Source organism: Planococcus soli (genome assembly GCF_016881065.1).
In the GTDB taxonomy this organism is placed as follows: domain Bacteria; phylum Bacillota; class Bacilli; order Bacillales_A; family Planococcaceae; genus Planococcus; species Planococcus soli.
Map to the genome: position 1 here is coordinate 1 of NZ_WXYN01000029.1, position 57,671 is coordinate 57,671.

General features: G+C 40.8%; 57 protein-coding genes and 1 riboswitch (1 of these 58 running past the window's edge). Of the genes, 13 read left to right on the top strand and 44 right to left on the bottom strand.

The genetic code is table 11. The features are described from left to right. Positions 1–247: 247 nt before the first annotated feature. The 4 genes from GJB59_RS13270 to GJB59_RS13285 form a co-directional block, all read right to left on the bottom strand. Complete coding sequence (locus GJB59_RS13270; protein WP_142830087.1) at positions 248–1,987, bottom strand: hypothetical protein; 1,740 nt, start codon at positions 1,985–1,987, stop codon at positions 248–250. Beyond that, on the bottom strand, positions 1,984–5,133 hold the full coding sequence (locus tag GJB59_RS13275; protein WP_142830085.1) for a serine/threonine-protein kinase: 3,150 nt from the start codon (positions 5,131–5,133) through the stop codon (positions 1,984–1,986). Before GJB59_RS13275 ends, GJB59_RS13270 begins: the two co-directional genes overlap by 4 nt. Before the next feature lie 142 nt (positions 5,134–5,275). Further along, positions 5,276–6,427 (bottom strand): hypothetical protein, encoded by a 1,152-nt coding sequence (locus tag GJB59_RS13280; protein ID WP_142830083.1) that lies wholly within the window; start codon positions 6,425–6,427, stop codon positions 5,276–5,278. A 196-nt stretch (positions 6,428–6,623) separates the two neighbouring features. After that, positions 6,624–7,616 (bottom strand): DGQHR domain-containing protein, encoded by a 993-nt coding sequence (locus GJB59_RS13285; protein WP_142830081.1) that lies wholly within the window; start codon positions 7,614–7,616, stop codon positions 6,624–6,626. Positions 7,617–7,745: 129 nt separating this feature from the next. Here GJB59_RS13285 and GJB59_RS13290 point away from each other — a divergent pair, with 129 nt between their 5' ends. Further along, positions 7,746–8,096 (top strand): helix-turn-helix domain-containing protein, encoded by a 351-nt coding sequence (locus tag GJB59_RS13290; protein ID WP_185960117.1) that lies wholly within the window; start codon positions 7,746–7,748, stop codon positions 8,094–8,096. Between the two features lie 194 nt (positions 8,097–8,290). On the opposite strand, the gene GJB59_RS13295 is transcribed toward GJB59_RS13290, so the two are convergent. Beyond that, positions 8,291–9,139: a hypothetical protein gene (locus GJB59_RS13295; RefSeq protein WP_142830077.1), complete on the bottom strand. Its 849-nt coding sequence runs from the start codon at positions 9,137–9,139 to the stop codon at positions 8,291–8,293. Positions 9,140–9,535: 396 nt separating this feature from the next. On the opposite strand from GJB59_RS13295, the gene GJB59_RS13300 reads away from it, so the two are divergent. Then, positions 9,536–10,309 carry an SIR2 family NAD-dependent protein deacylase gene (locus GJB59_RS13300; RefSeq protein ID WP_142830075.1) on the top strand — a complete coding sequence of 258 codons (774 nt, stop codon included), beginning with the start codon at positions 9,536–9,538 and terminating at the stop codon, positions 10,307–10,309. Between the two features lie 104 nt (positions 10,310–10,413). After that, the gene (locus GJB59_RS13305; protein ID WP_142830073.1) at positions 10,414–11,436 is read left to right on the top strand and encodes a hypothetical protein; all 1,023 of its coding nucleotides are present in this window, start codon (positions 10,414–10,416) and stop codon (positions 11,434–11,436) included. 99 nt (positions 11,437–11,535) lie between these two features. Here GJB59_RS13305 and GJB59_RS13310 read toward each other — a convergent pair whose 3' ends face one another. From GJB59_RS13310 to GJB59_RS13375, 14 genes are all read right to left on the bottom strand, one after another. After that, positions 11,536–11,739, bottom strand: a complete 204-nt coding sequence (locus GJB59_RS13310; RefSeq protein ID WP_142830071.1) for a hypothetical protein — start codon at positions 11,737–11,739, stop codon at positions 11,536–11,538. A 25-nt stretch (positions 11,740–11,764) separates the two neighbouring features. After that, on the bottom strand, positions 11,765–12,769 hold the full coding sequence (locus tag GJB59_RS13315) for a hypothetical protein (protein ID WP_142830069.1): 1,005 nt from the start codon (positions 12,767–12,769) through the stop codon (positions 11,765–11,767). Between the two features lie 182 nt (positions 12,770–12,951). Continuing rightward, positions 12,952–14,346 carry a hypothetical protein gene (locus GJB59_RS13320; RefSeq protein ID WP_142830067.1) on the bottom strand — a complete coding sequence of 465 codons (1,395 nt, stop codon included), beginning with the start codon at positions 14,344–14,346 and terminating at the stop codon, positions 12,952–12,954. Continuing rightward, positions 14,318–15,316: an AAA family ATPase gene (locus GJB59_RS13325; protein WP_142830065.1), complete on the bottom strand. Its 999-nt coding sequence runs from the start codon at positions 15,314–15,316 to the stop codon at positions 14,318–14,320. Before GJB59_RS13325 ends, GJB59_RS13320 begins: the two co-directional genes overlap by 29 nt. 15 nt (positions 15,317–15,331) lie before the next feature. Further along, the gene (locus GJB59_RS13330; protein ID WP_142830063.1) at positions 15,332–17,389 is read right to left on the bottom strand and encodes a TnsB C-terminal domain-containing protein; all 2,058 of its coding nucleotides are present in this window, start codon (positions 17,387–17,389) and stop codon (positions 15,332–15,334) included. Then, positions 17,382–18,020 carry a TnsA endonuclease N-terminal domain-containing protein gene (locus GJB59_RS13335; protein WP_142830061.1) on the bottom strand — a complete coding sequence of 213 codons (639 nt, stop codon included), beginning with the start codon at positions 18,018–18,020 and terminating at the stop codon, positions 17,382–17,384. The genes GJB59_RS13330 and GJB59_RS13335 overlap by 8 nt, the downstream gene beginning before the upstream one ends. Before the next feature lie 353 nt (positions 18,021–18,373). After that, on the bottom strand, positions 18,374–19,606 hold the full coding sequence (locus tag GJB59_RS13340) for an MFS transporter (protein WP_142830059.1): 1,233 nt from the start codon (positions 19,604–19,606) through the stop codon (positions 18,374–18,376). A gap of 138 nt (positions 19,607–19,744) precedes the next feature. Further along, positions 19,745–20,068 carry an ArsR/SmtB family transcription factor gene (locus GJB59_RS13345; protein WP_142830091.1) on the bottom strand — a complete coding sequence of 108 codons (324 nt, stop codon included), beginning with the start codon at positions 20,066–20,068 and terminating at the stop codon, positions 19,745–19,747. 673 nt (positions 20,069–20,741) lie between these two features. Then, the gene (locus GJB59_RS13350; RefSeq protein WP_142830057.1) at positions 20,742–22,745 is read right to left on the bottom strand and encodes an ABC1 kinase family protein; all 2,004 of its coding nucleotides are present in this window, start codon (positions 22,743–22,745) and stop codon (positions 20,742–20,744) included. A gap of 93 nt (positions 22,746–22,838) precedes the next feature. Further along, positions 22,839–23,186 (bottom strand): NUDIX hydrolase, encoded by a 348-nt coding sequence (locus GJB59_RS13355; RefSeq protein ID WP_142830055.1) that lies wholly within the window; start codon positions 23,184–23,186, stop codon positions 22,839–22,841. Positions 23,187–23,192: 6 nt separating this feature from the next. Beyond that, complete coding sequence (locus tag GJB59_RS13360; protein ID WP_142830053.1) at positions 23,193–24,101, bottom strand: MBL fold metallo-hydrolase; 909 nt, start codon at positions 24,099–24,101, stop codon at positions 23,193–23,195. 245 nt (positions 24,102–24,346) lie between these two features. Continuing rightward, entirely contained in the window at positions 24,347–24,856 is a 510-nt protein-coding gene (locus GJB59_RS13365; RefSeq protein ID WP_142830051.1) for a P-loop NTPase family protein, read from the bottom strand. Continuing rightward, positions 24,853–25,302 (bottom strand): SRPBCC family protein, encoded by a 450-nt coding sequence (locus tag GJB59_RS13370; protein ID WP_142830048.1) that lies wholly within the window; start codon positions 25,300–25,302, stop codon positions 24,853–24,855. The genes GJB59_RS13365 and GJB59_RS13370 overlap by 4 nt, the downstream gene beginning before the upstream one ends. A 15-nt stretch (positions 25,303–25,317) precedes the next feature. Then, positions 25,318–25,770, bottom strand: a complete 453-nt coding sequence (locus tag GJB59_RS13375) for an SRPBCC family protein (protein ID WP_142830046.1) — start codon at positions 25,768–25,770, stop codon at positions 25,318–25,320. A 187-nt stretch (positions 25,771–25,957) separates the two neighbouring features. On the opposite strand from GJB59_RS13375, the gene GJB59_RS13380 reads away from it, so the two are divergent. Continuing rightward, positions 25,958–26,146, top strand: a complete 189-nt coding sequence (locus GJB59_RS13380; protein WP_142830044.1) for a hypothetical protein — start codon at positions 25,958–25,960, stop codon at positions 26,144–26,146. Between the two features lie 76 nt (positions 26,147–26,222). Here the strand turns inward: GJB59_RS13380 and GJB59_RS19360 are convergent, their stop codons facing one another. From GJB59_RS19360 to GJB59_RS13425, 9 genes are all read right to left on the bottom strand, one after another. Continuing rightward, a complete protein-coding gene (locus tag GJB59_RS19360; protein WP_369122944.1) occupies positions 26,223–26,528 on the bottom strand; it encodes a TIGR04104 family putative zinc finger protein in 306 nt (101 codons plus the stop codon). A 38-nt stretch (positions 26,529–26,566) separates the two neighbouring features. Beyond that, a complete protein-coding gene (locus tag GJB59_RS13390) occupies positions 26,567–26,788 on the bottom strand; it encodes a hypothetical protein (protein WP_142830040.1) in 222 nt (73 codons plus the stop codon). Between the two features lie 171 nt (positions 26,789–26,959). Continuing rightward, a complete protein-coding gene (locus GJB59_RS13395; RefSeq protein ID WP_142830038.1) occupies positions 26,960–27,547 on the bottom strand; it encodes a histidine phosphatase family protein in 588 nt (195 codons plus the stop codon). 103 nt (positions 27,548–27,650) lie between these two features. Further along, positions 27,651–28,028, bottom strand: a complete 378-nt coding sequence (locus GJB59_RS13400) for a VOC family protein (RefSeq protein ID WP_142830036.1) — start codon at positions 28,026–28,028, stop codon at positions 27,651–27,653. A gap of 198 nt (positions 28,029–28,226) precedes the next feature. After that, positions 28,227–28,589 (bottom strand): nuclear transport factor 2 family protein, encoded by a 363-nt coding sequence (locus tag GJB59_RS13405; protein WP_142830034.1) that lies wholly within the window; start codon positions 28,587–28,589, stop codon positions 28,227–28,229. Next, positions 28,586–28,759, bottom strand: a complete 174-nt coding sequence (locus GJB59_RS13410; protein ID WP_185960114.1) for a hypothetical protein — start codon at positions 28,757–28,759, stop codon at positions 28,586–28,588. Before GJB59_RS13410 ends, GJB59_RS13405 begins: the two co-directional genes overlap by 4 nt. A 170-nt stretch (positions 28,760–28,929) precedes the next feature. Beyond that, positions 28,930–30,843 (bottom strand): PTS fructose transporter subunit IIABC, encoded by a 1,914-nt coding sequence (locus GJB59_RS13415; RefSeq protein WP_142830031.1) that lies wholly within the window; start codon positions 30,841–30,843, stop codon positions 28,930–28,932. Beyond that, positions 30,840–31,772 (bottom strand): 1-phosphofructokinase, encoded by a 933-nt coding sequence (pfkB, locus tag GJB59_RS13420; RefSeq protein WP_142830028.1) that lies wholly within the window; start codon positions 31,770–31,772, stop codon positions 30,840–30,842. The genes GJB59_RS13415 and pfkB overlap by 4 nt, the downstream gene beginning before the upstream one ends. Beyond that, on the bottom strand, positions 31,769–32,521 hold the full coding sequence (locus GJB59_RS13425) for a DeoR/GlpR family DNA-binding transcription regulator (RefSeq protein ID WP_142830026.1): 753 nt from the start codon (positions 32,519–32,521) through the stop codon (positions 31,769–31,771). The genes pfkB and GJB59_RS13425 overlap by 4 nt, the downstream gene beginning before the upstream one ends. A 193-nt stretch (positions 32,522–32,714) precedes the next feature. On the opposite strand from GJB59_RS13425, the gene GJB59_RS13430 reads away from it, so the two are divergent. Beyond that, on the top strand, positions 32,715–32,984 hold the full coding sequence (locus GJB59_RS13430) for a phosphocarrier protein HPr (protein WP_142830024.1): 270 nt from the start codon (positions 32,715–32,717) through the stop codon (positions 32,982–32,984). Further along, on the top strand, positions 32,981–34,699 hold the full coding sequence (gene ptsP / locus GJB59_RS13435) for a phosphoenolpyruvate--protein phosphotransferase (RefSeq protein ID WP_142830022.1): 1,719 nt from the start codon (positions 32,981–32,983) through the stop codon (positions 34,697–34,699). The genes GJB59_RS13430 and ptsP overlap by 4 nt, the downstream gene beginning before the upstream one ends. A 46-nt stretch (positions 34,700–34,745) precedes the next feature. Here the strand turns inward: ptsP and GJB59_RS13440 are convergent, their stop codons facing one another. The 6 genes from GJB59_RS13440 to GJB59_RS13465 all read right to left on the bottom strand — a co-directional run bounded on the left by GJB59_RS13440 (position 34,746) and on the right by GJB59_RS13465 (position 41,005). Beyond that, the gene (locus tag GJB59_RS13440; RefSeq protein WP_142830020.1) at positions 34,746–35,465 is read right to left on the bottom strand and encodes a 3-ketoacyl-ACP reductase; all 720 of its coding nucleotides are present in this window, start codon (positions 35,463–35,465) and stop codon (positions 34,746–34,748) included. Between the two features lie 308 nt (positions 35,466–35,773). Further along, positions 35,774–35,956 (bottom strand): hypothetical protein, encoded by a 183-nt coding sequence (locus GJB59_RS13445; protein ID WP_142830018.1) that lies wholly within the window; start codon positions 35,954–35,956, stop codon positions 35,774–35,776. Between the two features lie 125 nt (positions 35,957–36,081). Then, positions 36,082–37,026, bottom strand: a complete 945-nt coding sequence (locus GJB59_RS13450; RefSeq protein ID WP_142830016.1) for an MBL fold metallo-hydrolase — start codon at positions 37,024–37,026, stop codon at positions 36,082–36,084. A gap of 81 nt (positions 37,027–37,107) precedes the next feature. Continuing rightward, positions 37,108–38,232: a radical SAM/CxCxxxxC motif protein YfkAB gene (gene yfkAB, locus GJB59_RS13455; RefSeq protein WP_142830014.1), complete on the bottom strand. Its 1,125-nt coding sequence runs from the start codon at positions 38,230–38,232 to the stop codon at positions 37,108–37,110. Positions 38,233–38,403: 171 nt separating this feature from the next. Beyond that, positions 38,404–39,924 carry a murein biosynthesis integral membrane protein MurJ gene (gene murJ / locus GJB59_RS13460; RefSeq protein WP_142830012.1) on the bottom strand — a complete coding sequence of 507 codons (1,521 nt, stop codon included), beginning with the start codon at positions 39,922–39,924 and terminating at the stop codon, positions 38,404–38,406. A gap of 61 nt (positions 39,925–39,985) precedes the next feature. After that, on the bottom strand, positions 39,986–41,005 hold the full coding sequence (locus GJB59_RS13465) for an ATP-grasp domain-containing protein (protein ID WP_142830010.1): 1,020 nt from the start codon (positions 41,003–41,005) through the stop codon (positions 39,986–39,988). A 251-nt stretch (positions 41,006–41,256) separates the two neighbouring features. Here GJB59_RS13465 and GJB59_RS13470 point away from each other — a divergent pair, with 251 nt between their 5' ends. Next, positions 41,257–42,108, top strand: coding sequence for an NAD(P)H-hydrate dehydratase (locus tag GJB59_RS13470; RefSeq protein ID WP_142830008.1), 852 nt, complete (start codon positions 41,257–41,259; stop codon positions 42,106–42,108). A gap of 52 nt (positions 42,109–42,160) precedes the next feature. On the opposite strand, the gene GJB59_RS13475 is transcribed toward GJB59_RS13470, so the two are convergent. Then, entirely contained in the window at positions 42,161–42,628 is a 468-nt protein-coding gene (locus GJB59_RS13475; RefSeq protein ID WP_142830006.1) for a low molecular weight protein-tyrosine-phosphatase, read from the bottom strand. Between the two features lie 187 nt (positions 42,629–42,815). On the opposite strand from GJB59_RS13475, the gene GJB59_RS13480 reads away from it, so the two are divergent. Next, positions 42,816–43,238: a DUF2892 domain-containing protein gene (locus GJB59_RS13480; RefSeq protein WP_142830004.1), complete on the top strand. Its 423-nt coding sequence runs from the start codon at positions 42,816–42,818 to the stop codon at positions 43,236–43,238. A gap of 63 nt (positions 43,239–43,301) precedes the next feature. Here the strand turns inward: GJB59_RS13480 and GJB59_RS13485 are convergent, their stop codons facing one another. The 3 genes from GJB59_RS13485 to GJB59_RS13495 all read right to left on the bottom strand — a co-directional run bounded on the left by GJB59_RS13485 (position 43,302) and on the right by GJB59_RS13495 (position 46,398). Beyond that, entirely contained in the window at positions 43,302–43,547 is a 246-nt protein-coding gene (locus GJB59_RS13485) for a hypothetical protein (RefSeq protein WP_142830002.1), read from the bottom strand. Positions 43,548–43,692: 145 nt separating this feature from the next. Further along, a complete protein-coding gene (locus tag GJB59_RS13490) occupies positions 43,693–45,123 on the bottom strand; it encodes a carbon starvation CstA family protein (RefSeq protein ID WP_142830000.1) in 1,431 nt (476 codons plus the stop codon). A 588-nt stretch (positions 45,124–45,711) separates the two neighbouring features. Then, positions 45,712–46,398, bottom strand: coding sequence for an SGNH/GDSL hydrolase family protein (locus GJB59_RS13495; protein WP_142829998.1), 687 nt, complete (start codon positions 46,396–46,398; stop codon positions 45,712–45,714). Positions 46,399–46,619: 221 nt separating this feature from the next. On the opposite strand from GJB59_RS13495, the gene GJB59_RS13500 reads away from it, so the two are divergent. Then, positions 46,620–47,327: an NAD-dependent deacylase gene (locus tag GJB59_RS13500; RefSeq protein ID WP_142829996.1), complete on the top strand. Its 708-nt coding sequence runs from the start codon at positions 46,620–46,622 to the stop codon at positions 47,325–47,327. Positions 47,328–47,410: 83 nt separating this feature from the next. Here GJB59_RS13500 and GJB59_RS13505 read toward each other — a convergent pair whose 3' ends face one another. Then, a complete protein-coding gene (locus tag GJB59_RS13505) occupies positions 47,411–47,980 on the bottom strand; it encodes a YdeI/OmpD-associated family protein (protein WP_142829994.1) in 570 nt (189 codons plus the stop codon). Between the two features lie 178 nt (positions 47,981–48,158). Here GJB59_RS13505 and GJB59_RS13510 point away from each other — a divergent pair, with 178 nt between their 5' ends. The 3 genes from GJB59_RS13510 (at position 48,159) to GJB59_RS13520 (ending at position 51,667) form a co-directional block, all read left to right on the top strand. After that, positions 48,159–49,094 (top strand): acetamidase/formamidase family protein, encoded by a 936-nt coding sequence (locus tag GJB59_RS13510; protein ID WP_142829992.1) that lies wholly within the window; start codon positions 48,159–48,161, stop codon positions 49,092–49,094. Between the two features lie 58 nt (positions 49,095–49,152). Beyond that, complete coding sequence (locus GJB59_RS13515; RefSeq protein ID WP_142829990.1) at positions 49,153–50,823, top strand: DUF2207 domain-containing protein; 1,671 nt, start codon at positions 49,153–49,155, stop codon at positions 50,821–50,823. Between the two features lie 109 nt (positions 50,824–50,932). After that, on the top strand, positions 50,933–51,667 hold the full coding sequence (locus GJB59_RS13520) for a YqcI/YcgG family protein (protein ID WP_142829988.1): 735 nt from the start codon (positions 50,933–50,935) through the stop codon (positions 51,665–51,667). Between the two features lie 141 nt (positions 51,668–51,808). Here GJB59_RS13520 and GJB59_RS13525 read toward each other — a convergent pair whose 3' ends face one another. Beyond that, positions 51,809–52,816 carry a LacI family DNA-binding transcriptional regulator gene (locus GJB59_RS13525; RefSeq protein WP_142829986.1) on the bottom strand — a complete coding sequence of 336 codons (1,008 nt, stop codon included), beginning with the start codon at positions 52,814–52,816 and terminating at the stop codon, positions 51,809–51,811. 188 nt (positions 52,817–53,004) lie between these two features. Between GJB59_RS13525 and GJB59_RS13530 the strand changes: the two genes are divergently transcribed. Then, positions 53,005–53,772, top strand: a complete 768-nt coding sequence (locus tag GJB59_RS13530) for an arylamine N-acetyltransferase family protein (RefSeq protein ID WP_142829984.1) — start codon at positions 53,005–53,007, stop codon at positions 53,770–53,772. A 47-nt stretch (positions 53,773–53,819) separates the two neighbouring features. Here GJB59_RS13530 and GJB59_RS13535 read toward each other — a convergent pair whose 3' ends face one another. From GJB59_RS13535 to GJB59_RS13550, 4 genes are all read right to left on the bottom strand, one after another. After that, positions 53,820–54,764: an ABC transporter substrate-binding protein gene (locus GJB59_RS13535; RefSeq protein ID WP_142829982.1), complete on the bottom strand. Its 945-nt coding sequence runs from the start codon at positions 54,762–54,764 to the stop codon at positions 53,820–53,822. After that, entirely contained in the window at positions 54,761–55,309 is a 549-nt protein-coding gene (locus tag GJB59_RS13540; protein WP_142829980.1) for a cobalamin adenosyltransferase family protein, read from the bottom strand. Before GJB59_RS13540 ends, GJB59_RS13535 begins: the two co-directional genes overlap by 4 nt. A 166-nt stretch (positions 55,310–55,475) precedes the next feature. Further along, positions 55,476–55,674, bottom strand: a riboswitch (cobalamin riboswitch). 100 nt (positions 55,675–55,774) lie between these two features. Further along, positions 55,775–56,728, bottom strand: a complete 954-nt coding sequence (locus GJB59_RS13545; protein ID WP_142829978.1) for an HNH endonuclease — start codon at positions 56,726–56,728, stop codon at positions 55,775–55,777. Between the two features lie 211 nt (positions 56,729–56,939). Continuing rightward, a protein-coding gene (locus GJB59_RS13550; RefSeq protein ID WP_142829976.1) for a cytochrome c oxidase assembly protein crosses the window boundary here: on the bottom strand, positions 56,940–57,671 show its 3' portion. The gene runs 54 nt beyond the window's last position; the window shows 732 of its 786 coding nt (coding positions 55–786); its start codon lies off the right edge, out of view; the stop codon is at positions 56,940–56,942.

Consider the following 57,671-nt stretch of genomic DNA (forward strand, 5'->3'; position numbering starts at 1 on the left):
TTAACTGCCATTCACTGCATTTTTTACTTGCCAAAAACAGTATATATACCATTATAATTATTTTTAGTTTATTAAATTAGAAACGTATAATTTTAACTTCTTTTAGTTGTACAACATCAATCTCCTTCTTGTATAAAATATGAATAAAATTTCGAAACTCACTTGATTTATTTAAAAACCACTTATAACTTAATTAACCCCTATTAAGAATGTCGAAAACATTCTTAATAGGGGTTAATTAGTTAATTTAGTATACAGAAAAACTTCTAATTTCTTCTCCTGTTATTTTGATAGCTTTTAATAATTCAGTAATTATAATGTATTGTACTACCTTGAACCCTCCTTCAAATAACTCTGGAAATCTGCCATTTGTATCTAGTTTTACGTATTCAAGAAACCTATTGTGATTAAGATCTGTTAAATCCCTATGCTCATAGTAGTTTCGATAAAGCCTATTTCTATTTATTGCATTATATAGTTCAGGAAAATCTTTTTTAAACTCTTCATGAAAGTAATTTCGCATGCCATTATTATGACCATGTGATTCTAAACATTCATATATAGCCATATTTAAGTTTTTAGCAAATGTAGCAAATTGATCTTTAGATGATGTTACCTTGGTGTTTAATATCTCAGATTCGCCATGGATGACTCCCTTAATTAACCAAGGAATTCCTGTATGATCTTCTATCTCACTATCTAACATCTTAATAACTGAGATTAATTCCAGTAAATCTTTTTTTAAAGCATGCTTATCTCGATATTTTAAACCACTATCAACCTCATTAGTTTCATCCTTATTTTCAATTTCTACTGATGAGAATTTGTAAGTATTGTTATAAGGGCAAACAGTGTTGTGTTTTAAATGTAATTGATAAGGCTCTAATCTATTTTCAAAACCGTAACTATTATCGAAAATTATTGACGCATGCTCTATATGCAAAGAGTGATTAATGCTAAGATTCGAATTTTTTTTGCTCATATCAACTAAATCTGCTGCTAAATTTTTAAAATTTTCATTAGGATATTTATCTCCTGTAAATTTGATCTCTACTTTTCCTATATGTGTAATAAAATCATTTAAAGTACTTATCCATTCTTTATTGATAGAATAAAAATCAAAAAATGGAATACTATAATTCAAAACTTTAACTTCTTTTTTCAAATGATTTAAGTCAAATATATCCTCAATGATATCTGTTTTTTCATATTTAGCGTTTATTGTGCTTTCGATGATTAGTTTTGAATAGTTTTCGAGTTCCTTTTTATCATAAAAAAGTATTCCACTTTCATCTGCAATATTTAACTTTTCTTCATAGTCTTTTCTTCTATTATTTCGATCATAAATTACTATTTTTTGCTTTCCCTCAATAGATTCAATCACACAAAAATGTACACGCTTATATTCAGAGGAAGAGTAGTTTTGAATTTTAACAATTTCTACCAACTCTCCTTTTGTATCTGTACCAGACTTCATTTGTGTTTCATCTAATATTTCTTTTATTTGGCTTGTTTGGATGGTACTAAGATTATTTTTATCTATTAAAGGTTTTAAAGTTTTTAGATTTATTTTTTTAGCGTTTCGGTTAGAAGTAGCAATTATTTTTTTTGTAACTTCTCCTGTAAATCCGTCAACTGAAATATTTAACGTATACTTTTCGAGAGCATCATATTTATTTTCATATATATATCTTCTTCCTTCATCCGTTACTCGCTTTCTTGATATATCATAGAATCCAAAAAAATCAAGATCATAATAAGCTTTCTTTATTAGATTTTCATCAATCGCAAGTAATCTACAAATATCTTGTAAGCTAATTTCTTGGTGGAGAAGTTTAAGAGTAAATTCTAGAAGTATAGGAATCCTTTTATTAATAGTTAAAAGACAAATAACTTCTTTGTGATGAATCGGAATGCCAAATTCTGAAATATTGATAATTTTATAATTAGGATAATCTTTTTTAATACTTTCATTTATAATTTTCAAAGTGTCGCCTCCTTTACGATACAATACTCAGGATGAGTATTAATAAAAGCCACTATCTTAGAGAAGTTTGGATCTATTTGGTTCCCCTTGTATATAAATTCTTTGTTACCTACGATGTACAACCTGCTTTTACCTCTCGATAAAGCAACATTTATTCTTCTATAATCCCTTAAAAATCCTAAATTTCCTTCGTCATTTGAACGGACCATTGAAAAGAAAACGATATCGCATTCTGAACCTTGAAACGCATCTATATTATCTATCTTGAGTGTTAAATTAGTCCATTTTTGTATTTCTGGTTCGATATAGTCTATTAAAAGCTTCTTTTGAGCATTGTAGCCGGAAATTACAGCTACTTCTTTATAAATATTTTTCTTTTTATAAATTTCATTAAGTAATTCTAATTCTTTTTTAATCACTTGAACCTCAGATAAATTCCTAAAAGAACCACTTTCACTTACATGTTGTTTGTTATCTTTTAACGTGGAAGTATCTAGCCATAATATATTTAAACTATCTTCCAGATTATGGACTCTCTTATTATCAGCTATTTTCGTTGATATGTTATACGTTGGATAAAAACAATGTCTAATCAATTCTGAAATATTTCTGTGCATTCTAAATTGAGACTGTAGTGTGATTTTAGATTCGTCTGAACTTTTTTCAAATACATCTTCGAATAAACTTTTTTCTAGTGCTTTCATATCTATTTTTGATTCAAAGGCACTGTCATTGGCTAACGAAATTATGGGTGGCAGCTGTCTATGATCTCCAACTAAAATGATTTTCTTACCGAGTATCATCGGCAGTAATAATTCCGGAGCAGTGGCTCGAGCGGCTTCGTCTATAATTACCCAATCGTAAGTCAAATTTCTTAAAGCATGTCTTGTAGAAATCCCTGCACAAGTTGATGCAACTATCGAAGCTTCTCTAGCAAAAATATCATCAAATTCGGTCAACATAAGTAACCTTTTTTTCCAAGCTTTTATCGTTTCAAGTAGAAGTATGTCTTTCTCGTTAAAAATATCTGGATCGATATCATCAATCTTAATTTTTTCATTATCATGCAGATAGTGTTTCATATATCGAGTTAATATTTTATCATTATCGGAACGTTCTTTAATAAATATTTCGGTATGCTGTAATGAAGATTCCATTATTCCTTTAGCCCAACTTTTTAATTGTTCGTTTGCTAATAGATTAGATGATGCCTTATCTATTTTCTCACTCGTACCAATTCTAACAACAGTTTTTTCTTCCTGAGAAACCAGTATATTTTTTAATAAATGGTCGACTGCTACATGGGATGGCGATGTTATTAACACCTTAGATTCATTGTTTTCAAGAAAAATCTGATTTACTATCTCTGTTATAACTGTCGATTTCCCAGTACCTGGAGGCCCTTGTATCAAAAATAAATCATTGGTTCTCATAGCTTTAGTAACAGCTATTTTGTTAGCAGCATCTAAATTTTCATTAGCAAAATTTAAGTCAACTACTTGAGAATTCATCGATAGAAGTTGAGGATTCACTAAAAAATTCATTAAACTTTTATTTTCTGTTAAATTGTTTCTTAATTTGTTTAAAACATTGTTGTATCTTCTTGTATTATCTATGCTATCTGAAACATCTAATAATGCTCTTCCTCTACTCGATATCTCGGCTATGTCTACTTCTGAAAAAAGTCCCACTTTAATATATTTGCTGTTTACTTCTTTAATTTCCCCAACAGTTTCATGTTTTTGAAAATTATTTTCCAGCCTAATTTTATCTCCATATTGAACATTATTAGCATTAAAATTATGGTCAAATGTTACAGTCAATATATTTGTTTCGTAATCAAAATCAATACTTTCATATACCCCTATGTTGATGCGATTATTATTATACTTTCTTAATTCTTCAATTGTTTTAGTCCAAGCATCGATTAGTCGATTTTTAGACTCCACTTCCTTTTTTGTTATTGTAAATGCTTCATATTTAGTATTTATATTTTTAATTAAATTACTTAATTCTTCCTTGTCTCCATATGCAGTTTTAAAGTTATTTGTTATTGAGAGGTTTAAATTAAACTCAATTCCTTTTGCTTTTTCAAAATCTAATTCGTGGAAATGCTTAATGGGGAAAATTTTTAGAAGTTTTAATATTCCCCTTTCTTTGTCTATCGTTATTTGATACTTAATGCCATCTCCAATCAAGTAATAATTTCCTGAAGTTTTATATATTGTGGCATCATTCAATGAGTGTTCAACATACATCTTAATACTATTGAAGCTAGCGTTTGAGACTTTACCGTATTCTGAAAATGGACGCATTTGATTCGGAGGAATAAATAAAACAGCGCTACCAGTACTTCTCGAAAGATCAATTTCTCTATTAATTACTTCTATAATTGAAATTACACTATTGAATCTATATGAAGGATCTATATTTAAACATTTAAGTAGTACGTTTGTAAGGTTTTCTTCTACGCCTAAGTTATTAATGCTATCGAATAGTTTTCTTCTATCTTCTGGTGGTTCTTCTTTTGTAAGCATCATGTATAATATAACTCCGAGAGAGTAAATATCACTTTTAACCGTTACTGAAGAACCTCCTGAAATCACTTCTGGAGCAGAAAATATAGCACTTGAAAATCCTTTTAGAGTCGCTCCTGAATTAGAATAAAAATTCATTATTTTACTAATACCAAAATCAATGATTTTCACCTTTTGATTGAAATCAATAAGTATATTAGTAGGTTTCAAATCCCGATGAATAATTTGTTTTTCATGTGCTGCCTCAATGCCATGTAAAATTTGCAAGAAAATATTTAGCATTTCTTCCTTTTTCATTTCGTTCTCTAGGATAAACTTATGTAACGTTACGGAATCAAACATTTCCATAACTATGTAAAGATTAGAATTTTCTTCAAAGGATTCGAAATACCTAATGACATTTTCGTGAGAAATCATTGAGAGCGCTTTGGAATCTCGATTAAACACTTCTTTAATTTCTTCCGAAGTTAATTGTTGTAACCCATTGTTAATATGCTTAATAGCTACTTTGTTTTCTGTACCAATCAGCTCGCCTTGGTATACCTTACTATTTGTCATTTCACTAATAGTACTCAATAAACTGTATTTATTTTTTAAAATCGTACTCAAAAATCTCACTCCATCCTAGTTAAATTGAATTGCTCTATAATTTACAGGGAATTATTGATATTATTTTACCATTATTTTTACAGTATATACTATTTATTATTTCGTTTTTCTTAAATTATTTGCTCCAAAATATATATTATGATTAATAAATTTTAAGTATGATGCTACCTTTATTAGTAGTTTCCAAAGTGAAGGTGAGATTAAATACTGTAGGATAGTTTTTTTCCTTACTGAAAACTAACCATTTTTGATATTCGTTAATTAGGCTATGGTATAACATATAGGATTGGAGATTTAACAAGGCAGTTTGAGATAATGAAATTGGACTAATCCATTCATTAAAACTATTCACAAAATTTGACATCCAACAATTAAATCGTTTTAAGCCGGATATCATCGGTGCATAATTAAAGAAGATATCCCATTCATTTGTTATATTTTCATATTGCCTTCTTAATTTTAAGTAAGAAGTACAATGAAAACATAGTAATGCTCTATCCCCTTTTCTAAAGTATGTTTTATGGCATTTTTTTTTGCATTGTCCTCTAATTTTTCTTAGAAAGCTCTTGTAAATAGGAGTAAGTAACTCTGAATCTACATGAACCGAGCTTTTTATTGTATTTTTAACAATATATTGGAATCTTAGATTGGTAAGATTTATATTTGAAAAATATCTATCTGTGTTTTTAACTGGCTTGTCAATTATTATATATTTTCTGGTCGGGAAAAGAATTTCATCATAAGTTGTTTCTACTGATGTGGTGATCCATGTATTCTTCATTCCTAAAAAACTAAAACGCTCGAAGATAAAATTACATTTACATTGATTTATGTCTGTCTCATATATCTTTGAACTTAAATCCGATTTTCGATTACATTTTGTACATTTTTCTAATAACTTATTTAAATTATGGAAAGGACAATATTCAAAATAATACAACTGTTGCAAATTACTATGATAGCCATTTGCTATACAGGTAGTGCAGTATCTAAAATGTTTTGATATTAAGTCGTTTATTATTAAGGGACTGATATTTGAAGTTCTCCATAGAGATAACTGTTTTAAAAAATATTTATTGAGATCAAAGTTTAGTTGTTCTGACAGTAAAGTAATGTTGAAACTCTGAGGTATAATTAATTGTAACTCATTATTTTCTTTATAATTAAGATTTGATGGTATATAAAACGTTCGTTTAATGTAGTCAGGTTCGAGGACATTAGCAATTCTATACTTACTTATGATGGAGTAGAGAGATTCATTATTTGATATCCATCTATTTGTCCAAGTTACCATCTATTCCTCCCCCACTTCTCAAATATATATATAAAACCGATAGCAATCACTCTGCTATCGGTTTTATATTGCTTCAATAATATGAAGTCTTATAAAGCTGTTTTCAATGAATCTACTCATTAGCCAGCAGATCTGAAACAGGTAAATAGATTTTTTTGAAATATTTTTCCTTTGAAATGTAATTTTAAAAAACCTACTATTTTATACAATTTAGAATATCAGCAGCAAGTATTTTCGAACCAGAAACTCCCTTTAAATATTTTAAATCTCCTATTGAAGTCCAATCGATATTATCAAGGTGCTGCATTAAATTTAGGATTTTTACTGCATCCGGTTGTTGTGATTTTTTTAGAAAGTTATCATTTAAAATGGAATTCCCTGCAATAGCAAGGGCATTTAAACAAGTGATATGTGTCATTCGATAAAATTTATTGTCTTCCCATTCATCTGGAAATAATTCTTTAATTATATTGAAGTAAAATAGAATTACATTTAGTTTTTTTTCTTTAGATAATGAAGCAAGTTCGGATTTTTTAGTAATCAAATGAACTATGTTATACAAATTTTGTAACGTTATAGTGCGCTCTTTACTTCTTGCACCTGTCAAAGTGCCTTTAGAGAAAAAAGGACTTTCAGGATTTAAAATTAGATTAGTTGCTACCCAACTTAAATCGTCGTTTTCACGGTTTAAATATCTACTTAGAGACGTGCCTATTCCTTTTGCCTTGGTATTTATTGTATCAAAAAGACGAATTTCTTCATCCTCGTCTAAATAATGAAATGCTAGAAAAGGTATATTTAGTGTGGCGCCTGTATCTTTTATATATTCTTTAATACCACCTAGTCTATGTTGACCATCCATTAGAGTAGCTTTTCGTTTGCAAATAAGACGGCCATATGATGGACGGAAAGAATCATAAGCTTGAAAATCCCAATTTCCACCTGCATTCAATAGAATTGGGGTATATAAAGAACCTTCACCTTGAGATAAGTAATTAGCAAAATCATTACATCTTTTTTTACTAATCGGTCTTTGATAACCCCTACCAGAAGGATCATTATATAATTTAGAATACGAAAAATTTGTTGCAATATGAGATGAAACTGCACCTTGATAGGCGACCCTCCCTCTCATTTTAGTTTGAATAACATTTTCTATCGCAATATTTGAACTTAATGAATTTATCAATTTAACTAACTCCTTTATCTATTATCACTTAAATATTAATACTTATAAGTTCTAAAAGCAAATAATTGATACTTATATTTATCTTTAATGTCCTATTACCCTCACCTACTCTTAGAAAGAGGTGAAAAAATGGATGTTTTAGTAAAGTTAGTTGGAGCTAATATAAAAGCTATTAGAATGGAAAAAGGATGGAGTAGAGAGCAGCTAGCAGAAAGGTGTGGAGTACAAGTTACATATTTAGCAGGAGTGGAAAGAGGAGAACGTAACATTACACTTCAAACACTTGAAAACTTAGCAGAAGGTCTTGAAGAGCCTCCAGTTGCTATTTTAGAGTTTAAAAATTTAAAAGTTGATAAAGAACACGTGGACCGGAAAGAATTATTGACACTGTTAGTTAGCAAGTTAAATAAAAGATCTTTAAAGGAAACTCAACTAGCATACAAAATTTTAGATAATATATTTGATTTTATTGATAAATAAAATCAAATATATTGAAGCAACATTACTTTTCATATGTTTATTTATGTATAAAGAACTTTATATAAAAATATAGCTAATTTTAAAAATATCTCAATAAAAAAAGCCACCTCTAGTTTGTCGCTAGTGTTTCATACGACAAACTAGAGGTGGTTTTTTACGAATTGGAATAATATAATTGCTAATTTGAGCTTTGATCAATTTTCTCCACTAGTTTCTAACTGTTCATGCTCAATGAAAAAATTGACAAAATCTCGACCAAATTTTGATACTTCGAAATTTTCCTTTGACTTTAACTGAGGATCCTTTAAACGTGGTAAAGAATTAATTTTTTTGCCAGAAGTTAGTTTCTCTATAGAAGTATTTAGGTCTTTTACTGATTTAACAATAGTCTCGAGATCACCTAAGATGTTTAAATCAAGCTTAGTTGTAAATAGACCTAGTCTAAGTAAATTCCTTCGGACAGCTTCATACTGCTCATAAGTAATGCCATGCCTTTCCATTATGTCAGTATATGAGTCTCTTGAAGAACGGTCGAAATAATACTTAACATCATACATTAATTTTAACACACCAATATCCACGATTCGCATACTTTTTAACACATCATAATATGTCAATATAAAGTCGTCTGATAACTGTTCATGTTCACTAATATGAACTAAACCATTCACCATATATTTAATTTTTTCCTCCTGTTGTTCATCAGAAGCTGTGTCTAATACAAGTCTGAATTGCTCATCAAAATGACTTTTTTGTTCTTGTGTTTTCAATTCTAAATTCCTTTTTATTTCTTCCATTCTTATAGACAATTCACTAATAAGTCTATTCATATTTTTTTCGTGCTGTGTACGTTTAAAGCTTTGGTATGCACCTGAGGCGCCTGGTATTAAAGAAGCAGCTGTATCTACCATTATATCGCCAACAGCACTTGCTACAGATTGTTTTATTACTTCTGCACCTGCCTCGCTTCCAACATTCAGAAAAGTATCTATTAACATTTCTTGACCCGTTTCCTTCATATCTTTTTTTCTGCTTTCGCTCAAATTTTTCCTCTCCTCATACTCTTATTTTTAGTTTAATAATGTGTTTAATTATACCATTCACTAAATTCAACTATACAAAAAAAGATGGGATAAAGTACATCCACAGCATGTCTATGCCTTACAACCTGTGGAGTTTACACCAGTCAAATAACAAAGGAAATGGCAGCAAATCAGTAAAACGATTTCTACTCCTCCTGTTTTAAAGCGTACTGCTTGAATCAATATTCTAGAGATTATTGCCGGTATGGAGATACTGGCAGATATATTTGATATTCGAATTTTATTTATTTTATCTGGAATTCCAATTGATTTTGTTGTCATCCTTAAGACCTAAACACAAATAAACAATATATGGTAAGATTAATCTAATTCTACCTTTTTAAGGAGTGGTACAACATGACAATCGAGAGAATAATTGAAAAAATAAGAAATAATGATGTAGTTTTATTGATTGGTTCTGGTTTTTCACTGTACGCTGGAATGCCAAGCATTGAAGATATAAAAAAAGAAATTCTTAGTAAATGCAATGAAGTAGAGCGAATAGAATTGGAAGAAACTCATAGCTTCCCCCAGTTTTTTGAAGCTTTTGTTGGAATGAGAAATGGCTCAAAAAACGAATTGTTTGCCACTCTGCAAAATCTGATTGACATAAACCCCGACTCCCTTAAATATCATAAATTAATCTCTGAAATCCCTCAAATAGAAACAATTATTACTACAAACTACGATAGATTATTCGAAATGGCCTATGGAAATAGAAACATAGTGCCTATTGCTCAAAGTATAAATTTCCCTTACTCTCAGGGTGACAAAGTTAAGCTTTATAAAATTCATGGTGATATTCATCAGTTAGATTCAATCCTAATAACCCAAACTGATTTCAATAACTTCTTTCATGAGATGAATAATTCACTTTGGAACAAAGTAAAGACATTAGTGGCTGAAAAAACAATTTTATTTATTGGGTTTAGTTATGGCGATCAAAACATTGAATTCTTAGTAGATGCTGTCAGTCGCGAGCTTGGTTCTCATATGAAAGAGTCCTTTCTTCTAGCTCCTAATATGCCTAATTATAAAGTGAAATCCTTAGCTAATAAAAAAATTAAATTTATAAAGACGACTGGTGAAGAATTTGTAGAGCAGCTGCATAGTGAAGTAAAAAAAAAGTAGTTGTTGATATAATAAAAGGCTCTATCAATGCACAAAAGGGTTCTGTTCTATTAAAAGACTGGGGAGTCGATTTAGGTTTTTCGCTAATTGACGGCAAACTAAGTATGGAAAATTTAAAAGCAGTTGATGATGAATCAATTAAACTCTCTCTCTCATTAAAAGATTTTAGTTTATACGAAAAAATGAAGAACAACCCTTACGAAATTATTGAAATTGATAGTTCACTAATTCTTTCATTTAACTCATCATATAAAGATATTGAATTGCCTTTTGTTGAGAATATAAGTGACATTAAAATAAGCTTAATTCCTGTTCCTGAAATAGAGTTTAAAACAGATATCTTTATACCGTCCACTGATATATTAATTGATAATGTTATTTGCAAAAGTTATGGATCACAAAATGTAGAACTTCTGCGATTTGATCATGCACTTTTTAAATTTGAAATTAATCTTAAAGATTTAAAAATTCACTACAAAGTTGAAGAAAATTTTACATCAGCAAGACGGGCTAGACTGTTCTTCGGTTTTCTTGATGCTTTAGTTAATACTGATTCAGGAATAACTCTTACCCCCTACCCTTCCAATAACAGCAATGTTCCTACCGAAGATATTACTATTCAGTTCAGTATAAGTAAGAAAGAGAATTCACCACAACAAAAAGAAATTCACTTTATTTATGATCTTTTAAATAAAATCATACTTATAGAAGATCACTATAAAGTCAAATTTGAACAGTTTCATTTCAATATTAATGAAGAAGAAAGTTTTCATGTAGAATTGCTGATTGCCAATATTAGAAGTGAGCCTTTTATTACCGACAAATTTCCATGTTATGTACCTTTTACCGAATTCAAAAGAATTAAAGAAGAGGTTTTAAATAAAGATGTACTAGTGCAGTTTGAGGTTACAGAAGAAATTACTGTGGAGCTTTACGGAAAAAACATTTCAATAAAAAATCGAATTATACAGGTTGCTGCGAACAGCATCTATATGATTAATGAAAAAGAAGTACGACGACAGTTGAAGAATCATAAGGAAACTCTATTAGTTATTCTTGGTAGCAGAACTGGCAACTTCACTTATCAATTTAAACCTGCAATATCTAAGGTATTAGCTGATTTGTAAATAACAATTAGTCTATTGCAATCAAAGAATTTTTTATCGATCTTCTTACATTAAATAAAACCCGCATTTCTCTTTTTGAGAAATGCGGGTTTTCACTTATTATTTTTTAATATTTACTACAAGCACTTTGCCTAATTTCCCAACAATTCCGGAATAAACACCATCTTTCGGTGTTTTTTTCCCCTCTTTGATTTCAAACCCAGCTTTTCGTAACTGTTGTAGCGCCAGTTCACGTTCTTGCTGCCATTTTTGCGAGCGTTTAGGTGTTACTGGTCTATGATTTTTTACATCTGTAGTATGCATAAGGACCACCTTACCCTTCTCTGTATTATGTATTATACCCGTTTTCAAGTTCTGATAAAAGTAAAGTAAACTCTTCTTTGACGGTTTGTAATGCATCATCATAATTTTCTTCTAAAATACTAGAATCTAATGCAATTGAAAAAAGATGCGGCTCTCCACCAATAATTGCAAGTGACGCAAGATATTGGCGATTTGCTTTATCGTTACTCCCTTCGTGAGTAAAAGAATAAAAAACTTCTCTAAGAATTCCAGCTCGAATTAGCCCTGTTCTACGAGAATTCCGCAAATTCTCTAATCTTGCTTTCTGACCTTCATTAAATGGTGCTGTGAGGTCAATTTCCATTTCATCCTCAAATGCCTCTAATGCGAGATCCATTAGCATGTAGAGTCCTGTTTCTTCATCTGTTAGGGTAGTTTTTTCTTGCAGCCTATCATTTGATCTTATGATAAAAGGAACCAATTCAGTAAAGGATTCCTCTTCGAATTTTTTTAGCGCGTTTCTAAAATTTCTGAGGTCCTTTCTATTCACAAGAAAAACCATCTGATGAATCGCATTTATATTTACCCCATCAAATACAGATCCTGCAAGAAACTTCAGAGTAAAAATAGTTTTCTGTCTACGATTTTTTTCTTCGAATCTATAAGATTGGACAGCATGTACATACTGATTTCGAGTTATGAATTTACGAAATATCAGTTCTAAGTTATCTTGAAATCGATAGTTATTTAGCTGTCTATTTGCACTAACTAAAATCTGCATTTCAGATCCTAACTTCTCTTCTAAATCTAGAATATTTTCTTCTAACTGAGTCTTCTTATGATTGTGGATAGTAGTACCAACTAAAATTACTAATACTACTATAATAATTGTAAAACTAAGAGGGAATTCCGTTGAATCAACAACAGGTTCAATATATACCTTAAAAAAATCTTCTGCTAGATCCGAAAATCCATACCAAAGAGTTGAGAAAAAGGTAAATCCAATTAATATAATTACCATAAATATCTTTTTCCAGACACTATTACTCAAATTTTTTCCCTCTTTCTATAGAGTTCCAATTGCATATAAATTTCCTGGCTCCTTAATAAACATTTTATCCATTCAATTAGCTTATTTCAAAATAAATTTTCAGTTTTTCTCATTTTTATAAACATATTATAGCTTACATTAAAGCTCCCCATTAAAATTGCGGACCTTTATTTTTTTAGTACTTATTTAATTTTATCAAGCTCACTTAAATAAAATATTTTTTTATTATCATTAACGATTATACTTGGTGATAAAAAATATTTCTGATGTTTTGAATAGTTGTTAGATATTTCTAAAAAACGTGAGTAAAGATAATGAAAAAGCATTTTACTGAAGGTATTTATTAGCGTACTGAATGATTTTGTTTCCATCATTTGTAAATCGAAATTATCTTGAAACTTTTCTATATGACTAAGATAGGGAAAGATTTGCTTTCCATGAACGTAGATTGGTGAGCGATGATTATAAGTAATATTTTTTTCATATTTGATATTATATATCCATTCACCATAACACTCATTTTTCCACTCAATAAAGGGATGTTTGAATTTCGTCTGTTTAATAAATCCGTTATTGCCATAACATTTTTTTATCTGCATATTTGTAGTTTTATTTAAGTGTTTTAATATATATCTTTCAACTGATTTGAATATAGCCTTTGATTGGGTAAACAAAACTTGATTTAAAACATCTGTAATTGAGGCAGCATTAATAGGACGTTTATTCATTAAAGCTTTAAGGTTATACCCCATGTATCTTGCATTAGTAAGAGGATAGGTAAGTTGGAAAGTCTGATATTTGTCAACGCTGTAAGCTAATTTTTGTACTTTATAAATATTGTTCAAAAGATATGGTAATTTATTATAAATAACATTAATATCATCAACTTTATATCTATTGGAAAATAAAAAATAAATTTTTTCATCAGTAATTCTCTTTAAATTCAATAAGTCTTTTAGAGGATATTTAAACTCAAGCTCAACAAACCAGTACTGCATGTTTTGAATAAATTTTTCGGAATTCAAAATGGAAGTATTGCAACTTTGGCAAGTAAAAGCATTTTCTTTGTAGCCAATACCATACCCTCTAAAAACATTTGAGCATTCGGGACATTTTCGAGTTAACATTTCCTTAGGATGATAAGGACAATATAATACAATCATCAACTGATGTAGAATACTGTGAAAGCCGTTTGCCAAACATTCTTTACAAAAAAACAACTCTTTATGCATTAAATTAGCCGGTAATAAATTGTAGTTAAAAATTTTAAATTGAATTAGGTATTTTTCAGTATGATTTGACCACTCAAAACCAAACTCCTTATGCAGCTTTACGTAGGATAAGTACTGCATCCTTGAATAAGAAGAGCGACCAGTATAATTTGAAATAGTATTGTTTGTAAATAAATTAAAGAAGGTTTTTCCATTAATACTATTTGCGAACTTATATTTTTCTACTATTCCCCATAGTGATTCTCCAGATTGAATCCATTTCTTATTCCAGGTACTCGTAGTGATCCCTTCTCCCTTAATAAATTGAAATGAAATATCAGAAGTTATTATTAAAATAAAATTCATCAACTTTTTTATCTTTATACAAGTTAGTATTTGCAATAATATATCCAGAATTCTCAATAGCATCTAGCCAGTGTTGTACATTTAACTCGGATAAATTCTCTCCAAATATTCCATAGTTCTTTAAGGTATACTCAATAGCCCTAATAACATATAAGGCTGGGATTTCTCTAAACTCTAAAATATTGTGATCATCTTGGATAGTAGCGAATGCTTTAAGAAAGTCGTCAATACTGTTCATTAGTCTAAATCCTTCATCATATTGTTGACTGAAATAGTGTTTAGTGAAAGTTATATTACTTTCTGGTGGAAATTCTGTGTAGTTATCATATTCGTTCAATACAGCTTCAAAGTCTTCTTTCTTAATGAAACCCGTATATCTATAGTCATCTGCCATAAATCTTCCTACAATTTGCAGCTTTTTGTAACGTTTAAAGCTATTCAATGTTTCTATAATTTCTTCTTGCGCAACTAAAATTGTGATAAGACTAATTCCAAAACTATCCAATTCATTAAAAATGTCCATTAACCACTCAAAATCATTGTTTTTTAAACGTTGGGCATCATCTATAAAAAATATTATCTTATTTTGGTTTGATTCTTCTACCACATTAATTAAAAAGTTACTTAATCTTTTTCGTTTTTCTGAAGGCCTACCTTCGAATGGTATACCGTGATTTACTTCACTCAGCATGTTTTCAAAAAATGTATTTTCTTTTGAGCTTAAATGATTTGTCCACTTTATATGAAAATTTGGTATTCTAAAGCCGAAGTCAGTTTCCATAGTATGCCTAATATAATTTATAAGACTTGTCTTTCCTACTCGAGGTTTCCCGTATACAATGGCTCCAGGTAGTCTCAAGTTAATCCAGTTATAAATAATCGCTTTTGAATTATTTATCTGATTAGTACTTATAATATAGCTACCTGTCTCAATTGGATGTTTACTGATGTTCTGATAGTTATAGCGCATACCTTCCTCCCCTTCTTAGAAAGTGATGGATTTGCCTTTTGTCTTACCGAATTTTTCAATTGTCTTTTTATGTCTTTCATCAATTTCTGCATTCAAGTTTTTTTCAATCATACTATTGCTTACTTCTATTTGTTTGATATTTTTCACTTCATCCTTAACTTTTCTTCCAGACAAAACCCTTGAATTCTTCTTTATAATTTTTTGTTGAATCCCTTCATTTTTACTATATAATTTTTGTATTTCTTTTTTTTCATCTTCTAACATAACATCAGCGTTATGTTCTTTTTTATATCTTTTTATTTCTTGCAATTTTATTCGTGCTTTTTTGTCAGAGATAGATTTAGTAGCTAAAAAATTTTGATAAGCCTCAATTGGATCTTCATATTTCAAATAATCAAACTCTGTACTATTTTTGTGTTTCATAATTTGATGGCGCATTTCTAAACTGTGCGGTACTTTACCCCATATTCCTTTCGCGGTCAAAGTATCATATAACGACCCATCACTTAGAAATGCCTTAATGTGCTGAATGTTATCATCATCTATCAAAAGAGTTAACTGTTTGCCTATCACAGAAGTATCGTTATTTAACTTAGGACTAGAATATCTTTGGTACATGTAGTTGATGTACCCATTGCGTCCCTCATTAATATTTCCCCTCACCATAACCTTTAGGCTATTTGAAAATAAATCAGATGTCTCTTTTTGATTTTCAGATAGTCTTCTAATATACATACCGCGATTAATTCTGTTTTGAATAACCTCTAAAGGAGAAAATCCATTATGTGCTGAATGTTTGGTACTATTATAATTTGCAATAACAACATCCATAATTTCTTCCATGTGATCAATGGTAATTTCATAAATAATTGATTTTTCTTCTGCATTTTCTCTTATACTGTCCATTGGATTGCTACCAGTAGTAGAAGGTATTCTGTGGAAACTACTAAATTCTAATGTTCTAAAAAATCGTTCTATAATAGCTCTTCTGACTGGATTGGCAACGGGACCAAAATTTATAGCGCAGTTAAGTTTCATAAGATTATCAAGAACTTTTTTTGACTTATGAGCTTTGGCATTATCCATAGAAATTTCATCCCATATTGCATATCTAGTATCGGTTATAATATATGATGGAAAACCAGATCCGTGGTTGTATTGTAAGCCTGGAATAGTTAAATTTTTAGGGGTCCATGGAATAAGTGATTTTTTTAAGCACTGTAAAAACTCCTTTGAAGAGTAATTATTATTTGAATAACTTATGTGGTAACCGATAATCCCCCTAGAGGCTACATCAATTACACAAAGAAGCCAGACTCTACTCATGTTATTTATTATCTTATCTCCACTTGGTGTATAAGTTACGATCGAGAATATGGCATCAATTACATGGGCATCGAACTCCACTCTTTCAAAAGGTCTAACTACATGAGTATAGGCATTAGTAGTATTATTTACATTTCTATTAATCATGAGCGCCTCTTTACTAGTTAAATTTGCCTTTTGACTACCGTTTGCCAATGAGTTTAAAAATCTTGTGATCGATTTATAAGCGAAGGTTGAAGAAGTAAATGGATAGTGGTCTTTACTAATGCCCAAATCAGAACACTTATTAACAAACTTTTTGTGTATATTTTTGTAACTTTGTTTTTTCTCTCTTACAACTTTTTTATTTTTATTAAAATATTCTTCAACCAGCAGTTTCTCTAAATCAGGATAGTCTGTTAATAATTTTGAAAAATTACCAGTATAACTTTTGTTATATGAATTAACTTCATAGGATTTTATCCTGAAATACGGTAATAAAGCCTTATAACCATATATTCCCCCATCTTCATTTAGTGTTAGGCATCGATTAACAAAATAATATAAGGTTTCGCTATTTAATCTAGTTTGTTCCAAAATACTTTTTACGCTCATTTCAGTTTTCAAGAATAAGTTAATAGCTTTCTTTTTTCTCATAAAATCCTCTTGTTGTTCTTTTGAAAGATCGAGTGTATATACTTCTTCCCAGCTTTCCGGATCTATAAAAAAACCACTTAATCCAGTTCTTTCAAGATACTTTCTAACCATCTATCCACACCTCCGTATTAAATCCCAAGTTAATTTCATAAATATTAGAACAGATCACATTATCTTTAATTAGCCGGAAAATTATAATAGTAACAAGTTCCATCTCGAGATCTAGTTCCTGAGCGATAGATAAAATCCTTCTTCTTTCAGTTGAAATTTTCGATTGAATTTTTTCAATTGCTTTCAGGTTTTTCGACGTATCTATTTTTGATAATATCTTTAAATTCGATAAATAAATCGGATTTTTTCTGATTTCCTCTTCAGTTAATAACTGATGTTTCAAGTTATTTTTTTTACACCATTCTTTTTGAACTTTAAGTTGTTTTCGCACGCGATCAGTTTCTAGATCTTGTTTATATTTTATTTCTACAATTTCTTCAGAACCATTGGTATAGCATAAGTACATATCAGGAATCGAAGTAATTCTTTTGTTATTATCGTTAACTGTTTCAATTAAAAGAGGTTGTTCACAATAGTGTTTAATTAGAGGGTTATTTTCAATTATTAACCAATGGTCATACTCAAGACTACTGTATAAAAATACACTTCTATTTATTTTATAACTCCATACAATCCATCTATTACTCCCGTATTTGCTGTTAAAGTTCGTAGTATAAGGTTTTGTAAACATTATTGTAACCCCCGATTTTTATTATTTAATTATATATTTAAAATTTGAAATATTCAGTATTTAATGTCTATGATTATACACAGCAGAAATAATTCTGTCTATAAGGGACAGAAATTGCTGATTATACTAAACTAAAACCTTGAATTATAGGTGGTTTTTAAAAATCAAAATTCATACTTTCTTGTCCTTGTACATAAATCTACCCCTTCTATTTCAAACAGTTTAAAGTTCTTACTGCTGAGATCTTCACTAGTTTACTTCATGATTTTTTACCTACTTGTTCATACCTTTAATCTCGTTGCTACATCTGCCCACAAAAAAACACCCAGCCCCATGCTGAGTGTCAATATTTCTTATAAACCTGAACCTTGGTATACAGGTTTGCTTACTGTTTGTTCTTTTTGATCCAACCGGTAGCTGATGAATGCCAGTCCTGATGCGATTAGCGCACACAGTCCGCCGACCCACGACAAGTGAATCAAGCTGGCGTTGGCTACTACATATCCTCCAAGTGTCGCTCCAAGCGCGATGCCGATGTTAACGGCTACTGGCGTCAATGATGATGCAAAGTCTTTTGCGGCTGGAAAATACACAGCTGCCAAATTCATCAAATACAGCTGAATCGTGGCGTTCATCACGTAGATCATCACCGCCATCAACATGATGCTGATGAGTCCGGCAATGGTCGATTGCATGGTAAAGAACAGTGATCCCAGGATCAGAGCCTGCGCAATAAACACAAATCGCAGCTTGCTGATGCCGTTATGGCTGGCAATCTTCCCTGCCAATACATTACTGAGAATGGAAAATGCACCATAAGCCAAAAGAATGATACTGATGTAGCTTGTTGGGATACCGAGCCCTTCTTCTAAAATCGGCGTAATATACGTATAAACCGTATAAGTACCTGCAATAGCGAATGTTGGAATAAAGAATGCCAGCACCATTCTTGGATTCGTCAATAATTTCAATTGCTCTTTGGCAGATGCTTTCTCAACCGGCAAATGTTTTGGAATAACAAAGATGCTGATTGCCAGACTGACGACACCCAACAGTGCGGTAAACCAAAACGTCAGTTGCCAGTTGCCGAGCTGCCCAATAAATGTCCCTAAAGGCACGCCGAGAACATTGGCGATGGTAAATCCGGCAAAAACCAGGGCTATAACAGAGGCTTTCTTAGCTTCAGGCATCGTGTCGCTCGCAATGCTCATCGATATCGCAATCAGCACACCGCTGACTACAGCCGTAACAACTCGTGAGACGATCAACAGTTCATATGATCCTGACAATGCACTGATGACATTGCCGACGATAAAAATGGAAATGAATAAAAGCATTAACGGGTATTTAGGAAATCGGCTGACATAGGCGGTCAATAACGGTGTGCCGATTGCGTAGGCTATCGCAAATCCTGAAATCAATGTTCCGGCGGTAGCCAATGTGATATTCAAATCACTTGAAACCTCCGTCAACAGTCCCACAATGACGAATTCACTTGTCCCCATGACAAAGGTCAATAAGGTTAATGTAAATGCCAATACTTTTTGCTTGGTGTTTAATAAATCTTCTTTTGCACGTGCTGCCATAAAACGGTCACTCCAACTTCGTAGTTTATTTGTGGTTCGTGTTCCCTGCCCTTTTCAAAAAGGCTGCAAACTATAAATATAGATATATCTAGAATAATCGATATGAAAAGTACACAGAGATTTGCTTTCCAAAAGGAATCAAATCTCCTGTTTCACGAATTCTGCAATTTTAGCCAAGGTCTCTTCGTTCCGTCTGTAATACGTCCACTGCCCGTAACGTACGGCTTCCAGCAATCCTGCCTTTTGCATGATGGACAAGTAATGGGAAACCGTCGATTGGGACAAATTTACCTTGTCCTGAATATCTCCGACACAGACGCCACCTTCGATGCTTACCTCCTTCGGCAAATGCGCTTGCTGTTTCGGAAAGTTCTTTTCGGGCTCTCTTAACCATTTCAGTATATCCAGACGGGTCTTATTCGACAAAGCTTTAAATACATCCAACTCATTTAAATTATCCATACCCGGATTATATATCGAGATTGTTCGATATGTCAATAAACTAAGCTTCAAATCTAAATCCACTTTCCTTACCCACTGGTAGAAAAAGTTAATATAGAAGATACCGATGCAATTGGCTTTAAAAGTATGATAAGGTAAAAATATGAAAGCGTATGAGAAAGAATGTGAACGATTGTTCTAGGGAAATTCAATCTAGGCTTGGCATTGCTGGTTCTGTTGGCAGCATTGCTCGGACTCTTCAGTGATCCCCTTGCCCTTTCTCCACCCCTGATGTTTGCATTAATTGCGATAGCTTTCTTATCTTTTGGTGTAGAAAAAATCCGATATGGCATGAAAAAAATCGGTTATCTATATCAGCTGCTGCCTCCCTTTTAGCAGCGGTCACTGTATAGTCTCTTTGCATAAGTCACCATGAAAGGTTGGGAACGCTTTGCTGATTTATTTTTTACTGGCTTTTGCAGTTGTCTTTTTAGCCATACTTCTGATTAGCATAATCGTTAATAAACTGTTAGGCACAGATGGTGAGTTTCAATGGCTGGCATCACTTGTCATTAGTTTTGTACTCACCCTCATTTTTTTAGCATTCTTGTAATTTAAGTGTGGTAATCGTAAATGAATCTTAATGCAAACAGCCAATAGAAAAAGCTGCACCCTAATTTAGGATGCAGCTTTTTCATGTAGTGCTTCGTTTCATATCGCGTATCGCCTGAATGGACAACCTGACCAGCAGAATGACACACAGGAACAGTCCCGTATACGCGGCGGTGTTTAAATAGACAGCATACTCCGTGTTGATAAACTGTGCTATGGCCAATAAGGCCGCTGAAACCAGCCCGAACGTAATGCCTGACATCAAAAGCACAAACCGGGAAAAAAGCTGCAGGACGAAATTGGCATTATGCTTATCGGAAAAGACGTCGTGATGCAGGATGATTTTTCCGCCTTCGATGCGTTGGATCAGCTGATCAGCACGTTTGGGCAATTTCATCATTTCCGGAATCAGCAATGCCAGTTCTTCTTCAAGGCGTTGTTTCGTTTCACGAGGTTCAGTAAACGGCTTTTTCAATACTGCGGTTTTGTATTTTTTTGCAAACACTTTGGCTTCTGTAAACATATCGAATTTCGGATCAATGGTGTGAAGCGTGCTGTCTAAACTGATCAAAGACCGGAGTGCCATTCCCACTGAGGGATAAAATGCCAAACCGAATTCGCGTACAATATCAAACATGGCATGAATAAGTTCTTCGGTCTGAATTTTATCGACGTAAGCGATTTTCAGCAGCAGTTGGCCAACAGCCTGTTCCAGTTTTTGGCGGTCGATCTGGCTATTGTCTTCCACTAACACGTTGATGGCATCACAAATGACTTCTGCATCATTTTGCTGGACCCCAATGATGAATAAATTCAGCCCGTCCTGCTGAGGAGCGGCCAGCCGTCCGACAGCACCAAAATCCAATAGAATGGGCTTGCCATCCTGTTGATCGATGAAAATATTGCCGGGATGCGGATCTGCGTGAAAAATGCCGGAAAACAGCATTTGTTCGAAAAAGGAAAACAACACGGTGCGGCCGAACTCTTTTTGGTCCACATCAAACTGATCAAATACGGCTTCCCCTCTGGAAATGCTTTTTCCATTGAAATACTGCATGACAATCAAGTTGTCGTTGCTGAACTCCCGGTAAACGTGAGGAATTTTAACCGGGTAATCGCTTTTCTTCAGTGCATTGGCGACTTGGATGGTGTTGCGGGTTTCAATTTCAAAATTGATTTCTTCCCGAAGACCGTTTGCAAAACCAACAGCCAGTTCCCGGAAGCCGATATTCTCGGCCCATTTTGATTTGCTGGCCACCCAATCAGCAAATTCAACCAGAATGTCCAAATCGTTGCGCATGATGCCTTTTACTTCAGGGCGCAGCAATTTGATAACTACGTTTTCCTGCGTCTGCCTTAAGACAGCCCGGTGCACCTGACCAATCGAGCCGGCAGCCAGTGGCTCCATGTCAAACTCCGAAAAAACGTCTTCGATACTTGCCGATAGAGAGTTCTTTAAAATCATTTTTACTTGCTCACTGGTCAGCGGTTTGACATCCTGCTGCAGTGTCTCCAGTTCTTCGATAAAGACCGGAGAAAACAGCTCAGTGCGTGTAGAAAGCACTTGCCCGAACTTGATGAAGATTCCGCCACTTTGTTCCAGCGTATCGCGGAAAGCAATGGCAAAATCCCGGTTGCTTTCCCGGTGGCGCGCATAGCGGATCGTCCGGGAAAAGCCGTTTCTGACAGCAATTTCGAGCACCTGGCTGAGGCGTTTCTGGCGCATCCAGCGGTGCCGCAGCCGGTGGTAGATGAATTTCTGGCCGGTGATGCGTTCTCCCCGTTCCCCGAGTTCGATAGGATCGAAAAGCTCAAAGAACAGGTAAAACAGCATCGAAATCAGCAGCATGCTGCCAATCCAGATGATGGAGCTGGCGTCCATAACGGCAAAAACAATGTTTTCGCTTAAAAAATCCGTATAGCGCAAATAAGAGTACCAATACACGAAGGTTGTTAAACTGACCCCCAACAGGACCGAAAGAATTCGTTTCGTGAAATTGACCTTTGAACCCATCAAACGGCCGCTTACGTAATAAATGAATAGAGCCACTGCCAGCAGTTCCAGTAACATAATGAAAAAGTTCATGGAGGGCATTTCTATCTCAACACCAATCCTCACCAGCAACAGGCCGGTTTAATTTCTTCAGTATACCAAAACTTTGCTAAATATTCTTTTGCATTACGGTTTTGGCTGAACAGGCTCCGGCAACTTGTGGATCAGGTCCAGCAAGCCGACCGGATACAGGGTGGTCTCATCAAGCGACAGCTCTTCCAAACTGATCCATTTTACAGTCGTCTGTTTGCTCCCTTCCGTAACCACAAAAGATTCAAAATCCAATTGGTGATCATTTTCAAATTCGACTTCATAAACAAGCGTGATTTCATGAAAAATCTGCTGTTTCAGCGTATATATGTTTTCCAGGACATCCATGTAGCGTACAATACGAACGTCGGCACCGATTTCTTCCTGAAATTCTCTCTTCAACGCATCAGCGGAAGGTTCACCAAGTTCAATCGTGCCACCCAGTGGCCGTTAAAAAGGGCCGTCCCCTCCTGAATGAGCGGTAAATTGCTGTTCCAAAAGGATTTCAGTCCCTCTTCTCAAAATTCCCAACGTGTTTGCACAGGGACGCAAATGCCGATTCTTTTTAATATTATAGTCTGCAACGACAGATGAAACGATATGGCGGGTGTCCCATTCCCTATTTGAAAACTGGACAATCGGATACGTTTTCTGAAAAAGCTGGCGATCGATGTCGCTTGGATGCATGCCTTCTGCGTAGAGCCCGGTGATGGTTTGCTGGAGGTTTTCCAGATGTATCAATTTCTGTTCGAGCAAAGCGCGGCCATTTTCCAAAAATCCCGCATGGCTGCAAAACACAGATTGGAATGGCAATGCCAATAATGTACGGAGCGATGCCAAAATGAGCGGAACCGACTCGCTTTTCATCATGACCCGTGTTTTAGGAGACACAAACAAGTCTCCAGTAAACAGGCGTCCGGATGCTTCATGAAACAAAGCGATGTTGTCGTCTGCGTGACCCGGTGTATGGATGACTTGCCAATCGAGTGTGCGGGAGCGGATCCGTTCACCGAGTGGTTGTGCTCGAAAAGCTTTGCGATTGCCCCACGTAATCTTGCGGTAGTTCGGATATTCTCCGTCCACTTCCACCCTCTCTATGCCGAGCGGATGGATTAAGAGCGGAATGCCTCCGTTCTCCTGCAGCCACGCCGCATTACCGGTATGGTCTTCGTGATGATGCGTCAACACCACCTGATCAAATGAATAATTATTGAAAAAATCCTGCAACTCTTCCTGCAGTTTTTCGGCACCAGTATCAATCAGCATGCCGTCTACTAGATAGACGAACACTTTACTGCGGGTTTCTTCAAGAATCCCTTCCACGCACAGCACCTGATCTTTTTCATACACGTTAATCATGTTATGTTCCCCCTATGCCTGAATTTATATATCCCTGCACTTTTTCTTCATGATACAAAATTTTACAGACTGCTGTCATCTGTAGCTTTTCAAAACCCTGCAGTTTTGACCGTAATTTTACTGGTTTCTTTCATTGTGATTTTTATGTAAGTTGATGCTGTCATTTTTTCGTTGTTAACGGTTTTGATTTTAGTATATAAACTTTATGTAGATTGCTACATGGGTAACGAAAAAAAGCAAATAAATTAGTTGCGACCAAATTTTGCCTTGAACTCTACAATTTCCTGTTGGTTTGTCAGAACTGCCGTTTTTTCAGGGAAGAATTTCAGCTGCTGCATGAATTCCGGCTTCATGACCTTTTCAAAATAACGGTTCCATCCATACATTTTTCTGAGCATGGCTAGACTTGGTCTGTAATTGGACTGTTCTTTTCCGGCCTTCTGCTTCAGATACCGGCTAATGAAGCGAAACGTTCGCGTGTGATACGGAAAATCCAGAAAAACGACCGCGTCAGCCTCCTGGAGAGCTCTTTTTGTCCTGCCGATATGGACCCCTTCAATGATCCAGTCAGCCTGTTCAACTGCAGAAACAAACTGCAGATCTCTCAAAGTTTCGGAATTGCGAATGTCTCCCCCTTCCTGCCGCTTCCAGACAAAATTATCTGTTTCAAAATGTGGGATGTCCAATTGGCATGCTAATTGCCGAGCCAACGTGGTTTTTCCGCTCCCTACAGAACCGATGATGTAAATTTTCATGATTCTGCCGCCTCTGCCACCCGCACCATCAGTTCTTCCACTTCCTGCTGGCTGCTGTTTTGCTGGTCAAGCTTCAGCAAGGTCCGTCCGACCAGGTTGGCCCCTCTATTCGATCCACTGTACACAAAAAGGGTCTTTTCTTCATCTATTCGGGACAGCACAAAACTTAGAGAAACTTGGAATAATCCAGCCGCGACAAAACCGATGTCTTTTCGCTTTTGCTGCGGGGAGTCCTCGTATGCAGTGATTTCCATGACATAGCTCACCACACGTTGGCCCATCCGGTTTTGCTGTGCGTATTTGGAGCCGACTTGATTGGGCGGCCCTTCAACCAATTGATGCTTTTCCAGCTGCGGCATAATCAGCTGCAGCTGTTCATCTGAAAACAAATCCCATACTTTGTCTATGGGCGCATGGATTATACGTTTTTCACTCCACTGGACCATCCAGATCCCCCCTGTCTACAATTTCAAGGCTTCGTCCCGCACACGCTCCATAAATGCCGTTACGGTCTGCTGGCGGGTCTTCTTGCTGCCTGACAGCAGCATGGCCTTGCCCATCAGCCCTTTACCCTTATTGGTCCCCTCGTAAATGAGCCTTGTCTGGTTTTCCCCTTCTTTCAAAAGCGTAAATGAATAAAACACTTGAAAGCTTTGTCCCATGTCAAATTGGGTTTGCTTGAGCTTCTTTTCCGGCAGGTCTTCATAGCCCACCGTTTCAACAATATAGGTTTGCAGTTGATTGCCTTCGTGGTAGCTTTGAGCGTGTTTGGCGCCAAGCTGATCAGGGCTGTTTTCCAGCAGGATATGCTCTTCCACTTTCGGCATGAGTTTTTGGATATTTTCATCCTGGAACAAGCTCCAGACATTATCAATCGAAGCATCAATAGTCATTTCTTCTTTCCATTTCACCATATACATATCTCCTCCAGTTTTGACTGTCTCTCAGACATTATCCCATGAGCTGGGCCGATATTCACGCGTCATCTTTCTGGCTATTGAGATGGGCTGGCACAATCGCTGTTCTCGGCAGCCTGTTGGTAACAACAGCTTGAATTTATCACCAGCATGTCTATAATGAAAACAGGAACGGAGTGATCGATTGAAGACGGCAACCATCTTGATTCTGCTCATTATTGTAATGCATGCCATTACTGCAGTGAACACACTGGTTTTTAACGGCATGCTGGCTGACCTGGTATTTTGGTTCAATTCAGCCCTATTCATGGGAGCGCTGGCTGTATACGTTTCGCGCATGGACAAAGACAAAAGAGCGGCAGAGAAAAAATGACAAAAGCCAACACCCCGATTTGGGAAGCGCTCTGGTATGCCAGAGTTTCTCTCGAATCGGGGTGTTGGCTCGATTTCTACGAAAGCGGTTCCTGCTCGTTTGACAGTTTGATCGTAAAGGGAAGAATAATCAGCGATAACAGAACCAGCAAAACTCCTGACAAGATATAAAAAACTTGATCCAAATCGAATAATGATCCTGATGCCAACAGGATAATTACAGGAATCATATAAGAGAAATAAGGCCTTGTTCTCGATTTTACGGAAACATATTGTCTTTTGCTGCAATTGGAACATAACTTGTTGCCCTTAAAACCCAGTTTAAGGGCAACAATCCAACTCCATTGGCAATTGCAGTTTTGGCAGGTAGGCATCACGTTCATTCCTTTCACTTAAAAGTTGAATCCTTGATAAGTTAAAGTTACGCCTTATTCTGCGTTTTTGGGATCAGGTAGAGAATTCCCATCACAGTCGGCGGGATCATCGGCAGCAGGAAGCCTAAATTGCTAAAGAAAAGGAACGGAGCCCCCAATGCACCACCACCAAAAAGCAATAAACCCAGTGATCTATTCTTAACACCATTAAACAGCAATAAAACTCCTGTTATCCCAATTGTGATGAAAAATATAAGGATCCAATTCATATCTTTCCCCCCAATAGATTTAAGCAGATCGAATGTTCCGTTATTTCCAGTGTAACCTTTTTCCAATTAAAAACCAAATGGCTCTTTAAAATAAAGAACCACCACCGTACACGGTTTTATGCCGTGTACGGTGGTGGTTCTAAATTGTTGCTGCATGTCAAAAGTTAAAACTTACCGTTCGCTCATGGAAGGCTCCAAATGGCTAACCTGGTTGTGGTTTTGGATCACCCATTTGTTCTGGTCAAAATGAATATGGCTCAGGCAGGCATTCAACAGGCGTGTTTTGCCAGATCCGATTTCGCCATCAGACAATTTGCCAAGCAAGGCATTGATGACTCCGCCGTGGGAAACGAGCAAAACCCGCTTGTCCGGATAACGGTCATTGATGATTTTCAAGCCCGTGGCTAAACGCTCACTGAACAAACTATTATCTTCCTGGTTCGGATAAAGCCGGTCAGGAAAAGTAAGGGCGCGCTCTTCAAAGGTCAAACCTTCCGCATCCCCAAAATGCTTTTCTGCAAACTCTTCCATTTCGACAAGCGGCAATTCCAGGGTTTTATTGATAATTTCAGCGGTGCGACGGGCGCGCTGCAGCGGACTTGTGATGATGAGATCCCAGTCAGAGGCAGCTAAATACGCCCCGCATTGCACGGCCTGCTGTGTTCCGGTTGCATTCAACGGAATATCCGTTTTCCCCTGGATTTTCCCTTGGGCATTCCAGTCGGTTTCACCATGGCGAATCAGGCAAACAATGGTCATATTTAATCACCCCTCGATTAATTGTTACTATTCCTCCATAGTAACACGAAACGCCATTCTGCTCACCCGAAAAGCCTGAAGAACAGGTGTTAAAAGATCCATATCAGTAGTTCGACAATTCAAGCAGATTGCCATCGGGATCCCGTATATAAAGGGAGTCAATTTCCCCCCGCGCGCCTGTCCGTTTAACCGGCCCTTCTTCAACCAATATACCCGATGCTGCTAAATGCTCCATCATCACAGGCAGCGCTGTCTCAGTGATAAAACACAGATCGCCGCTTCCCACTGTCGGGCGAGCCGCTTTGGGCATAAATTCATTGCCCGCTTCGTGAAGATTGATTTTCTGTTGGCCGAATGTTAGCGCAGTCCGCCCTTCCCCGAAACGGACAATCTCCATACCCAGCACTTTTTCATAAAACGCACAACTTTTCTCAATGGATGTAACTGTCAAAACCAAATGATCCAATCGACTGATGTTCATGCAAACACCCCTTTTTAGAATTTTAGATTTGGTTCTTGTATACCCTATTTTTTACTTAGTGGCTGTATTTGAATTGCTTTTATAAACCCTTATGTAAGTAACTACATTTATAATCCAAAACCCACTACCGTTCTTTTAAAACCAAATTTATGCAGTAAAAAACCCCTACACCTTCATAGGGGGCCAACTTGCAGCTATTCACTCTTTTATTTCGATGACGAAAGTCGTCAATTCTTTAACTTTTTTGCCGTCCATGACGTAGAAATCGCAGTAGGCGTAAATTTTCGGTTCGTCGGCAGTCCCTTTCTTTTTCATGGTGCCTTTTACGGCAGCTTCCCCATTTGAAGCGACAGAAAGGTCAATAACGAAATCCACGTCTTGATAGCCGTCCTCTACCCCAAATGCGGCATCTAAAAAAGCCGGTTTCCCAATGATTGGCTCTGAACCGATAATGGTCCATACAACATCCTCCGAAATATGATCTTCAATAAATTGCCGGTCTCCGTGAAAGAAAGCACTATTGAAATGGCAGAAAAAATCGGTGTTTTTTACTGCTGTCATTGCCAGCCGCTCCTTCCGGTCGTGTTATACCTTTCTCTTGTGTAACCGATACCCTGCATTGCCTGCTGTTTGAAATTCATTGTGCTCTTATAATGGTCAAGTTTCAAGCCGATCAAACTCCAACCGCCTTCACAGGTTCCCCTAAAAAACACAGTAATCGAACTTTTCACCTCTTCCCCCTCATTTATCCTTAAACGGCTCCATCTGCGGCTCCAACTGTATTTATTCAATACCCAAATTCCATTGAAATCAGTCGTGAATTCCCTTTTCCGCGAGAGTTTTTTGCATTTATTTTCAACAAAAAACCGCTCCAGGATTTCAGTCCTGGAGCGGTTGGAGATTATGCGGCTACTGCCACTCGTTTTTTCAATGTACCAGCAACAAGTGCGGTTACGACCGCACCGGCTATGATAGCCAATGCATACATCAAGATACTGCCAACGCCGCCGTCAACCAGGCCGACAACAAAGACGCCGCCATGAGGAGCGCGCAGCCCAATATCAAACAGCATCACCAATGCTCCAGTGACGGATGCTCCCGCTACTGTAGCTGGGATGACGCGAGCCGGATCGGCTGCGGCAAACGGAATGACACCTTCTGTGATAAAGCAGGCACCGAGGACGTACGCCGTTTTGCCGGCTTCACGTTCCGGTTTCGTGAATTTGGTTTTAAATAGCGTCGTAGCAAGTGCCAAACCAAGCGGAGGAACCATTCCGGCCGCCATGACCGTTGCCATGAAATTGAAGTTTTGCGCATCCAGCATTGCAATGCCGAATGTGTAAGCTGCTTTGTTGATGGGACCACCCATATCGATTGCCATCATGCCGCCAAGCAGCAATCCGACAAGCACCAAGTTCGTCCCGCCTAAGCTTTCAAGGAAAGAAGAAATCGCTGTGTAGACTTTCGTCAGCTGTGGATTCACAAGCATCATGACGATGCCGGTAATGGCGATTGCAAAGACTGGGTAGAATAAGACCGGTTTCAGGCCTTCCAAGGAATTTGGCAAACCAGAAAATGCTTTTTTAACCCCAAGCGTTACATAACCGGCAAGGAAACCAGCGATCAATCCGCCAAGGAATCCGGAACCACCGTTTGCTTCTTCAACACCGGTAACCGTAATGGCAATCAAACCGCCGATCATACCTGGTGCAAATCCGGGCCGATCAGCAATACTCATGGCGATAAAGCCGGCAAGTACTGGAACCATTAAGAAGAAGGCATTGCCGCCGCCGATGGTATTAAGCATAGCAGCGAATTCATTGTATTCAGGGCTGTCAGGATTTGAAGCGTTGATGCCCCAGAAAAACGAGATGGCAATGAGGATACCGCCCCCGACCACAAACGGCAGCATATTGGATACGCCGTTCATCAAGTGCTTATAAAATCCGCCTTTGGTTTCACCCGTATCGGCTTCGTCTTTTGATTTGTCGTGCTTGTAGGTCGGTGCATCACCTGTTACGGCACGGTTCAACAAATTGTCCGTTTCGTAGATCGCTTTGCCGACGCCCGTTTGGATAACCGGTTTGCCGTCAAAACGGCTCATTTCGACTTTCGTGTCTGCCGCTACAATAATGGCATCCGCTCCCGCAATGTCTTCAGCGGTCAACCGGTTTTTCACGCCGCTCGAGCCATTGGTTTCCACTTTCAACGCGATGCCCAGTTCTTTGGCACGTTCGTTCAGTTTCTCCGCCGCCATATACGTATGCGCAATGCCGGTCGGACAAGCGGTAACCGCTAAAATTTTCTGTTGGGTGCTGTCAGCCGGAATATTTTCCGCTGCTGTTTCAGGTTCATCAACCGATGCCTCTTTAGCAGAGACTACATCGAGCACTTCCTGCTTTGACTGGGCTGCCAGGATGTTCGTGCGGAATTTGTCATCCATCAGGAACGTTGCGAGGCGTGACAGCGCCTCCAAATGATCGTCATTTGCGCCTTCGCTTGCAGCGATCATAAAGAACAGGTTAGCCGGCTGGCCGTCCAGCGATTCAAAATCCAGTCCGCCAGTGGCGCGCCCAAAAGCGATGGCTGGCGATTTTACCGCAGATGACTTGGCGTGCGGAATGGCAATGCCGTCTCCGATGCCCGTAGTGCTTTGGCTTTCGCGTTCCAGAATAGCGGCCATAAATGCGCGTTTGTCCGATAATTTGCCTGCACGGTCCAATTGGGACGCCAGTTCTTCCAGCACTTCTTGTTTTGTGGCGGCGGAAAGGTTCAGGACAATGGTTTCTTCAGTTAATAGCTGAGTGATTTTCATTTCGTCACATCCTTTTCTTCATATGGGTAAATCTCTACTTCCGCGAGCAATTTTTCAACGTCTTCTTTGCGGCATAAATCTGATCGGAAAGCGGTTGCACTGCCGCTGGCAACACCGTAGCGGAATGCCAGCGCAGGATCTTGGCCTGTCGCATAGGAAGCGATAAAGCCGGATACCAGCGAATCGCCGGAACCGACCGTGTTGACGACAGTCCCTTGTGGCGCTTTCGCCATCAGGGCTGTGTCTTTGGTTACGAGCAGCGCCCCGTCTCCGCCCATGGAAACGACAACATGTTCAGTTCCCCGTGCCACCAGCTTGCTGGCATAAAAGTAGGCATCCCGGAGGCTCGTGATCTCCACGCCAAACAACTCACCCAGTTCCTGCTGGTTCGGCTTGATCAGGAAAACCGGTGCAGCCACTAGGCTTTCCAGTGCCGGGCCGGACGTATCAAGCACAAACCGGACTCCATTCGCCTGGCAGATGCTCGCCAGCTCCACAAAGTAATCGGCAGGGATTGAGCCTGGCAGGCTGCCGGCCAAAACGAACCAGTCATTCTCGTTCATTGCCTGTACTTTTTGGGTCAATGCCGCCAGTTGCGCCGCGTCCAGTTCTGGGCCCGGGCCATTCAGCTCGGTTTCCTTATCCGATTTTATTTTGACATTGATGCGGGTAATTTGGGCTGTCTGGATAAACTCCGCAGCGACCCCTTCATTTTTCAGAAATTCTTCTATATAGTTGCCGGTAAAGCCGCCCGCATAGCCAAGCGCTTTGTTGGAAATGCCCAGCCGCTTCAGGACGCGGGATACATTGATGCCTTTTCCTCCGGGGTAGTAGTAAACCTCTTCAGAACGGTTCAGTTTCCCGCTTTCAAATTCGGGTACATATACTGTGTAATCGATGGAAGGCGTAATTGTGCATGTATATATCATGGTGTCACGACCTTTACTATTGTCTTTTTTTGGAGCCCAGCATTGGCTTCTTTGGTAATTTCATCTACAATTAAAGTGGCGCGGTCCAAATCCATAATCTTGGCGAAACTGATTTTATTGGCTTTGGAATGATCAGCGAGCGCATAGGTCTTGCGCGCTAAGAGACTGGCCAGCTGTTTGACCGCTGCTTCTTCGGGGTCCGGCGTCGTGTAGCCATAGTCCGGATGAAAACCGTTGATGCCTAGGAAGCAGACGTCAAACCGATAATTCTGCAAAGCCTGGATCGTATGGGAACCGACAAACGCGCCCGTTCGCGGCTTCATCAATCCACCGGTCAAATAGGTGGTGATGCCTTGCTCGTTAAGAGCTTCAACGAGTGTCAGCCCGTTGGTCACGACCACCAGATCCTTGTCTTTCAGAAACGGAATCAGTTGAAAGGTCGTGGTGCCGGCATCCAGGAAGACACTGTCTCCTTGTTGAACGAGCGAGGAGGCATATTCCGCTATCCTGATTTTTTCTTTCAGAAACCGGGTGGATTTATCCGAAATGCTGGGTTCCATCAGATTTCTTCCTGGCAGGATAGCGCCGCCGAAAACACGCTCGAGTTTTTGCGATTGCTCGAGATCGGTCAGGTCCCTTCGGATCGTGGATTCCGATGCACCTGTCGATTCCACCAGTTCCTGTATTTTAACTGTCTGCTTTTCTTCCAGCAGCCCCAAAATATAGGCATGCCGTTCGTTGGTCAGCAAGTTATCACCTCTTCTATTAATAGAGTAAAAGTTCTGTTAAATAGATAATACTTGAAATCGCTTCCACAATCAATCATAATCGTTCATAAGCAATCAAAAAACGTCATTTTTTATTTTCATTCACTCAAAAGCCGTCATATTCGGTCAGCGGATGAACAAAAATGATTGCACACACTAAAGGAGGAAATTAATCATGGCAGAAAAACAATTTACAATCACAGACGAAGCAGGTATGCACGCACGTCCGGCATCAGCATTAGTTGGAGCAGTATCAAAATTCAAGTCAGACATTACAATTGAACACAACGGCAAAAAAGTAAACTTGAAATCCATTTTAGGTGTCATGTCTTTGGGCATTCCAAGCGGTTCAGTAGTAACAATTGCAGCTGATGGCGAAGACGAAAACGAAGCTATTGAAAGAGCAGCGGAAGTTATGAAGACTGAAGGGATTTCAAACCAATGACACAAACAATGTCCGGAATAGCCGCATCGAATGGAATAGCCATCGCTAAAGCTTTTCGCTTAGAGAATCCGGAATTGAATGTGGATAAGCGGACAATTTCGGATGTCGACGGTGAATTAAAGCTATTAACGTCGGCTTTGGAAACCTCAATTGCTGAACTTGAAGTGATCCAAAAGAAAACGGCCGAGACGATCAGCGATAAGGAAGCAGCGATTTTTGGCGCTCACCTGCTGGTCCTGAGCGACCCTGAACTGGTTGGTCCGATTACAGAACGAATCACGACAGACAAAGTCAATGCAGAGTTTGCGCTGCAGGAAACGACCGATATGTTCATCTCCATGTTCGAAGCAATGGACAATGAATACATGAAAGAACGCGCTGCAGATATCCGCGACGTCAGAAAACGTGTATTGGCCCACTTGCTGGGTGTCACGATCCAAAGCCCAAGCATGATTTCGGATGAGGTTATTATTATTGCAGAAGATTTGACGCCATCTGATACGGTTCAGTTAAACGCCCAATTTGTAAAAGGCTTTATCACCGATATCGGCGGCCGCACTTCCCACTCGGCAATTCTCGCGCGCACGCTGGAAATTCCGGCCGTGGTCGGCGCTAAAACAGCAATGGCGGACATCCAAAATGGCACTATTGTCATTGTGGACGGTTTGGATGGCACGATTTTGATCGCGCCTGAAGACAGCGTCATTGAAGAATACAAAAACAAACAGGCAGCCTATGATGAGCAAAAAGCGGAATGGGCCGTCTTGAAAAACGAAGCAACCGTTTCCGCTGACGGCCAGGCAGTTGAAATCGGCGCTAACATCGGTACACCAAAAGACATTGCAGGTGTTGTCGATAACGGCGGCGAAGCGATCGGCCTGTACCGCACGGAGTTCCTTTACATGGGACGTGACCAATTCCCGACCGAAGACGAGCAGGTGGAAGCCTACGCATCTGTCCTAAAAGGCATGCAAGGCAAACCGACCGTTGTCCGCACACTGGATATTGGCGGCGACAAAGAGCTATCCTACCTGGATCTGCCGAAAGAACTGAATCCATTCCTCGGACTCCGCGCAATTCGCCTATGCCTGGAGATGCCGGATATGTTCCGTACGCAGCTGCGTGCATTGCTGCGTGCCAGCGTACACGGCAACTTGAAAATCATGTTCCCGATGATTGCAACACTTGATGAATTCCGCGAGGCGAAAGCCCTTCTGTTGGAAGAAAAAGTGAAGCTGCAGACAGAAGGCATAGAAGTCAGTGATTCGATCGAAGTCGGCATCATGGTCGAAATTCCATCGACGGCTGTCATGGCAGATACCTTTGCCAAAGAAGTCGATTTCTTCTCGATCGGTACCAATGACCTGATCCAGTATACGATGGCCGCAGACCGCATGAATGAAAGCGTGTCGTATTTGTATCAGCCATTCAACCCGGCCATCTTGCGCCTGGTGAAAATGGTCATCGATGCCTCACACCGTGAAGGCAAATGGACTGGCATGTGCGGAGAAATGGCGGGAGACGAAATTGCGATCCCGATCCTTCTCGGCCTTGGCTTGGATGAGTTCTCGATGAGTGCCTCGTCAATTCTTAAAGCCCGTTCGCAGATCAGCAAACTGTCCAAAGCTGAAATGGCTCAGCACACAGACCGCATTCTGGCACTGAGCAATTCACAGGAAGTTGAAGACTACGTAACGAAGCTTTCAACTAAATAAAAAAACGAGCCGAGGGAATTTTTCCCCGGCTCGTTTTTTCTATGATTTAAAATGGATTGGTCGCCCACTGGCTGGAAGTCGGTATAAAGATTCGCGGATGCAGCTTCAGCTGAGCCACCATGTATTCCGCTATATCTTCCGGCTGCATTAACTTTTCTTTTTCTTTCTCGGTTTCGCCTTCTTTGAACGTTAAGTCTGTAACAACCCGGCTTGGGGTCAAGGCAAAGACCCGAATGTTGTTTTTGCGGACTTCCTGCGACAGCGATTCTGTCATGCCCAGTACCCCGAACTTCGATGCACTGTAAGCACTTGAACCTTCTGACCCTCGCAGACCGGAACTCGAGGAAATGTTGATGATGTCTCCCCCGTTTTTCTTGATCATTTGCGGCAGCACCGTACGGGTCACATAATACATGCCCATTAAGTTGACATCAATGACCCGCTTCCAGTCTTCCGGCTCCAACTCCAAAAATGGACCGTACTTGCCGATTCCCGCATTGTTGATTAAAATATCAGCGGTTCCAAGTTCAGCCGTTAATTTTTCAACAGCCGCTTCTACTTGCTCTAAGTCGGAAACATCCGCCACTGCATATGCTACTCGGCCACGCAGTGATTTGATTTCTTTAGAAAGCTTCACTAAGTCCGCTTCTGTCCGCGCAATCAGCCCAACGTTGACACCTTCATTGGCTAATGCCAGTGCCGTGGCACGCCCTATTCCTTTTCCAGCCCCTGTTATAAAAGCAGTCTTCTCGGTCAATAATTGCATAATAAATAACTCCACCTCTCACTGATTACTTCCATTCATTAAACACCCGCAAATTTCAGGTGTGGATGTTTAATGCAGTTCTATTCAACTGTACGTTTTTTCTTTACCCTTAAGGGGTGGATAGATAAACAGCCTCACTCGAATTAATCGGATTATCGGCATATTTACTTATGAATAATATTATCTTTATATTCATAAGTAATTTTATTAAAATGAATTTTATTCAAAAATAAATTGTTGAGTAAATGAATTTTTATTTGACGAGACGCTGCCTTTATAATTCAAACGCTTCATAAAAGTCTATTCATTCAATCATCTGAAGCTTTATCTTTTTCTTTACGGGCTGTCTTTTGATATTGTTCTTCCTGCTGATTCTGCTTGTCTTCAGCTTCGAAATCCGGCAGCTGTTGTTCCGGACTGCCAGTAAATTCTTCATTTTTTTCTTTATTGGCTTCTTCTATTGACTCATTCTTTTTGTCTTTATTCATCATTCGAATCCACTCCTTATAACTGTCTTTAAGAATAGAATACCCGCTCAGGTTTTCTTTAATCCAATGCCCATATATTCTGCCTTTCTGATTACAAAACAAAAATGAACCTGAGCATATGCACAGGTTCATTTTTGTTTTGACAGCATATCCAATATGCCCATGGAACTGACTTGCATATCCAACCGGATGTATGGATAAACTTCGTGTCCGTCCGGTACACCCCTGGTTTTCAAATAGGCCTGGACCCTGTCGAACAAGCGGTCTGCCAATTGCTGAGAATCTAACCCGGTTTTAAACGCTTTGTTTCCTTCTTCTAAAAACACTTCCAGCCACCTCTCTGACTGGCGCAGCGCCCGTTCAGGATGGTCGGTTTTGCCAAAATGGCCATAATAGATGGCATCCAGTTGAGCCGCAGACATTCGTTCTATAGACTGCTGCATGGCTGCAGGATTGAATTGGTTTGGAGAAGTAGAAGGCAGATGCAGATCGATGCCTTCTCTTAGCAATTGGTCATAGCGTATGCCGACCGTATCCCCGGCGAACACGCCGTTGCTTACAGGATCGTAAATGCTGAAATGATGGTTTGCGTGCCCTGGGGTATCCCAAAATTCAAGCGTGCAGTCAGGTCCGATTTGGAGCTGGTCCCCCTCTGCTTTTATGAGCAGACGTTCTTCCGGAATCGCAACAATCGGTTCAAACAATTGTTCAAATTGATCTCCATAAACCATCCGTGCTCCCGCGGTCAGGCGGCTCGGATCGGACAGATGGCGTGCTCCTTTCGAATGAACGACCACTTTAGCGTTCGGACAATCCAGAAGCAGAAGGCCGGCCCCACCGGAATGGTCCAAATGGACATGTGTAACGATTATGTATTTGACGTCTTCAAGCGCGTGGCCCAAAGCAGCCAAACCTTTTTTGACATGCGGCACGGAAGGACTCGCGCCAGTGTCAACAAGTGTCAGCTCTTCTTCAGCAATAACATAGGTACCGGTCCTTTCAGGCAGCCCCAAATCAAACCCGTCAATTACGTGCAGGCGTTCAGTCAAGCGAATCGGTTGTTTGTCTTCCATTCTTTTCATCCCCTTTGCATTTTGACCAGCCAAAGACAGTGCTGTGTCCAGTGGCCAGATTGGAGTAGTTTACCCTCAGATCTACAAGTTAGACGTTTTTTTTGTAAAATCCAGTTCCGGGTAATAGGCGTTTTTCACAAGCAAATTTGGTCCCAGGCATTTGACTGCCGGGCAATGGCAGGCGATCGATTGGGCCAAAGGGCGTTCCAGCCAGCTGTCCAGCATCGCCGGCAAAGAATCTGTTTTGATATTGCCCATTGGCGGCGTATCGCCAAAATCCGTGACAATCACTTCGCCGGTGAAAATATTGACGTTGAGGCGGGAACGGCCATCCGGGTCATTGCGGACCGAGACGTTTTTGCTGCTGCGGATGCGTTTCAATAAAGCCAGTTCTTCGGCTTCTTCGCTGCATGGGTAAAACGGCAGTGTGCCGAACAGCATCCATATGCTGTCATCCCGGGTGTCAAGCAGATTGTGGATGGCGTTTCTCGTTTCTTCCAGAGACAGCACTTCCAGATTTGAAGCGAAATCGCTCGGGTACATCGGGTGAATTTCGTGTCTTGCGCATTTCATTTCTTCGACTATTTGTTTGTGGATATTTGCCAGATGGGGCAAAGTCCGCTCGTTCAGCATCGTCTCAGCAGAAACCATGACACCGGCTTCTGCCAATGCACGGCTATTGTCAATCATGCGCTGAAACTGTTCAGCACGCCGCTCACGGGAAGGCTTTCGTTCCATGTTGGCAAATCCGCCATCGATAAAATCATCCACTGTTCCCCAATTATGAGAGATATGAAGCACGTCCAGGTAAGGCGCAATCAGCATATACCGCTCAAGCGGCATGGTCAGATTCGAATTCATTTGTGTCCGGATGCCACGTTCATGGGCATATTTCAGTAAAGGCAGAACATAGCGCTCGACTGACTTTTTAGAAAACATCGGTTCGCCGCCGGTCAGGCTGATGGTCCGCAAATGCGGAATGTCATCCAGCCGGGACAATAACAATTCAACCGGCAATGCATCCGGATCCCTGTGCTCGAGCATATAGCCGACGGCGCAATGTTCGCAGCGCATATTGCATAAATAAGTTGTCGTGAACTCGATGCTCGATAAGGTTGGTTTACCATGTTGTTCAATATCCAAATAGGCCTCCCACGGATCATTTAAGGGGGTCATAGGCTTTTCAGCCTGTAAATTATGTAGCATATCATCAATCTCCTAATCAGTTATTCCATTATTAAGTATGCGCTTGGATGGGCTTTTTCGCAATACGAATAAGGATTCGGGCTTCTACAGAGAGAATCGGTTTAATTGCATGTGAAAAAGCCTCTTTTCTTTTCAGAAAGGAGGCTTTAAATGTTTACAAAAAACTCAATTTTACCGCTTCAAAATCTTCCTGCGCAATCCGGCCATCAAATCGTCGACATCCTCTATTTTCATCAGAGAGACAAGCACAAAGTAAATCGCACCAGCAAACAGGATTGCTGTGATAAGCGACAAGTTCAGTCCGGCTGCCGGCAATAGAAATTCATAGAGAAGTTTCGCCGATCCGCCCATTGCCAGTGAAGCCAATGAAATTTTCACAAAAGGCATGGAGATGTTCTTCATATCCAGCGGACCGATTTTTTTCCTTAGGCTGATATACAGCAGGAAGGTTCCGAAAATGGCCGCGATGCTGGTGGCTAAGGCCAGTCCGCCGATTCCCAAGTATTTGGATAAGATAAAATTCAGCACAATGTTCAGCAGCATAGCTATCGCTGCATTGATCATGGGTGTCCGTGTATCCTGCATGGAGTAGAACGCCCGTGACAGCACTTCCCGCAAGCCATAGCCGATCATGCCGATCGAATAAAAGAAAAAGGCCGCAGAAGTCATGGCAATCGCCTGCTCGTCAAAGGCACCCCGGCCAAACAGCAAAGTGACAATCGGTTCTGCAAAGAACAAAGAGCCCACTGTCGCGGGAATGACCAATAGATTGATGCCGGTGATCGCTTGTGCCAGCGCTTTTTTCAAGCCATCCAAATTGCCTTTGGAAGCCATTTTTGAGATCAATGGATACATGACCGTCGAAATGGAAACGACAAACACTCCCTGAACAAATAAATTAAGCGTATTGGCGTAATTCAATGCAGAAATGCCCCCAACGGAAATTTGCGATGCCAGGGTGCGGTCGATCAGTTTGTTGATTTGGTTGACCGAAGATCCGATAATGACCGGTATCGCAAGAAACAGCATGTTTTTGATGTGCTGATCCTTTAAATTGAAAATGAATTGATAGCGGAACCCTTTCCGGTAGGCAAAATAAAGCAAAATCACAAACTGGACGATAATGGCGACTACATTGCCGATCGCCAACAGCAGGATAAAGTCATACCGGTCGCTGAGGACTATCGATGCAATGAGGACAATATTGAGCGGCAACCCGATCAGAGTCGGCACCACGTAATACTTCTTCATATTAAGATAGGCGCTCAAAATGCGGATGGCCATCGTGAAGTAAATCCCCACGATGCTGATGCGCGTGAACGTAGTTGCCAATTCGAGAATGTCGCCCGTAAAGCCGCTGGCGAAAAGCTTAACCAATGTTTCTGTGAAAACCAACCCGGCAATGACAACAACAGTCGCCAAAGCGAAGAGGATATTCAGCAGATTGTTGGTATAGTCTTTGCTGGCGCGCTTGCCGTCTTTCTCTTCTATCCGGCTGTACATCGGAATATAGCCGGTTGATATGCCGGTCGCGACAAAGCCGAAGATGACGGTCGGAATCGTCAATGAAATTAAATAGGCATCACTGACTCCGGAGGCGCCATAAAAATACGACAGCGTGATGTCTCTGAAGAAACCGATAAACTTGGAGAAAATCGTTAACACCATGATGAGTATGACTGCTTTTTTCATAGGAACCCCAATTCGAACGTCTTTAGTTTAGTTGGCAGCTTTGTTATCCGAAAGCTGTCGGTTAATCTTCGTGGATAAAGAAGTGATCCCGGAAACGGATCATGCGTGTATTCCACCGTGGCTGGACTTCTGCCCGTTCGTTCAGCACATTGTACTGAAGATACAGGTACGGAAAGTTGACATCCGCTCCAAGGCTCATCACCTGGCTGCCGCAAAATCGAGCATTAACGTCCGTCAATTTATAGCCATCATCGGTTTTGAAGAATTGCAGATTCAAAAACCCGTTGTCCGCCAGCTCCTCTGTTATTAGAGTGGCTGCACGGATCAATGCTTCGTTATAAACCACTTTTCCGTCCAGCACAATTCCGCTTGAAACACCTGTCCGCTCACGTGGAACAGCAGTCACCACTTTCCCGTCATGGATCAGCACGTCAACGCTGTACTCCTTGCCGGAAAGATACTCCATTGCAATTCGCCGGTTGCTGGGATCCAGGTCACAGTAATCGTCTGCATTGACGAACTTATTTTTGCCAGCCCGCAAAGCCGACAGATAATTTTCCCGGTTGGTGACAATAGAGAATCCCATGGACCCGTAGCCCGTCACTTCTTTTACTACGACGTATGGTTCCCCTGGGAATGATTCTTTCAGTATCCTATGTATGTGTTGTGTTCCTGTAAAACCGACGTATTTAGGTATGTATTGGGACAAGCCACGCTCCAAGAGAAACTCATATGTTTTTTCTTTATCATTCAGCACCTCAAAGTTCCTGCTTTCAGGCAATGCCACAAGAACATCCAACTCACTTCGGAACTCATGGTATAAGGCAATTTCTTCATGCAAGGAAGGGAATATTACATCGATTTTTTCTTCTTCCACAATCTTTAAAATCGCCTGCTTATATAATTTTTCATCAGTAAACCGAGGGATTTGATAAGTTTTGTCGCAAAATTGATTGCCAGACGTCAGCGTGCGGCGGTCTGCGCCGACGGTATAAACGTCGTCTTTTCCCTGAAAACCGCGCAGCAGCCCTTGTGCTGTCGGCCCACCTATTCCGGTTACCAGTACATTGATCGTCTTCATCTTCCATCTCCCTCATCCATCAATTCATTTATTGCCCCTGTTTTGATAGAAGCGACATAAATTTATATTATCAGAATTTACAGGGTCTTTGGTGTTTTTTTTGCAATCGGTACAAAAGTTAAGTAACTTTAAGGGAATAGCCGACAGAAATTAAAAAATAGTTTTTGGAAGCAGTCTAATTGAGTTGATGCCCTTAATGGAGCATTGCGGCTTTGCTTCTTTAACAACTGAGTAAATAGGAGGAATGAAAAATGAACCCATCAATGGAAAAGCCAGGCCTATGGACAGAAGCACAAGTGAAAGCAACACTGCCACACAGAGGACAGGAAAGCCACAAAGGAAGCTACGGAACCGCTTTGCTGATTGCCGGCACGAAAGAAATGCCTGGCGCTGCTTTGCTGGCAGGGCTTGGTGCCATGAGAAGCGGAGTCGGCAAGCTGGTCATTGCGACAGAAGCCGGTGCAATGGGCATGATTGTTCCACAGCTGCCGGAAGCTACATATCTGCAGGATGGACTGCAGCAAATTGCACAGCACCAGGCTTCGGTTGATTCTTACCGTGCAGCAGCCATCGGTCCCGGAACCAATCCCTCCGGTTTGACGGAAGATGCCGTGCACGTTCTGCTCAAAAGCCCAATGCCGGTTATTCTGGACGCCGGCGCGTTAAGCCGCCGGACCTATAGTGAACGGCAAGCACCCATCATCCTGACGCCGCACCCTGCCGAGTTTTCCCGCATTACCGGGGTGGCTGTCGAGACAATTCAAGAAAACCGGGCTCATCACGCCGGCGTCTGGGCGAACAGATTAGGCGTTACCATCGTATTAAAAGGCCAAAAGACCATCACGGCATTTCCGGATGGGGAAATCTGGGCAAATCCATCCGGCAACAGCGCGCTTGCCAAAGGCGGCACCGGCGACACCTTGACCGGTATGATGCTCGGCATGCTGTGCTGCCATGAGAATTGGAAGCACGCAGTGTTGAATGCAGTTCACCTTCACGGAGCCTGCGCGGATGAGTGGGTAAAGCAGTACTCTCCCCATACGCTGCTGGCGCATGAATTGACCGGATTGCTTCCAGAAGTCTGGGCGCGATTTGAAAAATAAATTCAGTTGAAAACCGGCCGGTACTATTCACCGCCGGTATTCACTATTTCTTTTATTCGAAATTGCCATCCTCTTTTATTTTCAATAACAGAGCTTTACAGCCGTCCACAACCAGTTGGTAGGTTTCCTCAAAATTGCCAGTAAAGTATGGATCGGGAACGTCCTTTGAATGATCAGTCAAATCCAGGAACCGAAGGATTTTCGGGTGGTCCGGCTGGCCCAGCATCCAGCGGATATCGTCAATATTTGACTGGTCCATGCCGATAATAAAGTCGAATTTATCGAAATCCCCCTTTTGAAGCTGGCGCCCTTTTAAACCATGGACCGTGATGCTGTTATCTTTCAATATTTTCAATGTTCCCGGATGCGGGTCTTTGCCGACATGCCAGCCCCCTGTTCCCGCCGAGTCCACTTCCACTTTTTGGGACAAGCCTGCTTTATCCAATTGCTCCCGCAATACAGCTTCCGCCATCGGTGAACGGCAAATATTCCCAAGGCAAACAAACAAGATACGGATCATGCATTGTCCTCCTTTCCAATTTTTAGTATGCGTTCTTTGCACACTTATTTGATTATTATAGCACCAGCCGATATTTTCGGGCATTGCAGGATTTTTCCCTTCCCGAACCAGTTTATCAACGCAAAAGGGTTTAATGGATGCTTAATGCGGAATACTAACAACATACAGTGAAAGCGAGGAATCAATCATGGACACACAAATTCAGGCATTGCCTGCCACACAGACAAAAGTTGCCGAAGCAGGCCCCGACCACATTAATCAACAAATAGAACGGGAAACCGAAGCCCGCATCAATCATTTTAAACGCCAAGATTCCCAAGCGATCCACGAACGCATCGACGAACTGGAACGCGAATGGGATACCGGGAAAGTTCTAAAAGCCGCGTTGGCTGGCATTGCGCTGTCTTCCTCCCTCCTGGCGCTGACAACAAATAAGAAATGGGCGCTGTTAAGCGGAACCTCCAGTGCCTTTATGCTTCAGTACACGCTGCAAGGATGGTGCCCGCCGCTGTCTTTGATCCGTCGCAAAGGCGTTCGCACACCAAATGAAATACAGCTGGAAATACAGGCATTAAGAAATCTATTGAAAGACGAACACTACCCGCTGTAAAAATCGAAACCACAAAAACGGCTTATCCCATTTAAATGGGATAAGCCGTTTTTGTACCGGTATTCAAATCTTGAAATGCTGTTTACCGGTTGGTTTATTGCGAACTAGTTTTCCTTTGTAAATGACCCACAGCAAATAAAGTATGCCGATGATGCTCAATGAAAACAAAATAACCTGGTACGAAGCCAGGCCGCGGTGCATCATAGTTTCTGCATAGCGGATGCAATTCATCGAAAAAATCAATATCGGCAACCATAACCAATTATTAGAAATTGACTTTTCCCCCTTTTTACGAGCGACCGGCTCCATCTGCGAAAGCTTCTAATCATCTCAGCTTCTTATTGTATCAAAAAAACAGGAAAAATAAAGAGTTTTTATTTTACTTGCTCTGGCAACAAAATCCCGCCCCTTTAAATGCATAGAAAAAGAGCAGGCTGTGTTAGCCTGCTCTTTTTTATTCGACCGCAGCAACTGTCTGCACGTCTTCTTTTCGGTTCTTTCGGGCCTTGCCATAAAACAGGACAATAACGATGCCCGTCAGGATGAGACCGATAACAAATGAAACATTCAGATCCAAATTAAAGCCGATTTTCTGGTTGAGTATATAGACAAAAACCATATACGTAATAAAAATAGCCGGCGCAAGCGATACCAGGTAATTTTTACCCTGGATATAGAGATACATCGTGGCGATCCACAAAGCAATTGCCGCAGTCGCCTGATTGGCCCACGAAAAGTAGCGCCACAGCAGATTAAAGTCAATCTGCGTCAACACCGCTGAGATGATAAACAGGGGAACAGCGATAGCCAACCGTTTTACCAGCTTGGTTTGATCTACTTTGATGTAATCGGCAATGATGGAGCGTGCAGCACGGAATGCTGTATCGCCCGAAGTGATCGGCAAGACGATGGCGCCAAGAACGGCGATTGTACCGCCTACCGCGCCAAGCAAGGTCATGGATACTTCATTGACGACCGCTGACGGCGTCCCTGAGTTGATCAGGCCGCTCAATGTCTGGCCGTCAAAAATGCTCATGGCTGCAGCAGCCCAGATCATAGCGATAATGGCTTCAGCAATCATCATGCCGTAAAAGATGTAGCGGCCCTGGGATTCTTTTTCAACTGTCCGCGAAATGATTGGCGACTGTGTGGCATGAAAACCGGACAGCGCTCCGCAGGTAATGGTAAAGAACAAGATTGGGAAAATTGGCAAGTCGGCTGGATGCATGTTTGTAAAGTTCAATTCCGGTATTTTGTAATCGGAAAACAATAGCGCAAATCCAACGCCAAGGGTACCGACCAATAGCACAGCTCCAAAGTACGGATAAAGCCGCCCTATGATTTTGTCAATCGGCAAAATGGTCGATAGGAAATAATAAATGAAAATAAAGACAATTATGATGCCCACGGCAACTTTGCCATCCATTAAGATTGATAGCAACGATGCCGGTGTTGTAACAAATACGGTTCCGACCAATAACAGCAGCAGCAAAGCGAACAAATTGACGATATGCCGCGATGCCGCCCCCAAAAACTTGCCTGCAAGTTCCGGAATGTGAGCACCTTTGTTGCGGATGGAAATCATTCCGGTCAAATAATCATGAACCGCTCCTGCAAATATCGAGCCGATAACGATCCATAAAAAAGCGACAGGCCCATAAAGCGCCCCCATGATTGGACCGAAAATCGGTCCGGTTCCGGCAATATTCAACAACTGGATCAGTGCATTTTTGTGTTTGTTCATCGGCACAAAATCCACGCCGTCCGCATTTGCATAAGCCGGTGTTTTTCTCGCTTCCACCGGATCAAATAACTTTTCGATAAATTTTCCGTATGTAAAGTATGCCACCACTAAAATAACGATGGAAATTAGAAAAGTAAACATTGGACACCTCTGTTCTATTTTTGAAAACGCTTTCTTACTATAGTGAAAAAGTTTGCTGCTTTTAAAATTGACTTTCTGTTGCTCGTTTTATTCTCCTTTCCCTTATATGTACTGCTCTCTACAGTAAATTAAAGTGAAATTTTCATTTAAAAATCTGAAACATAAGTTATCTTATTATTTTAATTTTACTTAGTCAATCTTTTTTTGGAAAATACAAGAAAGTTAAACCAGTCTCTTTTAAAAATGGATCGTTTCAATACGTGCAAAAAAAGCCTTCAAGCTGCGAAAGGCGTGAAATGATTATTCCAGAAATGATAATATCCCTTTCATTAGGACTTTGGCGAGCGGTACACGCTCCATCTGCACTTTGTCTATCATGCAAAGACTGGCGCCCTTTGCCTGGCTTCTTGCGGGAGCTATGCCCAAAGCGTCCGAAGCGTTGAGTAAAAGCTAGATTCTTTAGTTCAACATATATAGTTCTAATAATTATCTAAAATCCTAAACTATTCATCAATTATTTTCTCCATTGAAAAAAGCACAGGAATACTCTCCTGTACTTTTCCGCCTATTATTAACCAATAAAACCTGTTATTTTTTTGTTGGATGGATAGTGAAGCCAGTCGTAGATAAAGTATGGATCAACAATTCATGCATCAGCTTATAGCCTTCGTCGTTGGGGTGAATAGAATCCAACCAAATAGATGGGTTCTTACCCATGGCAGCTGTTTTTGATACGATAACCCCTTTTTCGCCGATGGCTGAGTTCCAAAGGCGAAACAACAGGTTTGTAAAACCGAAATACTGCTCTTCCTTTTTCATGGAATTGTACAGGTTATTCTGAACGATGATGACGCTATGATTGGCTTGCCGAATCATGGAATAGATCTCAAGCAGGTTTTGGCGATAGGTGCGTTTTAAAATGGCAAATTGCCGAATCAGTCCCTTAGCCCCGCCATTTCGGAATCCGCGAAGCAAATCATTGCCGCCGATGTTCAACAGAACAAGATCCGCTTTTTGCAGCGGTGCATGCCAGGAATCGGTCCGCATTTTCTGAACAAGCCCGCTGCTGGTCAATCCATTAATGCCAAGATTTGTGATGCGGCTTGCCGGAAAGGTTTCTTTCAAGTAATTGGCGATGCCGCCTTTAGTTCCGTAGCCATAAGCTACTGAGTCGCCTAAAATGACGATATTCTCTATATGAAGCGCTGTTTCATTTTTTTTGGTAGCGAGAAAAGGTGCTCTTCCAAAAAGGGCACCGGATCGGATATTGATCAATCTGCTGCACGTCCCTTCTTGCTGTTATTCTCTGTTATTTTATCATATTTCAGCTTTTTTCCGGTATGAAACGCTCTTTTCGGACGTCTTCACCTTATACATTACTGGCCGAACCCCTTATTATTGTAGGAGAAGTTTGCTTTCGATATGCCACTCTTCAAAAGTGATGCATCGCTGTGAAGCGAACGTTTAGGAAGATACACCACAAAGGAGTGAGCTCGATGATTAAAGACTGGTTATTGAATGCCAAACATGCAGTTGTATTTACTGGTGCTGGGATGTCGACTGAAAGCGGGTTGCCCGACTTCCGCTCGACGAACAAGGGTCTGTGGCAACAAAAGGACCCAAGCCAGGTAGCCAGCGTCGAAGCGCTGAATACAAACGTTGATGAATTTATCGATTTTTACCGAAAACGCGTTTTGGGTGTAAAGGAGTTTGAACCGCATAATGGCCACCGCATTTTAACGGAATGGGAAAACGTCGGTCGACTCAAATCCATCATCACCCAAAACGTCGACGGCTTCCACCAATTGGCGGGAAGCCAAAAAGTCGCCGAGCTGCATGGCAGTTTGCAAAAGATCCATTGCCAGCTGTGCGGAACTTCCCATAACAGCCAATCTTTTCTCGAGGGATCGTACCGCTGCGAATGCGGCGGCATCTTCCGCCCCTCCGTCGTACTGTTCGGGGAAATGCTGCCGGAACAGCCTTTCGAGCTGGCATTGGACGAAGCAAACCGCGCCGACTTGTTCATTGTTCTCGGTTCTTCGCTGTCTGTAACGCCTGCCAACCAGTTCCCGCTCATTGCAAAAGAGCATGGCGCAAAGCTGGTCATCGTTAACCAGGAAGCAACATCGTTCGACGGCTTTGCCGATTTGGTCATCAACAACCGGCAAATCGGCGACGTTTTAAAAGAATGGCATTGTTTTTAAACAAGGGCAAAGGACATCAGCATTTTACTGGTGTCTTAATTTTGGCGTTAAGTCGCAAACATCTTTAAACACCGGGCATTTTTTTAATAATCGATCAGCCGGCCATTATCGTTCCACTGGCCATACATCTTGTTCAATCTCGTATTTTCAATAAACTTGTCTAATCTTTTGTTGAAGATTTCAGGGTCGTTTTTATAAGCTTGTATGTTATCAATGCGGATTCTCCGATACAGTTCTGGAAAGTTCAAAAAATTTTCGTATACTTGTTCGTCTTCTTTCAATCGTTTCTCAATTTCCGGATCTACCATAAAAGATTCTGGGCGCATATCGGGGAGAATTTTCATACCTTCCGCTTTCATCATCCCCAGTTTTTCCAACCTTCTTACGCGTTCTTTGTTCAACTCTGTCCAATTGCTCTTTTTCTTTCTGGGCGAAAACCTTTGGGCCAGTTCCGTATCGGATTTTTTCTTCATGATGCCGTCGATCCATCCGAAACATAGGGCTTCCTCGACGGCATCGAGATACTGAATAACATGCGGTTTTTCTTTCACACTGACCACTACCCAACAAAACTTTTCGGTAGTTGAATATATTTCAAGCCACTCTCTGAACTCCTGCCTTGTCTGACTGCCAAGCAACTTTTCAATTTCCATTTGAACAGATCCTTTCTGACTCCAATTCACGGAGTTGGATTAGCACGGCTCATCTTGTCTCCTATATAAAAGAACTTTTCTCTGCCGCTGCCGCAAAATCCTTTTTGTCCGCTCTGCAAAGTAAATTGTTATAATCAGAAGAATAAGAAAATCTATTCAGTTGAAGGAGGAAATTTTTGTGATCCATTCTATACCACTCAATTCAAGTCAACTTCATTCATCTTTTAACCGGGACTACGCGCCAATTCTGACCGTTGCTTCCGGAGATACCATTCAATTGAAAACACTCGACATCCAATGGGGCTACTCCGCATCCGAAGCCGAGGAACGGGAAATCTTTACGTCCCGCGAAAACGAAGAAAAGCTCGCGCACCCGATAATCGGTCCGATCGCAGTCCAAGGAGCCAAGCCCGGCATGGTGCTGGAAGTGCGCACCAATAAGCTGATTCCGGGCTGGTATGGACGCAATTGGGCGGGCGGGCTGCCAGCTTGGCAAAATGGCAAGCTCGGCATTACTGACAGCGAACGGCTGCAAGTGGATTGGAAATTGGATACCAATAAAATGACTGGCAGCTGTGAACTTGGCGGCCAGCAGTTCAACGTCGGTCTATCCCCTTTTCTTGGCTTGATGGGCGTGGCGCCAGCGGAAGCTGGAAGTTTTCCGACAAAGCCTCCTGGTTATTTCGGCGGCAACATCGACTGCAAAGAATTGGTGCCCGGCAGCAGCTTGTTCTTGCCTATTTCTGTAGATGGTGCACTATTTTCACTGGGCGATGGCCATGCTCTTCAGGGAGACGGGGAAAGTTCGGGTACGGCGATTGAATGCCCGATGGACTTGGCCGACATCACTTTGATTCTCCATAAAGACATGAAACTGTCCATGCCGCGGGCCAATACCCCAGCAGGATGGATCACGTTCGGATTTGATCGGGACCTTAACGAGGCAGCAGCTGTCGCGCTCTCTGAGATGGTGTCATTCATGGAGCAGCTGTATGGCATCTCCCGGACAGAAGCAACGGCTTTATCGAGTGTTGCAGTCGATCTGCATGTCACGCAAGTAGTCAATGATGTCAAAGGCGTCCATGCGATTTTGCCGCATGCAGTGATCCGGTAAACAATATTTATGAAACTTTTGCATGCAATTTCCGTACATAAAGAAAGAGGTGATGGAAATGCACAAGAAAAGATCTTCTATAATAGGAATGATGATGCTGGTGTTCATTTTGTTTCCTGTCCAGGCTTTGGCCGTTGACTATTCGATTTCCGAAGTGACGATCGATGCTCATGTGAATGCAGATGGAACCGTGGAAGTCAGAGAAAATCACACCTACGAATTTGAAGATGATTTTAACGGAATCACACGGGAAATCGTTCCAAAAGAAGGCACATCGATCCAAAATTTCACAGGCTTTGAAAATGGCTCAGAACTGAAAGTTGAGCGTGATGGCGACTTGTACCAGATTTTCCGTGGAGGCGACGATGAAACCATCACGATTGAATTGCGCTATGAAATCCTGGATGCCGTCGAAAAGTTCGAAGACGGGGCCGAGTTTTATTGGCCATTCTTTGATGACCGCAATGAAAGTGATTATGAAGACATCACAATATCCGTGAGTCCTCCCGCTCTATCCGAGGAGACGGACTTTGTCGGCTATGATGAAGCCTACAAAACAGGCACTGTTCAAAACGATGGTACGGTCCTGTTCGAAATGGGCCTAGTACCCGAAGGCTCGAACGGAGATATCCGCGTCGTTTTTGACGCAGACCTTTTCCCTGCCCTAGCCCAACAAGACGGAACTATCCGGCAAGAGCTGGCTGGCGAAAGGGACCGGCTGGATAATGAAGCGATCGCTTTCGCAGCAAGACAGGATACGGGCAGTTCTATCGGCAACGGAGTCATTCCAGCAGCGGGGGCCATCCTGCTTGCCATGACTGCTTGGGCATGGAACCGCGCACGAAAGACCAAGCAGCAGGCAAAACCGGCTGATGGTGCCTTCTTTGTCCCTGGACAGAAGATGAGCATTCCAGCTACTTTGTATTTCACCAAGTCTTCCATCCTGACTCCAGCTGTAACGGCAGCCGCTTTGATGGAACTGGTGCGCAAAAAGAGGATTGAACAGCTGTCAGAAGAGAGATTCCGGCTGATTGACCGCAAAACTGAATTTGATCATGAAGCCGCATTGATCGAACTGCTTTTCGACAAGGCTGGTGACGGTGATTTTTTTGAAACAAAAGATCTTGAAAATTATACGAAAAATGAATTGAACCATGCGTCCTATAACGAATCAATCACCGCTTGGCAGCAGGATGTTGCGGCAGAAGTGAAGCAGCATGAGTTGTACGGCAAGCATCCCCTGCTTCGCTGGACAGTCGGATTTATCGGACTGGCGTTATTTGCCTCAGCTGTCTTTTTCGGAATCATGGACTTGCTGCCATTGATGTTCTTCTCCATGCTGGTTGGCATCTGCTTTATTGCATTTTGCTTCTATTCGCCGATCACTTACGACGGCCACGTGATCCGCGCAGAGTGGAAACAGCTGCGCGCTGCCATGGAAAATCTGGACGAGGCGGATTGGAACCGGTTGACGCAGGACGAAAAAATGCGTGCTTTCGCCTATGTTTTAGGTGCAGATGAAAAATCCAATAACCGCAGTACCCAAAGCTTTACCAATGCCTACAGTGAATCTGCATTTGCAGACTTCGGCGTTTTTTATAACCCAGTCCTGCTGACAGGCATTTTCGTTGCTGCCAATTCCAGTACCAGCGCTTCGGCCAGTGGAACAGGCGCTGTTTCTTCCGGCGGAGGAGTCGGTGGCGGCGGTGGCGGATCGGGGGCTTTTTGATCAATATATTAAAAACGGCTGAGATTCTTTTCAGCCGTTTTTGTTTTATCTGCTGCTTCTTAGGGAAGAATAAGGAAGATGTTATTTTTTGTATATGGAGGAAATACTAATGATTACAACAAACCCACCTTTATTGACGAAAGAAGATTTTTCAGTACGAACTGACCTGCCGGAATGGCTTCTGGCCGAATACAAGACTTTTCATGATACCGTAACAGATAAAACCTTCCCTTGCTATTTCGGGATGAGCGGCGAATTGAAAGGAGAATTGCGCTATGCTTATATCACACAAGAGGACTGGACCAATTTGCCGGCAGCGGTCGAATCGTTTCTAACCTTGTTCGATGATCCGAAGCACAAGCGGCATGGGTTGTTCGTCTTTGTAGAACCTTTCAAAGAAGAAGGCTCTTTGGAAGCTTACCGCCAGCAATTCTGGGACATTCTTCAATACCTGCACGATGAAGATGAAATGGAGTGGCCAAAAGACGCTCCGCGTGATCCGGACCACTATTTATGGGACTTTACTTTCCAAGGTGAACCGATTTTCATTTTCGGCAACACGCCTGCCTACAAACAGCGGAAAACGCGTGATCTTGGCAATGCCATGGTTCTCGGCTTTCAGCCGCGCCGAATTTTTGAAGGATTGAAAGGGACGGAGAAAGGCGGCGTTATGTCGCGCGACAAAGTCCGCCAGCGCGTTGAAGCATGGGATCACCTGCCGACGCATCCCGACATCAGCCACTTCGGTGATCCGGAACATAATGAGTGGAAACAATTTTTCATCGGAGACGATAGTGAACCGATTACGGGGAAATGCCCGTTTAACCATAAAGAAATGAAATAATAAACTGGAAAAGAGCCATACTGGATTTTCATCCAGTATGGCTCTTTTCTTACGATTAGTCGATCGTTTTTTGTTTATAGATGCGCTAAGCAAGGGTAAGGCTATAATGTCGCTTAAAGCTATTTTGAATTTGCGGACTGTTCACCTTTTTGATAAGGTTGCAGTTGTTTCCCGTTCGTACAAATGCACTTCCCGGCTTACATTAAATTCTTCGTCTTGGTTTAGCGTCACCATATCAAGCAGTCTTTTAATGGCTTCCTGTCCGAGGTTTGCAAGGCTGTCAGCTGTTCCGACGGAAGTTAATCCAATTGCCGAGTGCTGGCCGATTTCCGAGTTGCCGATGCCGATAATGCTGATATCTTCGGGAATCTGGTAGCCAGCTTCCCTATAGAAATCCAAAAGCTGAATGGCGATTTCATCGGTGGCCGCTACAATAGCTGTCGGCTTTTTCTTCAAAGCTTGTAAATCTTCAAATGCATTATATAGAGACTCTTTATCTCTATCGGCAATCACTAAACGCTTTTTGCGGATTTTGCTTTTCGCTTCCTGGAGTGCATAAATAAATCCCTGGAAACGCTCTTTATAAGTTGGGTTATTCAAGGGTCCGCCAATCCAGGCGATTTCTTGGTGCTTGATGCCCAATAAGTGGCTCGCTGCAAGATAGCCTGCTTCTACATTATCCAGTCCAATTGAATGCCGGCTGCCGGGGTAATTAGAATTCAGCAGAATAAACGGTATTTTTGTTTGGAGCAGCTTTTCGTGAATGGCTCCATCAAGCCCGACGGAAGTCAAAATCAGGCCATCCACTTTACTGGAAAGAACGGTATCGTATGTTTCATGTTCGTTTTCTTTCGTAACAAAATGGACATTGACTTGATATCCCTGTTCTTTCGCCAGACTGATAATCGATGGAGCAGAACCAATGAAGATTGGATCGTCTAAAGGCCCTGCAATCAAACTGATTGTTTTAGTGGTTCTGGCTTCTGGAACCGCATCCTCAGGACTCGTTGCTGAATAGTTTAATTCATTGACTGCGGCCATCACTTTGTCGTACGTATCTTTCTTTACTTGGTCAGGCTTATTCAAAACGCGAGAAACGGTCGTCTGTGAAACACCTGCATGTTTAGCGACGTCAGTTGTTGAAACCATATTCTTCACCCTACTCTCTTTTAGTTTGTTCACCTTTAACCGACTATTCATTTTAGTAATTCATCATAAATTCATTTACTTATTCACTATACCACGCCAGACCATTTTCTACACATCAATAAACAATCTGCCGTATTTATTTTAAATGAATAACCATTTTAGCAGAACGAAAGGAATGAATATTATTCATGAATAAAGAAGAATACCTCAAACGATTCAAGGCTGATACTATTCAGGAAAATTTCCTACAAAATTTATCGGAACTCCAGTCTTTGCATATGCAGAATATCCCTTTTGAAAATCTGGATGTTATACGTAAGACGCCAATTTATTTGAATCTTGAAAGCATCTATGACAAAATCGTAACTCATCACCGCGGCGGTTATTGCTATGAATTAAATGGCTTGTTTCACTGGCTGCTTGGCCAGTTAGGATTTGATGCAAAACTGATATCTGCTACTGTCCAAAAACCGGATGGCTCTTGGTCAAAAGCCGATACCCATGCAGCGATTCTTGTAAAGCTCGATACGCTCTATCTAGTTGATGCCGGATTTGGCGATTCCACCATCAGTCCAATTCCAATAGGCGGTGAGCGCCATACAGACCATAGCGGAACTTATCGCATTCAGCAAGTGGACGATGTACATTATGATTTGATCAGAGAGAATGAGGATGCAGAAAAAGTGCTGTACCGCTTTTCTACTGAAGAAAAGCAACTGGCCGATTTTCACGAAGGATGTGTCTTTAATCAAGTATCAAAAGACTCTCCTTTCACCCATGATGATTTGGTGACACGGGCAACAGAACATGGCCGCATTACCTTGTCCGGCAGCCAGCTGACGCGCTCGGAAAATGGCGAAAAGGAAAAAACAGATCTGTCTGCGGATGAAAAAAGACAAGTACTGAAAGATGAATTTAGCATCAATCTAGATGCACTTGAAGAACAGCTGCAATAACATACAAAACCCCCCGCTTTTTAAATCAGCGAGGGGTTTTGCCAATTTTATTCGAAAACTTCCGGATATACGGTTTCAGCCACTAACTCAACAGCATCACCGATTCTCGGTCCCGGCCGCGACGTAATGTCCGAATCCAGGAAAAACACCTGATCGTTTTCAATGGCTTCGATGTCGTTCCAGCCTTCACGTGCTTTGATCTCGTCAATTGGATCTTCAACATACGAGACAGTTGTTGCAATGATTTTCGGATTCCGTTCGATGACTTCTTCTTCAGAAATCTGCGGCCATCCTTCAAGATCGCCGAATAGATTTTTGACTTGGGCATGATCCAGGATTTCCTGCTGGAAGGTATTCTGGCCAGTCGTATAGATTTCCGGGGATGGGCTGATTTCAAAATAAATCTCTTTTTTCTCTTCCACGGATGCCACTTTTTCCTGTACGTCTTCAATTTGCTGTTGAATCGAACTGATCAGTTCATCACCTTTATCTTCAAGGCCCATTACAGTGGAGATTTGCTCAATATCGCCATAGACATCTTCAAATGATTCGGCTGACTCAATAACAAACACTTGGATTCCTGCTGCTTCAAGATCTTCAAAACCGGTTGGCCCTCCTGTCGAATAGCCGATAACAACATCCGGATCCAATTCGATAATGCGTTCTGCATTAAACGCCACAGAATCGGAGACACGCTCTACGTCCGCTGCTTCAGCCGGGTAATTATCATAGTCCGTGACACCGACCAGTTTATCTCCTGCCCCAATTTCATACAAAATCTCGGTATTGCTCGGAATCAAAGACACGACAGTTGCCGGTACTTCTTCGAAGGTCAGTTCTTTATCCAAGTCATCGGTTACTGTATATTCTGTTTGTTCCTTAGGCTCTGCTGCCGTTTCTGATTCGGGTGTTTCAGCTGTGTCGGACTGGCAGGCTCCTAGAGCTAAAGCTATTGTACCGATGGATAGGAACTTAAATAGGTTAGTTTTCATTCGTTGTTGGCCACTTCTTTCTGTTTAGGTCTTGTTGGATAGGACTTGCTGACAAAAGGAATTTCTTCCACGCCGTGATACTGGTTGACATACACCGCCATCGTAAATAGCACATTCGCTAACAGGTTGGCGTAATCAAAGAGAATCTCGGGCACAGCTCTCTCTAGACTCACCTTGTGCAAGGCACGGACGGATTTTTTTGCTTCGCTGCGGCATACATGCAGTACACAGGCGGCGTGTGTTCCTTGCGGCAACACAAAATTTCCGATTTTGTCTTTGGTAAGGTTTACATAATAATCATACATGTCACTCAACACATTCAAATCCTCTTGTTCAATGGCAAGCTTGCCGCGCACAGAGCCATTCAAGTGGTACGCCATCGGCTGGAGAATCTGTAAATCCCGCTGAACTGCCTCCACATTGGTTGTCAATGATAATGCTTCCCCTATTCGGGTGGTCAGGGAATCGGTCCTGATTTCAAAATCCACTGTCGAAGCTGATTCACGCATGAACGGATAGCACAGAAAACGCATGTCTTTTTTCATCTTTTCACCTCACTTCTGTTTGGTGAACACCGCTGCATTGAACGCTCCCGCAAAACAGCAAAAAGCCGCCCTCAAAAAAGGGCGGCGCCATAGCTATTCAGAGACATACTCCAGCAGTCAAAAATAGACATTGTGCCGTATGATCCCCTTATCTTCCGAAGAGTAAAAATACGTTCAAAAAAAGGTAGGTCTCCTGGCTTGTGCATCGCTTTAATCTAAGAACCTTCCCGTCCAGATGACTTGGATCATCTCGACAGTGGCATTTTCTTATTTCATACGCACTTACAGTTGCGGAAACAGCCCCGGAATCTAACCGGGTTCCCTGTTATGCTGACGAATCAGCACCTTTTTTCTGCATGATTATTCACTTGTTCTCAGTGTAGCATATTCCCTGCGGCAAAAGACATACGCAATCGAAACTTTTAGAACAGATTTTTCAATGCCCGTTAAGAAAGCAGCAGTGGCTTATTCCTGATTTGTCAGCAACTTCACTTTTCTCGGTTCGGCAAAAACGATTCGTTTATGCCATCTTAAATATGGAGCGTGTTCAGGGGATACCGGCACTTTCAAATTTTTCCGCAGTCTATAGACCGGATAGTCTTCTTCCGTGATTCGGCTCGATATATGCAGACGGCCACCGCCAGTAAAGGCAATGAGTCCCGCCGAATACAAGGCTGCGTGATTGGCACAAAGCAGGATTCCGTTAAAAGGATCCAACCGCTCTCTGTCTGAACTGTCTTTCCAAGGCTTGGCATGGCTTGCTTTCAGGACATCGTCGATAGCAATCCCGCAAAGCGGACATTCACCATTCCATAAGGGCAACAAGCTATCCCGGAATTGTTCTTTGCCTCTGCGCATTTTTGTTTTGATTTCCAATTCAGCTTCTGCAATCAACCCAAGCAGTGGATTATGTTCCGTTTTTTTGATGACTTCCATCGCCAGCTCCAACTGTTCCACTTCTAATGTGAAGATATTCAAGGAGCTGATGAGCTCCAAAACTCTCATCGCCAGTTCTTCATTGCACGGATAAAGATATCCTGAATTGCCGCTGGCATCTTCCTGGAAGGCTGCATATTTCACTGGCAGCAATGGCTGAATATCGCGGAAGTATTCTTTGACGGACAGCGGATTTTCAAGCTCCCGATAATCAGTGTACGCAATATAAGCATCTTCGCTTTCTTTAGGCCCCTCATCTAAATTTTTCGGCTTGGAGCCTTTGGTGCAATCTTTACGGACTCGGCTAATAGCCACAAAATATCCTTTTACATAATGAAAAACGATATCGCCTTTTTTCAGTTCCTGCATACGATTCCAGGAATGCGGCACCATGCCGGACTTGTCGATCTGGGGCGTCCAAAGAACCCCCGCATTTCGTTCTTCCTGATAGGTCTCCCCTTGCATAACAATAAAACTATTCATGAATTGCCTCCTAATGATGTTGATGCTCAAATCCATTCGATCTTATGTAGTAGAGCCGATTATTCGAATTTAAACGTTTATCCCTAGTTTAACCCAAAGCAATAAAATTTGCCGGGGAAAAAGAAAAGCGCAAGCGCCTATGTAGATTCGACGGGCATAAGACGATCTGGCGAAGCGGCGNAAAGAAAAGCTCAAGCAGCCTATTAGAGCTTTATGCATCCTTGACCGGCTCTGTCTTTCTCGGAGCAGTTGATTTATACCATTGATAACAAAGGATAATGATGATAGCCAGCTCGATTAAATCTCCTCCATAATACATGACCATCCCTCCTGTTTCTGCCTCTCCCCGGGAAACACCTGCAGGCGGATGGGCATAGATGATTTTTGAGAGGATTTTGTGTGCCGCCAAAGATAGAATGAGAACAATCGAACGAAATAGATAACCCAGACGGTGAGCCGCAATGTCTACATAAATAATGGAAGCTGTAAACAGATAGCCCGCTAAAAATACATGAACGTGGATGACTGCATAGACAAACACGGACTGGTGCATCCATTCAAACAAACTGGTCAGGTACAGCACATACATTCCACCGATATTGAGAATAAATGCAGTAATCGGATTGCTTAAAATTCTGATAACCCGGCTCTTAAAAAGAGAGGAAACTTTTCTTGCCACTCGAATAGGCAGCGACCTCAACAGCAAGGTCGTTGGCATTGCGAGCACTAACAAGAGTGGTGCCAGCATGCCAAGCAGCAAATGCGTCCACATATGTCCGACAAAGCTAGTCTGCGCGAAATCAGCCAAAGGCCCGGTAAAGCTGATTGCGATGGTGAAAATTCCAAGACTCCAGAAAAAAAGACGATACAGCGGCCACGCTTTATAGCGCAGGCTCGTTAATGCAGCAGCCAGCGGATAGAAAAGAAAGGTGAAAAAGAGTAA

Bases quoted from the DNA above. Each gene is read 5' to 3' on its own strand.
- GJB59_RS13360 (WP_142830053.1), bottom strand. From the start codon at position 24,101: ATGATTAACGTGTATGAAAAAGATCAGGTGCTGTGCGTGGAAGGGATT.
- GJB59_RS13445 (WP_142830018.1), bottom strand. From the start codon at position 35,956: ATGATGAATAAAGACAAAAAGAATGAGTCAATAGAAGAAGCCAATAAA.
- GJB59_RS13280 (WP_142830083.1), bottom strand. From the start codon at position 6,427: ATGGTAACTTGGACAAATAGATGGATATCAAATAATGAATCTCTCTAC.
- GJB59_RS13500 (WP_142829996.1), top strand. From the start codon at position 46,620: ATGATTAAAGACTGGTTATTGAATGCCAAACATGCAGTTGTATTTACT.
- GJB59_RS13395 (WP_142830038.1), bottom strand. From the start codon at position 27,547: ATGACCATTGTTTGCCTGATTCGCCATGGTGAAACCGACTGGAATGCC.
- GJB59_RS13310 (WP_142830071.1), bottom strand. From the start codon at position 11,739: ATGCATACTACAGATGTAAAAAATCATAGACCAGTAACACCTAAACGC.
- GJB59_RS13540 (WP_142829980.1), bottom strand. From the start codon at position 55,309: ATGAAAAAAGACATGCGTTTTCTGTGCTATCCGTTCATGCGTGAATCA.
- ptsP (WP_142830022.1), top strand. From the start codon at position 32,981: ATGACACAAACAATGTCCGGAATAGCCGCATCGAATGGAATAGCCATC.
- GJB59_RS13330 (WP_142830063.1), bottom strand. From the start codon at position 17,389: ATGGTTAGAAAGTATCTTGAAAGAACTGGATTAAGTGGTTTTTTTATA.
- GJB59_RS13535 (WP_142829982.1), bottom strand. From the start codon at position 54,764: ATGAAAACTAACCTATTTAAGTTCCTATCCATCGGTACAATAGCTTTA.
- GJB59_RS19360 (WP_369122944.1), bottom strand. From the start codon at position 26,528: ATGAACGTGATGCCTACCTGCCAAAACTGCAATTGCCAATGGAGTTGG.
- GJB59_RS13440 (WP_142830020.1), bottom strand. From the start codon at position 35,465: ATGCAATTATTGACCGAGAAGACTGCTTTTATAACAGGGGCTGGAAAA.
- GJB59_RS13515 (WP_142829990.1), top strand. From the start codon at position 49,153: ATGCACAAGAAAAGATCTTCTATAATAGGAATGATGATGCTGGTGTTC.
- GJB59_RS13365 (WP_142830051.1), bottom strand. From the start codon at position 24,856: ATGAAAATTTACATCATCGGTTCTGTAGGGAGCGGAAAAACCACGTTG.
- GJB59_RS13350 (WP_142830057.1), bottom strand. From the start codon at position 22,745: ATGAACTTTTTCATTATGTTACTGGAACTGCTGGCAGTGGCTCTATTC.
- GJB59_RS13525 (WP_142829986.1), bottom strand. From the start codon at position 52,816: ATGGTTTCAACAACTGACGTCGCTAAACATGCAGGTGTTTCACAGACG.
- GJB59_RS13370 (WP_142830048.1), bottom strand. From the start codon at position 25,302: ATGGTCCAGTGGAGTGAAAAACGTATAATCCATGCGCCCATAGACAAA.
- GJB59_RS13470 (WP_142830008.1), top strand. From the start codon at position 41,257: ATGAACCCATCAATGGAAAAGCCAGGCCTATGGACAGAAGCACAAGTG.
- GJB59_RS13345 (WP_142830091.1), bottom strand. From the start codon at position 20,068: ATGGATAATTTAAATGAGTTGGATGTATTTAAAGCTTTGTCGAATAAG.
- GJB59_RS13405 (WP_142830034.1), bottom strand. From the start codon at position 28,589: ATGACAGCAGTAAAAAACACCGATTTTTTCTGCCATTTCAATAGTGCT.
- GJB59_RS13390 (WP_142830040.1), bottom strand. From the start codon at position 26,788: ATGAATTGGATCCTTATATTTTTCATCACAATTGGGATAACAGGAGTT.
- murJ (WP_142830012.1), bottom strand. From the start codon at position 39,924: ATGAAAAAAGCAGTCATACTCATCATGGTGTTAACGATTTTCTCCAAG.
- GJB59_RS13335 (WP_142830061.1), bottom strand. From the start codon at position 18,020: ATGTTTACAAAACCTTATACTACGAACTTTAACAGCAAATACGGGAGT.
- GJB59_RS13480 (WP_142830004.1), top strand. From the start codon at position 42,816: ATGGACACACAAATTCAGGCATTGCCTGCCACACAGACAAAAGTTGCC.
- GJB59_RS13530 (WP_142829984.1), top strand. From the start codon at position 53,005: ATGAATAAAGAAGAATACCTCAAACGATTCAAGGCTGATACTATTCAG.
- GJB59_RS13375 (WP_142830046.1), bottom strand. From the start codon at position 25,770: ATGGTGAAATGGAAAGAAGAAATGACTATTGATGCTTCGATTGATAAT.
- GJB59_RS13415 (WP_142830031.1), bottom strand. From the start codon at position 30,843: ATGAAAATCACTCAGCTATTAACTGAAGAAACCATTGTCCTGAACCTT.
- GJB59_RS13490 (WP_142830000.1), bottom strand. From the start codon at position 45,123: ATGTTTACTTTTCTAATTTCCATCGTTATTTTAGTGGTGGCATACTTT.
- GJB59_RS13505 (WP_142829994.1), bottom strand. From the start codon at position 47,980: ATGGAAATTGAAAAGTTGCTTGGCAGTCAGACAAGGCAGGAGTTCAGA.
- GJB59_RS13320 (WP_142830067.1), bottom strand. From the start codon at position 14,346: ATGAATTTTATTTTAATAATAACTTCTGATATTTCATTTCAATTTATT.
- GJB59_RS13465 (WP_142830010.1), bottom strand. From the start codon at position 41,005: ATGAAGACGATCAATGTACTGGTAACCGGAATAGGTGGGCCGACAGCA.
- GJB59_RS13300 (WP_142830075.1), top strand. From the start codon at position 9,536: ATGACAATCGAGAGAATAATTGAAAAAATAAGAAATAATGATGTAGTT.
- GJB59_RS13340 (WP_142830059.1), bottom strand. From the start codon at position 19,606: ATGGCAGCACGTGCAAAAGAAGATTTATTAAACACCAAGCAAAAAGTA.
- yfkAB (WP_142830014.1), bottom strand. From the start codon at position 38,232: ATGCTACATAATTTACAGGCTGAAAAGCCTATGACCCCCTTAAATGAT.
- GJB59_RS13485 (WP_142830002.1), bottom strand. From the start codon at position 43,547: ATGGAGCCGGTCGCTCGTAAAAAGGGGGAAAAGTCAATTTCTAATAAT.
- GJB59_RS13545 (WP_142829978.1), bottom strand. From the start codon at position 56,728: ATGAATAGTTTTATTGTTATGCAAGGGGAGACCTATCAGGAAGAACGA.
- GJB59_RS13450 (WP_142830016.1), bottom strand. From the start codon at position 37,026: ATGGAAGACAAACAACCGATTCGCTTGACTGAACGCCTGCACGTAATT.
- GJB59_RS13290 (WP_185960117.1), top strand. From the start codon at position 7,746: ATGGATGTTTTAGTAAAGTTAGTTGGAGCTAATATAAAAGCTATTAGA.
- pfkB (WP_142830028.1), bottom strand. From the start codon at position 31,772: ATGATATATACATGCACAATTACGCCTTCCATCGATTACACAGTATAT.
- GJB59_RS13520 (WP_142829988.1), top strand. From the start codon at position 50,933: ATGATTACAACAAACCCACCTTTATTGACGAAAGAAGATTTTTCAGTA.
- GJB59_RS13400 (WP_142830036.1), bottom strand. From the start codon at position 28,028: ATGAACATCAGTCGATTGGATCATTTGGTTTTGACAGTTACATCCATT.
- GJB59_RS13430 (WP_142830024.1), top strand. From the start codon at position 32,715: ATGGCAGAAAAACAATTTACAATCACAGACGAAGCAGGTATGCACGCA.
- GJB59_RS13475 (WP_142830006.1), bottom strand. From the start codon at position 42,628: ATGATCCGTATCTTGTTTGTTTGCCTTGGGAATATTTGCCGTTCACCG.
- GJB59_RS13305 (WP_142830073.1), top strand. From the start codon at position 10,414: ATGGAAAATTTAAAAGCAGTTGATGATGAATCAATTAAACTCTCTCTC.
- GJB59_RS13325 (WP_142830065.1), bottom strand. From the start codon at position 15,316: ATGCGCTATAACTATCAGAACATCAGTAAACATCCAATTGAGACAGGT.